The following is a 41,779-nucleotide window of genomic DNA, read 5'->3' on the forward strand; positions in this document are numbered from 1 at the left end:
CTTTAGCATTTACTATGATGTGGCTACCAATGTGGGCTGATTGATATATGTACTACAAAGATCAACAGCCCCTAGTATAATTAATAGCTTTTAAAGTAAGTAAAACACCTAATACAGGTAAAATATTTAATTAATTGCCGCAACGATGAGCAAGCACAACATAAAATACTACTTACAATATAAACAATTTAAATTTGTTTAGTTTTTTTGCTTTTTGTAACATATAATTAAAATATTAATACTAAACTCCTATAACAAATCAGGTACAATTATTTTAATTGCACCTTGGCTATTTATTAATTAAAACGAAGGGTTAATGAAGTATTTATTTTTTATACTGCTATTTATCACCGCAAATGTAACTGCTAAACCTGAGACTAATAATAGTATCGCTTTTTATTACTCTGCACCTATGCCCTTAGCTGAAATGACTTTTTATTCGCGTGTAGTAGTGCAACCCGAGCTAATAACCAAGCACGAGCTGAACTGGCTCAAACAGCGTAATATTGCTGTTTATGCTTATTTAAGTGTTGGCGAGTCGTTTTCAAAAAGTGAGTCTTCACTTACTGTTAATCCTAATTGGAATAGCCATATTAGCGACTTAACTGCAGCGCAGTGGCAACAGCATATACAAAATAGTGCGCTATCACTAAAGGCACGTGGCTTTAATGGCTTATTTTTAGATACCCTTGATAGCTACCAGCTATTAGACAAAAAACATAATAAAAGCGCCCAGCAAGCGGGTTTAGTTTTTATTATAGAGCAGTTATCAAACACCTTTAATAAACAACTCATTCTTAATCGTGGTTTTGAGCTTTTACCGCAACTTAAAGGTAGAGCTAACGATCTGGTTGCTGAAGGGTTATTTAGCCACTTTAACCCGCTAGATAACAGCTATAAGTTAACCAATAAAAATGATCAAGCATGGTTAAATGCTCAACTTCATAAAGCGCAAGACCTTGGTTTTAATGTACAAGTAATTGATTATGCAAAACCTAAGCAACGCCTTGCTATGGCGCAAAAAATAATTAATGCCGGTTATACTCCTTGGGTAACTGATGGCCACTTACAAACATGGGGAACATCTAATATAGCCCCAGTTCCACGTCGTATCTTAATTCCGTACAACAGTAATATTGAACCGCTTATATACACTACAGTACACTTAAAGCTTGCTACTATGATTGAGTATTTAGGTTATATTCCCGATTATATTAATGTAGCCAAACGCGCTCTACCTGTAGTTGACCCAAGCTTGCACGCCGGCATTATCTCGTGGACTAGTTTTGATACCTTTTACACACCAACTATTACTAATTGGCTTGAAGCAAACTTAGGCGTAGTGCCTGAACTAATTTTAGGTGAACTCCCCTCATCAGCAAATAAGTTAATGTTGAGCCTTGGAGCCGAGCCGTTAGATGTTACACCTTTAGGCCCTTATGAGCTGGAGAGTTTTACCCCTTGGCTAAAAGGTGAATCAAGCATACCGCCAGTTGTAACTAACCCGTACTTTCTTAAATTAGCCGCTAATTCAAAAGCGCTGATTAGTATAAAAGCAGCCGATGGCACATCGCTAGTACAAGGCACTAAAACTAAATATGGTGCGCTAGTAGTGGCTCCATGGTTAATAGACACCTTACCTATGGAAGGTAGCAAGTGGGTAATAGATCCTCGTACCTTACTCACAAAAGCAATGGGCCTGGAACCTATTTTAGTACCCGACACCACCACACAAAGTGGTCGGCGCATGTTAACCATACATATAGATGGCGATGGGTTCACCAGTGTTGCGCATTTTGCAAAAAAGCCTTATTCAGCCGAGGTCATTCTCGACAAAATAATTAAGCACTATAAATTACCTTTAACCTCATCGATTATTCAAGCCGATATTGAGCCCGGCGGTTTACACTCAAAAATGAGCCCTAAGCTTGAGCGCATTGCTCGGGATATATTTAAACTTCCTTATGTTGAAATTGCTTCGCATACTTACAGCCATCCATATTTTTGGACGGCACTTGCCGGGCGTAAAGATATAGACGAGGAAGATACTGATTATGGTTTAAAGCTAGATATACCCGGCTACAACACCATTAGTTTAGAAAAAGAAATTACCGATTCCATTAAATATATAAATGACAAACTAGCCCCAGCAAATAAAAAAACTGTGATTATGCTATGGTCAGGCGATGCAACCCCAGGGCCTAAAGCACTTGAGTTGGCACGTGATGCCGGAGTGCTTAATGTAAATGGCGGTAATACCGACGTAAATGCAGATAACCCAAGCCTAACGCATGTATCGCCTATTGGCCGACCTGAGCGCGATTTGTTGTATCAAATTTACGCGCCAATATTAAATGAAAACGTATACACAAACTTATGGCATGGCCCTTATTACGGTTTTAAACGCTTAACCGAAACCTTCGAAATAACCGAAAAACCATACAGATTAAAACCCTACACTATATATTTTCATTTTTACTCGGGTGAAGTCCCTGCCGGTCTTGATGCACTAAAGCATAATATTGATTATGTTTTGGCAAGACCAAACACCCCAGTGCATTTAAGTCATTACGCTAAAGTAGCAAAAGACTTTTACTTTTCAGCCTTAGCAAAAAATAGCGATGGCCAATGGTTATTTAGCTCTAAAGATATTAAAACCCTACGCGTTCCAGATGTTTTTGACATGCCAAATATTTCCCAAAGTAGTGGCGTGGCTGGAGTTACCCAAAAAGGTGACTATGTGCATGTAGTGAATAATATTGCACAACTTAGTTTTGATCATAGTAAAGAAAATAAAGCCCCCTATTTAGCCTCTGCTAATGTCATTATTGATAATTGGCAAGTAAATGGCCCAGTAAGCTTTACGGCTTGGGTACCGGCAACGCTTGATTTAATCAATGCAGGTGCTTGCGTATTTGTTTCTCATTTAGGTGAGCGATACAAAGGCCTTACACGCGGCGATATTACACAATTTAAAATACCAGCAGGTGACTTTTTTGGTTATCTTAACTGCAACGCAGGGGTTTAATAATGACTAATAAAAAACGCCCTCAGTTAATTTCTTTAAAAACAATTTTAGTTATATTAGCCGTGAGTTGTTTTGCACTTTATGCGTTATTTCCGCGTACTTTGTTTTTTGAAAAAGAAGCTTTATCGCAAGATTACACCTTTGAAAAATCGTATTTAAATGCTGCGCTTAGTACCGATCCTAATAATGAAAAGTTACGTGCAAAGCTAATTGAACTGCACATAAAACTCAGTGAATATGCAGCTGCCACTAGTGAGCTTGAAAAACTACCTAAAAGCGATAAAAAATCACTACTTGAAATTCAGTTAATGTACGCTTTATGGTTAGCAAATGATGCAAAGAAAGATGACCGATTTGAGGAGCTATCGTTAAAAGTAGGTGCGCTAAAAAACTGGGACGAGCAAATACTTAACATAGCTAAAGCCCTTGGTTTACATGCTAAAGTGGCACTTTACTATCAGCAAAATGCACACCCCTTACTCGCTGCCGATTACTGGTTGAGTGCAGGGGAGCCTGCAAAAGCACTCGCAATATATAAAAATAATATTAATGCAGATATTGCGCCTAAAGCCATAACCACTGCACTGGGAGCAAATAACCCTGAGCAAGCCTATGCCTGGTGGAAAACATATGGCGATAGCACAAATATCAAACGCACCCTTTATTTAGCTAACCTAGCCGGTAATACCCAAGATGCCGCCAGTGCTATCGAAAACTTACTCAAGCAAGAGCCAAATAATAACGAATATCTAACTAAGGCAATGTATTTGCGCCTAGCCGATGGTAACACCCTAGGTGCTGAGCAATTATTAACACAGCTATTAATCAATAATCCAAACGATAAAGAGCTACGTTTGCTTAACTGGAAAATGAAACGTTGGCTAAATAAGCCAGAGCAAGCACTTGTAGAATTTAAATGGCTAATGGCCAACCATGCAGTTAACGTTGCCATGCTAACCGACAGCATTAATGACGCCGTGGCGTTATATTTGTACCAAGACGCCAACGATATTTTTCAATATAAAGCGCAAAATAGACAGCTCTCAGATAAGGGTTTCGTTCGTTGGATGCAAACTAATGAGTTTTTTGGCAACCCAGAGCAAGAGCTCAATAATATAGAGCGTTTTGAGCAAATTAATGGCAAAAGCTTACTGTCGCAATATTGGAAAGCAAAAGTATTGCACGATACCGGTAACTTAAATGGGTTAAGAGCATTATGGCCTAGCTATAAAGGCCCTAAAAACGAAGAAGATTTATTATGGCTGGCACGCGCATTTTGGCTTGCAGAAGACTATAAAACTGCGCTCACTATTTTGCAGCAAAAACAACAAAGCACCGACGATGAGTTTTGGAGTGCCCGTGTTGATATGGCGTTAAGGCTGCAAAATAAAAAAGAAGAACTATATGCCTATGAGCAATTAAAAGAAATTAGCCCACTGAGTGTTGGTGACATGCAACAGTATCAGCAATTGCGCTTTGAGGGTAACGCCAAAGGCTTGCTTGAGTACCTATGGCAACAAGCACCACTGAGTGATAGGCAGCTTATTCAAGTTACGCAACTGAGCGTGCAACTTGGCGACGCTGACTCTATTGCTCGCGTACACAACGAACTTGAAAAACAGCGCTACAATAAACAGCTTTATCCAGCATGGTCTTTACTGTCGAATTGGTATCAAAATCAAAACGATTTAAATTCTGCTTACACCACTCTTAACAGAACGGCAAAACTTAGTGAATATAACCCTGATGTAGTCCTTGCCCAAGGCTGGTTAGCGCTGCAAATGCACGACACCATAATGATAAAACGTATACTAGCTAACTATTCGCAAACTGAGCCTTCTTATAATTGGGCGCAACTTTTAGCTAGTTTATCTATTTATGAAAAATCGTATAACAGTGCATACTTTTATTTACGCCAATTAGCTATAAGTAACCCAAAAGATTTAACCACTTTAGTTAATTTAGCCGACGTTTTACAGCTGCTTGGCTATAACGCCAATGCCACAGAACTACATCATTACCTATTGCAGCATTTACCTAAAGATAAATACGCTTACCGAGGGCTAATGTACCGCTGGGCGGGCGCTATGGCAGTGCCGCATTTAATGCAATTTAACACTATGGATGAACTTGCACCCGACACTATTAGTGAGCCTGTTGCAAATTGGTGGCTGGCCAGACGAGCAGCAAAAAACTTAGCGCCTTGGCAAACTCTGCAGTTAAATATGATTAACGGTGAATTTAATAACGTTGAGCAACAGCTCACTGAAAACACTTTAAGTGAGCTTGATCAATTAAATGCATTGCTGTATTTAAAACAACCTTATGCCACCATGCAGCGTTGGTATGAAACGTTAACAAATGAGCCTACAGAGGCGCAAACTAGTTTATTACGCAACGCACGAAATGCTTATTTTAGAGCGCTTGAGGTAAACTTTTCGCCTGAGGCGGGCTTAAACAGCAGTCAATATGATGTAAACGTGTACTTTCCCTATGCAAAAGGCCAATGGAAATTAAGTGTTAGTAGCCAGCAAAACCTTAACAATAATGGCTTACTGTTCGCCATCGAAGATAAAATGACTTGGGGCCGATGGTATTTTGATGCCAAAATTGATACTCACCAAGGCACATTAGCGAGTCGTCAAGGGCTTAGTTTAGATACGCGTTACCAATGGGATTCGCGTACTCAAGTAGGTTTAAAGCTTGAGCATAATGTAGAAAACCGCCAATCTGAAACACTATTAAGTTTTGCCCAATTAGATAAAGCCACCGCATATATAAACTACAATATTGATGGCAGACAAAGCGTGCAACTTTCTGGTTCTGCGCTGTCTTTTTCACGTAGAAGTGATAACAGCAGCATAGTAAGCGGGCAAGAATACAATGCCCGATACCAATACAACATTTTAAAAGACCGCCCTGTATGGAGCGCCTACTTTAGCGCGCAATGGCAAGATTTTGACTCTGTAAATACCTTTATTAATAATGAAGCTAATTTATTGCCAATCGATCTTCAGCCTTTTAGGCGTTTAGCCCTAGGCACTTCATTTGCATCTACAGGATCACTAGAGCCACCTTATTTAGGCGCTAGCCCTTCGTGGTTATTTGACATCAGTACAGGCTATCAAACCCTTAACGACACCATAGATATTTCAGTTTCAAGTGGTGCGGGTTGGTCTATTTTAGGCGATGATTTATTTAGATTACAGCTGGGTTATCAAAGTAGTAATAAAGTGGGTAACTCAGATACACAATTACAATTAGGATATTACGTACATTTTTAATGTTAGGAGAGATTATGTTTCGTTTAGTTATACCGTGTTTGGTATTAGTTTTATCAGCTTGTACAACCAGCCATGTGGCTGATGATGTTGAGCTTAGAGCAACAACAACAGTGGCATTATTACCACTTGTAAATCATGCACAAACACCGCTTGCTGGTGAGCGCGCAGAGGATATTTTAGCCAGTATTTGGCAGCAAAATAAGCTACCTACTTTAATTCGTGCGCCACGCACTAACAATAAAGAACTACCACCGCTAGACGATCAATACCGTGTAAATAACGCAATGCAGTGGCTAAGCACGCAACAAGCTGATTATATTATAAGTGGTAGCATTGAAGAGTGGCGTTATAAAGCAGGACTTGACGGCGAACCTGTGGTTGCTTTAACTCTATCATTAACGGCTAGCGGCCAAACAACTCCACTATGGACTGGCACAATTGCTAAAAGTGGTTGGGGACGAGATAGCATTGCTGCGGTAGCCCAAGATGTCATAGCCGATTTACTATCTTACATAGAGGTTAGTGAGTGAAAACACATTTCTTTCGCCCAAGAGAGGTTCCTGAGCTACAGATATGGGCTGAGGTATTTATATTTACCGCGCTGGCTTTAGTGCTACCCGTGCTGTTTAACACAGCGGATCCCTTTTGGACGCAAGGTGGGTTTTCGTGGCCGGTTTTAGGCCCTCTGCTGGTAGCATTACGTTACGGCTTTTCAAAAGGCTTTATTAGCATACTAAGTTTGCTTATTGGCCAACTGCTGCTTGTAGAAACAGATATTTTAACGCCCCAAAGTGACTTTAATATTAACGCTATTTTAGGTTATGTTATTGTCATTATGGTCACTGGCGAGTTTAGAGATGTATGGGATCGCACCAATCAAAGGCAAACTATTCAATTAGAATATGTAACCGAACGATTAGAGGTGTTTACCCGTCAATATCATCTTATTAGCTCCTCGCATGATCGCCTTGAGCAAGTGCTCGCTGGCCATACGCTTAGTTTAAGAGAATCGCTACAAGCAGTAAGAGAATCTATTGGGCAACTAGAAGAAAGGTGTTTAGATAAAGCCGCACAAAGTATTTTAAATTTATTTGTTGAATACGGAACATTAGAAAAAGCGGGTATATACAAGGTTGAAAACAACATCATTGTAGATCCGCCACTTGCTGCTATTGGTAAAATGAATACAGTATCCATGTCAGATCCGCTAGTCAGTGCTATGTTTGCAGAAAACGAATTAGTATCGGTAAAAGACGTAAAAGCCTCTTTAGGTGTAAGTCAGTACCATATTGCGATTCCAATTACAGATATTAGCGACACAGTTTATGGGGTTATATTAGTCGAAAAAGTGCAATTTTTTGCTCTTAAAAACACCACACTTACCTTGCTTGCTGTTATGGCTGGACACATTGGTGACTTACTCCGTCACGAAATAACTAATCCGGTAATGCAAGCCAATGAAGCGCCCTACTTTATTAAACACGTAAAACGTGCAAATAAAGAGGCTAAACGCTATAAAATCCCATCGCATTTATTAAAAATAACAGCTACAAATATTAATCCTGAATCGCGTCAACTTATGAAATATTTAAGCGAAGCCCGCCGTGGTTTAGACATTTATTTGTATAACAACGAAAAACAAACATTACTGCTACTTATGCCTTTGGCTGATGAACTTGAAAAAACAGGATTCATTGCCCGCTTAAATAGTTGGAGCAAAGGACGTACTGGCAAAAATCTAACTGATTTAGGTATTGTTATCGAGCAACAAATAGCATTGCCTATTAATAATGACGATTTAAAAAGATTGGTCGCATTTCATGATTAAAATTATCATTGCAGCCATCTTAGGGTGTATATGCGAGTATTTTGCATTACTGCAAATACTCGACACTCCCAACTGGCTAATTGTTACTTTACTCCATGCATTAGCTAGCCTTTTTTATGCTTTTATTAGCTATACACTCATTCCTGTAAAATACAAAACAACCCCATTTAGCAGTGTTTTGTTTTTATTTTTATTACTGCTTTCACTGCCCATACTTGGCATTATAGGTGTTGTATTTGCATTAAGCTTTGCCCTATGTAAACCAATCAAAAATGACGACATTGAAATAGAAGAACATAAAATCCCAGCCCTTCCCTTTGAAGCTAAAATGACTTCGGCAAATCCGTCTTATTCTATTGGTGGCTTAAAAGCTATTTTAAAACACGCCAGTGAGCCTAATAAGCGTTTAAGTGCTGTAATGTCTGCACGTCACATGAGTGACGCACGCGCTATTCCTATTTTAAAACTTGCACTTAAAGATCTAGAAGATGATATTCGTTTACTTGCTTATTCAACACTGGATGGTAAAGAAACTAAAATAAACGAAAAAATAAGCCAATATCAGCAAGAAATCACCTTAACAAGCACGCAACCCGAACTAGGTAAATTGCAAGGGCAACTAGCTGAGCTGTACTGGGAGCTAAGTTATTTAGGCTTAGCCCAAGGCGCGCTAAAATCCTACGTACTAGAAAAAGCAGAGCTACTGGCTCTGCAAAGTGTTGAGCATGTAAAAGCCCCTGCTACCTTTGTGTTATTAGGCCGTATTTGTTTATCGCTAAACAAATACCCGCAAGCACTAACGCACTTAACACACGCTACAGAATTTGGCATGGCGCAGCGCCATGTATTGCCATATAAAGCTGAAGTCGCTTTTTACATGGGCCTATTAGATGATTGTAAGCGCTATTTAAATGAGCTCCCTAAACAACCTGAAGGTAGCGAACTACGCCATTTACAGGAGTACTGGCATGGCTGAAAAGAATGCTGACATATTACTACTTTTAGAAGGTACCTACCCATATGTACGCGGTGGCGTATCAAGTTGGGTGCATCAAATAATTGAAGGCTTACCACATTATAATTTTGAGTTGGTATTTTTGGGTGGAGCACCTGAGCACTACGGCGAAATTCAATACCAGCTACCTGATAATGTGACTAAATTACATGTTCATTATTTAATTGAAAATAATACCACTGAAATAAAAGCGAAGCATGGCACTAAATACAAGCAAGAACTGTTTGATTTTTGGCAACAGCTGCAAAGCTACTTTCGTGACTGTAACGACCCTATACCCACTGAGTTATTAAAATTTGCTTTTGAAACACTCGGCAAAAAAGATGGCATTAATGCAGCCGATTTTTTATATAGTGAGTCATCTTGGCAAGTCCTTTCAAAATACTATTTAAGCTATTGTGATGAATCGTCATTTATCGACTTTTTTTGGTCATATCGTAATTTATATAAGCCGTTATTTAAAATAGCAGAAATTGCTAGGGGCCTGCCAAAAGTTAAACTAATTCATTCTATATCAACAGGCTACGCCGGTATTTTAGGCTCTGGCGCCAGTGCAATAAGTGGTACGCCTTTTTTACTTACCGAGCATGGTATATACACAAAAGAGCGTAAAATTGATTTAATTCAAGCAAGCTGGATCAAAGATTCGGAGCAGAGCTTAGGTAAAAATTTAAATACCGAAATGGGCTTTATTCGGCGTATGTGGATCAACTTTTTTGAGCAAATTGGCCGTACAACGTACCAGCAAGCGACTAAAATTATTTCTTTATACGATGGTAATATGCAACGCCAAATTAAAGATGGCGCAGAGCCGGCAAAAACGCTTGTGGTACCTAATGGCATTAAAACAGTGCGTTTTAAACAAGCCCTGTTACAACGCCCAGAAAAAACGCCAATGGTAGTAGGTTTAATTGGTCGTGTTGTGCCTATTAAGGATATAAAAACCTTTATACGCGCAATTAAAGAAGCACAATCTATTATACCCACCCTAGAGGGCTGGATAATTGGCCCTTTTGAGGAAGATCCAAAATATTATCAAGAATGCCAGTTATTGGTCGACAGCTTAGACTTAATCGACAATGTGAAATTTTTAGGCATGCAAAACATTGCTGAAATACTGCCTAAGTTAGGCGTTGTAGCACTCACCTCAATATCTGAGGCGCAGCCTTTGGTACTACTAGAAGCAATGGCAGCTGGCGTGCCTGTATTAGCCAGTGATGTAGGTTCTTGCCGCGAAATAATAGAAGGCGCAACCGCACAAGACAAAGCCTTTGGCAAAGCTGGCGAAGTGGTAGCAATAGCCTCACCTAGCGACACTGCTCAGCAAATAGTAAATATATTGCAAAACGAGCAAAGATGGCGCGAATATCAAAAAAGTGGCCTTGAACGGGTACAAAAATTTTATGATGAGAGCCATATGTTTGCTCGTTACGATAAACTTTATAAGGATACAATGGCATGGCCGGAATAGGTTTTGAGATACGTAAGATTCTCAAAAAAAACACCCTGCTTTCAGTATTTGAAGCTTACGGCTACGCTGGATTAATTGGCTCAGGCCCTTGGTTACTATCTATTATTGCTTTAATGCTTATTGGTATTTTAAGCTTGGGCATTGTGCTACCAAAAGTACTGATCATTCAATTTTTAACCTTAGTTACCTACATGATGGCCGCCTCGCTTATTTTAACTGGCGGCTTACAGCTATTATTAACGCGTTTTATTGCCGACCTACTTTTTACTAAAGATGGTGGTCAAATACTGCCTAATCTACTTGGCGCGCAATTAGTTACCACCATAGCTGCGTTACTCGTTGGCCTTGCTGTGTGGCCATTATTGCCACTGCCAGTAGTGACTAAATTAATTATTTTAGGTGCATTTGTCGGCTTATGTAATCAGTGGCTCGGGGCTATATTTTTATCAGGTATGAAAGAGTACCGGCTCATTTTAGTTACTATGCTTAGTGGCTATTCTTTTATGGTATTACTGGCATACTTACTAAGAGATTGGCAATTAGATGGATTGTTTTTTGCTTTTTTTGCTGGCGAAGCGCTGTTATTTTTTAGCTTTTTATTTATGATTATTCGCCGCTACCCTGGTGATAAGTTAATTAGCTTTGATTTTTTAAATAATAAAAAAGTGTATTACAGCCTGTTCTTTTGTGGCTTGTTTTACAATATAGGTGTTTGGGCTGATAAAATTATTTTTTGGTACTCTCCTAGTACTTCAATAGAAATTATCGGCACTCTCAGGGCAAGTCCTATTTACGACTTACCCATATTTTTAGCCTACTTGTCTATTATTCCTGGTATGGCCGTGTTTTTAGTAAGAATGGAAACCGACTTTGTAGAGGAGTACGACCGTTTTTACACTGCAATACGCGAAGGTGCCTCTTTAAATGAAATTTATTTATTAAAAGATAATATGATACAAACTGCTCAAGGTGGTTTATACGATATATTTAAAATTCAGGGTATTACTGTAGCTTGCTTATTACTTTGGGGTGAGCAAACACTCACTTTTATAGGCATAGATCCTAACTACAAAACCTTATTATTTATCGATGTAGTGGGTGTGGGTGTACAGGTTATCTTTTTATCAATACTCAATATTTTATTTTATTTAGATAAACGTTTTACTGTGCTGGTACTCGCTGCAATATTTTTAGTCGTAAATGTTGTTTTTACCTATTTATCGGTTGCACTTGGACCACAGTTTTATGGCTATGGCTTTGCATTTGCAACTATTATTAGCTCGGTTGTGGGTTTGTTTTGGTTATCTAAACAGTTTGAAGATTTAGAATACGAAACCTTTATGCTGCAATAATAAACGCTTAACATTTCAGGCTATTTGCTTAAACCAAGCTTATAATGCTAAAACTAATAAATAAGTGTAATAAACATAAATTGATTATTACACTTATTTCTCCCAATAAAATTCTTTTATAAAGGAATATTCAATGGCTTTTGATTATGGATCGATTGATCTTGGACTTAAAAACCCCTTCAAGCTTGAAGGTAAAGTAACCGCACTAAGAGGTGTTATAGAGTCAATTACCGGCATTACGCTGCTTGTTGTTGCTGCAGGGTTAGTTAAAGAAGATGCAACTGCTGGGTGGATCTTGATGCTTTTTGGGATGATTATTTTAGGGTTTGGCATTGCTTCACTCTCAGCAGGTATTTATGCCACACTAAAATACTTTGTTGGCCGTAATCACCCTACGTCTCTGGCTTATAACTACAGTAAATCGCAAAGCTCTACCGCAAAAGAAGAAAAAAAAGAAGTTGCCTATAACGACCAAGAACTAGAAGAAATGCTTATGGGTCGTAAAAATATTACTTTTAAAGAGCCTAAAGGCTTTTTATCTCGCTTGTTGCATAGCCTTATTCCTAAACTAATGTTTTTACCCTACCCGATGCGTAATATTGCCCAGCAATTATTTGGCTCATGGGTAAGTACCTTTGTGGCACTTATTGCGTATGGACTGGTAGCTTTTGTATCTTTGTCGGGCTTTACCGGTGAAGCAGGCGAATTAGCATTTCCCATATACAGTAGCATTTTAATGTTTTATGTATTGTTCTCATGGCGCTCGGCAGGTAAACCAACCACTCGCAATGCTGCAAGAGAAATTGAACCACTTGGTGGTGGTGCACTGGCTAAAATTATTTCGCTATCGTTTATTTTACCCATTATTATTGGCCTTTCTATGTCGTGGTTAATGCAAGAACAACACATTAGTAAAGCGCAAATAGATGTTTGGTTTGAACAATTACCCAACCTACACGCGGGTATGTATTTAGTCGCTATTATTATTTTAGCCACCTTGAGCTGCGCACTGGTTTTTACTATGTTAAAAGCACGATTAAATACCATAACACCAAGCACTGAGGTATCTGAGCTGCGCGAAAACTGGCAAGAATCTGTACACCCTACTGAAATTTTTATTAATTTAGATAACCTAGTAATGGCTAACCGTCGTTATAAAGAAGTGCCTAATCGCGTATACCGCGAGCTCAACCCACAACTGCAAGAGCAAGTAGAAGGTAAAGGCGGCTTTAAAGGAGAAATAATTCAAGAAATACAACCTAAACTACATGAGCTAGATTTAGGTAAAGGTTTTAGTATGGCTAGATTATTGGCGCTACTTAGTGGTAATTTTCTGTATTTAATCGCGCTTATTTTCACGGTATTATTAGCCTACTCTTTCATCGATATTTATCGTTATATTGATAGCGCAAATATCAATTCAATAGAGCAAGCACTTAATAATCGTCATATTTCACCTATCAGCGAGCTAGTAATGGCAAGCGTACACTTATTACTGATAGGTGTATTAATTAAAGCCTTTGCTCAGCTATTAAGTAGCAATGCACATTTGTTTTTTGCTGAAATGCAATTTGAATCACTTCTGGTCTATTTTAAATGTGAAGGTACATTTACTGAGTCTAAAATATCAACCGGTACAGGTATTCACGACAGCACTCGCTCTGAAAACACCTTAGTACGTAGCAGCATTACCCCTTGGGTTATTGTTTCGCGAATAGTAACCACCACTTTTGCAGCAACAGGTATGAAAAATCTTGAGCATCCACGCCATATTATGGAAATGCACAAAGACGAAGGTCAGTTACAAGCAATTAAAAACGATGTGATTGCGTTCTTAAAAGATCGTGAGTCAATAGCCTCAATTACCAGTGAGCGTGATTTAGGTAACGCGTCGCAAATTCATCAGCTTAATCAGCAAACACGCGCTATGCCAACACAACAAAGCGCAATTACAAAAAATGATGAAGAAGCCGCCGGCTTTATCAGACAACAAGATGATTTAGCCTCAGAAACCAAGTCATAACACGGTAACTTAATTATATATCAATGCCACTGGCAATCAGTGGCATTTTTAACAGCAACTATACCTTTTTAAACCCCAGTTAACTTTGCTCACTTTAATGTCATGCTTGTTCTAAATTAAACCTTGTAACAACACACAAAGCCCTTGCTTTATGCGCTAAAACGCAAATAATAAAGCAATCTATAATTGGGTAAGAATGAGAGAATGAGCTACATACTAACCACACAATGCGCCGATGATGTAGGGCTAATAGCCAAAATCACCGGGCTTTGCCACCAGCATAATTTAAATATTACACGTAATAATGAATTTGTAGACAAAGACGCTAAACGCTTTTTTATGCGTACAGAGCTCACTGGTGAGCCACAGAGTAACTTTTTACCACTACTACGCGAAATACTACCTGCAGACGCTAAAGTGGCTTTACACAATGGTACAAAAACCAAAGTTGTGTTACTTGCTACTAAAGAAGCACATTGCTTAGGTGGCGTATTATTAAAGCAATTCGAACAAGCGCTAAATATTGAAGTGCAAGCCGTTATAGCAAACTACCCTATTTTAGAGCCGCTTGCTAAAGGGCTTAATGTCCCTTTTCATGTTATCTCTCATGAGGGATTAACGCGCAGCGAGCACGATCAACAAGTAGGCGATTTAATTGCCAGCTATAACCCTGACATTATTGGTTTAGCTAAATATATGCGTATTTTAAGCCCTGAGTTTGTACAACGCTTTGAGGGCAAAATTATTAATATTCATCACTCGTTCTTACCCGCTTTTATTGGTGCAAAACCTTATCACCAAGCATTTGAACGTGGCGTAAAAATCATTGGAGCCACAGCTCACTTTGTCAATAACGAGTTAGACGAAGGGCCTATTATTTTGCAAGATGTTACGCCTGTAACCCACGCAGAAACTGCAAAAATGATGGCCAATATGGGGAAAGATGTAGAAAAAACAGTATTTTGTAAAGCGCTACAACTTGCCTCTGAGCATAAGCTATTTATTAACGGTAATAAAACCGTGGTGTTTTCGTAAAACAAAAATGCCAGCAAATTATGCTGGCATTTTTAAACTATTAAATAATACTTATTGTATTACCCAGATACTATTAAGGCGTGTAATAAGTGGGTGATCCTGGCCCTACTGGCATACCCAATACAAATACCCATAAATAAAACAAAATAACCCAACCAACAAAAAATATCATACTGTATGGCAGCATAGTGGCTACTAGTGTGCCTATACCCATATCTTTTTTGTACTTAGCAGCGACAGCGAGGATCAAGCCAAAATAGCTCATCATTGGCGTTATTAAGTTAGTAACCGAGTCACCTATACGATAAGCCGCCTGAATGGTCTCTGGCGCGTAACCAACTAACATTAGCATAGGTACAAAAATAGGCGCGGTAACAGCCCATTGCGCCGAAGACGACCCTAAGCTTAAGTTAACCAACGCACACATTAATATAAATAATACAAAAACTTCGGGACCAGTTAAGTTTAAAGCTTGCAGTAATGCAGCACCGTTAATTGCTAAAATAGTGCCTAAATTGGTCCATTTAAAAAACGCGACAAATTGTGCAGCAAAAAACACTAGTACAATATACATGCCCATTGAGCTCATACTTTTGCTCATCGCATTAATTACGTCTTTGTCGTTTTTCATGGTGCCAACAACGCGCCCATATACAAAGCCCGGAATACCAAAGGTTACAAAAATAAACACCACTATGCCTTTCAAAAAGGGCGAGTGGGCTACTAATCCGGTTTCGGGGTTACGTAAAATGCCATCGGCTGGCACTATGGTCCAGGCAAGTAGTAGCGATACAACTAATAGCGATACCCCTGCCCACTTTAAACCCGACTTTTCTTTGGCCGTTAACGCGGCAATATTATTTTGTGCAAGATCAGCACTGGCCTCTTCAGGATTATATTTACCTAAACGTGGTTCAACAATTTTTTCAGTAACTAGGGTGCCTAAAATCGCAATTAAAAACACCGACACCATCATAAAATACCAGTTAGCTTCTGCGCCTACTTGGTAAGTTGGGTCGATCATTTGTGCCGCAGGTGTGGTAATGCCTGCCAGTAAGGGATCTATTGTGCCTAATAATAAGTTAGCACTATAACCACCCGACACCCCAGCAAACGCCGCTGCTAAGCCCGCTAATGGATGACGCCCTAAACTATGGAATATCATTGCAGCTAATGGAATAAGTACCACATAGCCCAGCTCAGAGGCGGTATTAGATAAAATAGCGGCAAACACCACCATAAAGGTCACTAACCGCTTTGATGCACCCATTACCATGCCGCGCATTGCTGCCGACAGCAGTCCAGAGTGCTCAGCAACACTCACACCAAGTAAAGCTACCAGTACCGTGCCCAGTGGGGCAAAGCTGGTAAAGTTAGTTACCAAGCCAGTTACAATACGCTGTAATCCCTCGGCACTAAGCAAGCTCACTACTTCAATAACACCATCGGGTTCGCGCCCAGGCGAGCCCTCAGGTCGAGGATCGATTGCACTTAGGCCAAACCAATCCGCCACTCCACTAAATACAACAATTACGATACAAAATATTGCAAATAAGGTGATGGGATGCGGTAGCATATTGCCTAAAAATTCTACGCCGGCTAAAAAGCGGTTAAACCAGCCTTTATTTGCGCTTTCATTACTACTTTGGGCCTTGGAGTCTAAAGAGTCTGACATACCATGTTCTCTTAATTATAAAATGCCCGTAAGCTAGCATTATTTTTATAGGAGATCATGTAATAAAGGTGAATGGCTTGTGATAATTGCGTATATAAGCGTAAATAAGACTAAAAAAGAGGCTTTGTGCCTCTATTCTATGCATGGTTTTATATTTGCTCTATAGGTGCTAATTGTAGTTTTGCAGCAATTAATACCGCTTGTGTGCGGTTATATACGCCAAGCTTTCTAAATATGGCGGTAATATGCGCTTTTACAGTGGCTTCTGAAATATGTAACTCATACGCTATTTGCTTATTTAGCAAACCTTCGTGCAGGTATTGTAAAACACGGTATTGTTGTGGGGTAAGTGAGGCAACTTGCGCTGCAATTTCTCGGTCTTCGCCTTGAATTTCGGCGACTTTATTTTTTAATTCTGTTGGTAACCAAGTATCGCCTTCGAGTATTTGATTAATTGCATTGGCAATATCATCTGATGATGATGACTTAGGAATAAACCCCATTGCGCCGTAACCCATTACTTTAGATACAATATTAGCGTCTTCACTTCCCGAAACTACCGCAATAGGTAAACTAGGATAGTCTTCTCTAATACGAATAAGGCCGTATAAATCACCATTACCTGGCATGTGTAAATCCAGCAGTAATATATCAAGATCTTCTTGCTCGCTTAACACCTGCAATGTACTGTCAAAATCAGATGATTCAAATACTTCTAAATCGTCAAATTTTACAGTTAGTGCACCCTTTAGTGCTTCACGAAATAACGGATGGTCGTCCGCTATTAAAAACTGACTCATGGTTCACTCCTAATAAATTCGGCTGTGCCCTATCTAGTAGAGCACAGCCGATATACTACGTTTAGAATCAACTTGTAATCAAGCTTTTAACGCGCATTTAACGATTTAATCGATTTTCAATTAACTCATCAACCACAGATGGATCGGCAAGTGTTGATGTATCACCTAGTTGTTCGTGCTCGTTGGCCGCAATTTTACGTAAAATTCGACGCATTATTTTACCAGAACGCGTTTTTGGTAACCCTGGTGACCACTGAATCATATCGGGTGACGCAATTGGGCTTAACTCTTTACGAACCCAGTTACGAATTTCTTTGGTTAACTCATCGCTTACCGTTATACCTTCGTTAGGGGTAATGTAAACATAAATACCTTGGCCTTTAATGTCATGCGGATAACCTACTACAGCGGCTTCAGCTACTGCTGGGTGTGCAACCAGTGCGCTTTCTATTTCAGCAGTGCCTAAACGATGCCCCGAAATATTAAGTACATCATCTACGCGACCAGTGATCCAATAATAACCATCTTCGTCACGACGACAGCCATCGCCACAAAAATACACACCTGGGTAGGTAGAAAAGTAAGTTTGTTCAAAACGTTCATGATCGCCATAAATAGTACGTGCTTGCGATGGCCAGCTATCTAAAATAACTAAGTTACCATCAGCTTCACCTTCAAGCGTATTACCCTCAGCGTCAAATATTGCCGGCGCAATACCAAAAAATGGACGCGTTGCAGAGCCTGGTTTTAAATCGGTAGCACCTGGTAATGGGGTGATCATAATGCCACCCGTTTCTGTTTGCCACCAGGTATCAACGATAGGGCAATTTGACTTACCTATTTGTTCGTAATACCAATTCCATGCTTCAGGGTTAATTGGCTCACCAACCGATCCTAAAATTCGTAAACTATTACGATGAGATGACGCTACAGGCTCATCGCCTTTTGCCATTAAGGCACGAATAGCGGTAGGCGCGGTATATAAAATAGTAACACCGTGTTTATCAACAACTTCGCCCATACGCCCTGCGGTTGGGTAAGTAGGTACACCTTCAAATACAACTTGGGTACAACCATTTACCAGCGGACCATAAGCAATATAACTGTGCCCGGTGATCCAACCTACATCGGCGCTACACCAAAAAACATCGTCCTCTTTTACATCAAATATATATTCGTGCGTCATCGATGCATAAACTAAATAACCACCCGTGGTATGCACCACTCCTTTTGGCTGACCTGTTGACCCTGAGGTGTATAAAATAAATAACGGGTCTTCAGCGTTCATTACCTCAGGCTCGCACACAGGCTCTTCGTCTGCTACTAAATCGTGCCACCATATATCATGGTCGTGCCAATCAACATCGCCACCGGTAAGTTGGTGCACAATAACATGCTCTATACTTGTTACAGACTCTTGCAACACAGCTTCGTCAACGTTTGCTTTAAGTGGCACGCAGTTACCAGCACGGCGTCCTTCGTCTGAAGTAATAACCACTTTTGCGCCCGAATCCTTAATACGATCGGCAATCGCAGAGGGTGAAAAACCACCAAATATAACTGAGTGAATAGCACCAATACGTGCACACCCTTGCATTGCGTAAATAGCTTGTGGGCTCATTGGCATATAAATAGCGACGCGATCACCTTTTTGTACGCCCAGCTTTTTTAAACCATTAGCAAACTTTGCTACTTCATCATGTAATTTTTGATAAGTAATATGCTCGCTTTGCGATGGGTTATCGCCCTCCCATATAAGCGCTACTTTATTGGCTTTTGTTTTTAAGTGGCGGTCAATACAGTTATACGATGCATTAAGGTAGCCATCTTCATACCACTTAATATTTATGTGGCCTTTATCAAAGGTGGTGTTTTTTACTTTAGAATAAGGAGTAAACCAATCAAGGCGCTTACCGTGTTCAGCCCAAAAACTTTGTGGATCATCAATCGAGTGTTTATACATTTTATTATATTTATCGTTATCGACGAGAGCTGTGTTTTTAATATGCGTAGGAACTGGATAGATATTTTTTGACATCTTGGTCTCCATTTAAATTACTTGCCTTAGGCTTTTCTCAAGGATTACTCAGCAATGCGCTATTAAGTATTAGACCTTAGTTGTAAAGCTATTCTAATTACTAATTTGTTGTTTATAATCGCTGCGCTATTTATTACTTTTACATAAATAATACATGATGTTAAATGTAAGTAAATAATCACATTGTAATCATTACACCTTAGTCTTATAGACTAATAGATGATTGAGTAAATAGTGTACATATTTAAAAGTGTTTCACCTAAGTATTATAATATTTGCATTAATTAGCTTTAATTTTTATTTAACGAATAAAAAATCTTTAAATTAACTTTTATTCGTAAGTAATACTCACGCTATTAATACACTCTAAATAAAAAGCAATAATCAACACGTAGCCTATAAAGGACGCAACAATGAAATTTACCCCATTAAAAACACTTGCAGCAAGTGCTGTACTATGTGCACTTTCAAGCACAGCTTATGCAGCCACTGCAGCAAAAGTTGGAGATACTGAATTTACTTACGGCGGATATATTAAATTAGATGCTATGTGGAGTGACTATTCTGCAGGCGCACCAGCGGGCACTAACGTGGGTCGTGACTTTTATGTACCGAGCACAGTGACTGTAGGCCCAGACAATAGCTCTGACGCTGTATTTGATATGCATGCCCGTGAATCTCGTTTTAACTTTGGTACAGCCACATTACTTGATAATGGCAAAACCATTAACACCAAAATTGAAATCGACTTTTTAGCTTCTGCCCCTGGTGGTAACGAGCGTGTATCTAACTCTTACGCTCCACGTGTACGTCATGCATTTATTAGCTACGATGGTTGGTTATTTGGCCAAACATGGTCTAACTTTCAAAACGTTGGCGCACTACCTGAAGCACTTGATTTTATAGGCCCAGCAGAGGGCACAGTGTTTGTACGCCAAACTCAAGTTAAATACACTACTGGCGCTTGGTCTTTCTCATTAGAAAACCCAGAAAGCACCATTACTACTGCTGGCGGCGGTATGGCTGTAACCGACGATGCTTCACTTCCTGACTTTACTGCACGTTATACCCATAAAGCTGACTGGGGTAATTTAGTAGTTGCTGCACTTGCCCGTCAACTTACTTATAAAGTAGGTGCTATTGATGCCGATGAAACTTCATTTGGTGTTAGTGCATCGGGTATGGTTAAACTAGGCGAAGACAACTTTAAGTTTATGCTTACACAAGGTAAAGGCTTAGGCCGTTATGTTGGTGTTAATGTAGCCCATGGTGCAGTACTCAATGGCGATGATTTAGATGCTATTGATTCAACCTCTGGCTTTGTAGCGTATCAGCATAAGTGGAACAGCCAATGGCGTTCAACTTTCTTATATTCATTTTTCAGTGCTGATAACAATACAGATTTACTCGCTCTTACAGGCGATCCAACTAAATCAAGCCAAAGCTACAGTGCTAACATTTTATACTCACCAGTTAAACGCTTAACTTTTGGTGCTGAGTTCAAGCATGCCGAGCGCGAGCTTGAAAGCGGTAACGATGGCGATATGGACCGTTTACAATTCTCGGTTAAGTATGCATTTTAAGCGTACATAGTTTACTTCCTTGAGCGGCTTTGGCCGCTTTTTTTTGTTAATTAATTTATAAGTCTCATCTGTTTTATCAACTTCATCACTCTTTATTAATCCCGATAGTACAAATTGTTATAAATAAAAACCAATAACGCAATTGCAAATCAATATCATTTAGATTAAGTTAAGCGCTTTATTTTTGAACCTTTTGGAAAACACCATGTCGTCCTCTAAAGTTTTGCGTTTATCTAAACTAAGCCTTATTACATCTTTAATTTTATCTACGCATGCATTTGCAAAAAACGATAAAAGCGAGCAGCAAATTGAAAAGATTGCTGTGTATGGTCAACATCATAAAAACTATATTACCGAAGAAGCACAATCGGCAACCAAACTAGGTTTAACCATAAAAGAAACTCCGCAGTCTATTTCAGTTGTTTCTCGCGCTTTAATGGATGATTTTTCACTCGATGATATAAACGCAGTGCTAGAAAGCACGCCGGGTGTAACGGTAGAGCAAATAGAAACCGATCGTACTTATTTTAAAGCCCGTGGCTTTGATATTACAAATTTTCAAGTTAATGGTTTAGGTATTCCACAAAGCTCGGGATCAATTCAAGGCAGCCTTGATACCTCAATTTACGACCGTGTAGAAATAGTTCGTGGCGCGAATGGTTTAATGACAGGTACAGGTAACCCTTCTGCTACTGTAAATATGGTGCTAAAAAAACCAACTTACACAACCCAAGCTAATGCATCTGTTTCGTACGGTTCATGGAATAAAAAACGCTTAGATTTAGATGTATCAACGCCTATTAATGAAGATCATGCTGTTAGAGCTGTATTTACCAAACAAAAAGCCGACTCATATCTAGATCGCTACGAAACAGATAAAACCGTTATTTATTTAGCCTACGAGGGAAAGTTAACCGATAACACCCTGCTAAGTGTTAACTACGTTAATCAACAAAAAGATGCCGATAGCCCGCTTTGGGGTGCACTACCACTTTATTATACCGATGGCACTCCAACAGACTATGACGAATCAACTAGCACCGCGGCTGACTGGTCTTACTGGGATAACAGTGCCGAGCAAGTATATGTAACGCTTGAACAAAATTTATCAGCAACATGGGTGGCAAAAGCGCGTTACGCTCATGTTGAAAACGAGCAAGACTCTGAATTATTTTATGTATACGGTACCCCTGATAAAGACACCGAACTTGGCTTAATCGGTTACGCAAGCCGTTATGATTATAGCGATAAGCACGATTTATTTGATCTATATGCGAGTGGTAAATTTGATTTATTTGGCCAAGAGCACGACTTGTCATTGGGTGTTAGCCAAGCAAAAATGGATTACACCGAGCAATCTCTTTACGATTACACCACAGGGAATGGTTTTCCGGCAATGCCGTCACTTAAAACGTGGGATGGCGTAATACCACAAGCAACTCTTACAGATAGTGTAAATGGTAGCAATATAACTAACGAGCAAAAATCTGCTTATATTTCTACTCGTATCAAATTAAGCGAACCTTTAAGCCTACTAGCTGGCGTGCGTTACACTGATTGGAAAACAACAGGCACAGCTTATGGCATTGCGCAAACACAAAGTGATTCACAGCTAATACCCTACATTGGCACTGTGTATGACTTTAACGAATCTTTATCGGCTTATGCAAGCTACACAGAAACATTTGTGCCGCAAAAGGAGCTTGATATAAATGCCAACCAACTTGCACCTATTACAGGTAAAAGTAGCGAACTAGGTGTTAAAGCCCAGTTTTTAGACGAGCAAATTTTTGTAACACTTGCTTACTTTGATACAAAACAAGATGGCCTTGCTATCGCTATACCTAACTCATTACCCGACGATACTCGTTACTACGCAGCGGATGGTATTAACAGTAATGGTTTTGAAGTAGAGCTAAGCGGTAAGTTTACAGATGACTTGAGTGCAAGCATTAGCTTTAGTAATTTAAGCATTGATGGCGATGACACAGTAAAAGATTACACCCCTGAGAATCAACTCAAGGTGGCAGCAATCTATCAAGTTCCTTTCATTGATGGTTTATCGTTTGGTGCAAATTATCGCTGGCAAGATTCAACAAGCCGAGTCCAAGTCCAAGATACTAACAAAATCGCAAGCGTGACTACAAAGCAAGATGCCTACGGATTACTTGATTTAATGGCAACTTATAAATTGAGTGAAAATATAGGCGTTACTTTTAATATTAATAACACCACAGGTGAAAAATACTTACACAGCTTATATTGGGCTCAAGGTTACTATGGTGCACCGCGTAACTACGCTCTATCTGTAAATTGGCAGTTGTAAATTTAAACCAAAAAAAGCGCTAACCATCACTGGTTAGCGCTGCTTTAAAGCTCGGGTCAAATCAAGCTTAAATATTTAATACTGCTTAAAGGTCAGCTTCATCGCCTAACTTATCTTCACCATCGTCTGGTTCAATAGTTGCTTTAAGTAAAAGCATTTCGCGTAACTTGCCTTCAATTTCGTCTGCGATTTCTGGGTTTTCTTTTAAAAACTTAATTGAATTAGACTTACCTTGGCCAACTTTATTACCACAGTAACTGTACCAAGCACCTGCTTTTTCAACAATTTTGTGCTTCACACCTAAGTCAATTAGCTCGCCTTGTTTAGAAATACCTTCACCATACATAATGATAAATTCGGCTTGCTTAAATGGCGGTGCTACTTTGTTTTTAACAATTTTAACCCGGGTTTCGTTACCAACAACCTCATCGCCTTCTTTTACCGAACCAATACGACGAATATCAATACGTACCGATGCGTAAAACTTAAGTGCGTTACCACCCGTTGTTGTTTCTGGGTTACCAAACATTACACCAATCTTCATACGGATTTGGTTAATGAAAATACATAAGGTGTTCGAGCGTTTAATATTACCTGTTAGCTTACGTAATGCTTGCGACATTAAACGTGCTTGTAAGCCCATGTGCGAGTCGCCCATGTCGCCTTCAATTTCAGCTTTTGGTGTAAGTGCTGCAACCGAGTCAATAATAACTACGTCAACCGCGCTTGAGCGTACTAGCATGTCACAAATTTCGAGTGCTTGTTCGCCAGTATCTGGTTGCGATACAAAAAGCTCATCTATGTTTACACCAAGCTTTTGTGCATAAACTGGATCAAGAGCATGCTCAGCATCAATAAAGGCACATGTTTTGCCTTCTTTTTGTGCTTCAGCGATAACTTGCAAAGTAAGCGTTGTTTTACCAGACGACTCAGGACCATATACTTCTACAATACGCCCCATAGGTAAGCCACCTATGCCTAAGGCAATATCGATACCTAATGAGCCTGTAGATACAGATTCAATGTTTAACGCTTTGTTATCACCCAATTTCATAATTGAGCCTTTACCAAATTGACGTTCAATTTGTGATAAAGCCGCGTCCAACGCTTTTTGTTTGTTATCGTTCATTTTACTCTCCAAATCCAGCTAATGCGACAAGTATACTGTATGAAATCACAGTATCAAGTTAATTTTATTATTTTATCTGCTCTATTATAGTTTTTAAAGAAAATACAATAGCTTGCAGTCTAACCTGTGCTCTATCGCCGGTAAATACTTGTTTAAATACCAGCTGTTTGTCGTTAATGTGTAGCCCAAACCATACTAAGCCTACCGGCTTATCTGGGGTTGCTCCTCCTGGGCCTGCAATACCCGATACAGTAATCGCAATATCGGCATTAGTTGCTGCAATTGCGCCTAAAGCCATCTCACGCACCGTTTGCTCGCTTACCGCCCCATATTGCGTTAATGTGGCGGCACTTACATTTAGTAAATCTTGCTTTGCTTGGTTACTGTAAGTTACAAATGCACGGTCAATATAGGCAGAGCTTCCAGGAGTGTCGGTAAGTGCATAACTTACCCCGCCACCAGTACATGACTCAGCAGTAGTGATCCATAAGCATTTATCCGTTAAAATAGCGCCTAATTGCGCAGCAAGTGTTTTAATCTCTTGATGTAATTCCATATTCAGCCTTTGGGTAAATACATGTCGTTTGATCTTTATGCTCCACACACTATAAAACAACAAACCCCTATGATGCAGCAGTATCTAAAAATAAAATCAGAGCATCGCGATATTTTATTGTTTTATCGGATGGGGGATTTTTATGAACTCTTTTTTGATGACGCAAAACGCGCCGCTCAATTACTCGATATTTCGCAAACTCAGCGCGGTAAAGCCGGTGGCGATCCTATTCCTATGGCCGGTGTACCTTATCATGCCGTAGAAAACTATTTAGCCCGTTTAGTGCAAATGGGCGAATCTGTTGCTATTTGCGAACAAGTAGGCGATCCGGCTACCAGTAAAGGGCCTGTTGATCGCAAAGTGGTGCGTATTGTCACCCCAGGTACTATTTCTGATGAAGCCCTACTGCAAGAGCGCCAAGACAACTTACTTACCAGCGTATGGCAGAGTAAAAATGGTACTTATGGCATTGCTTATCTTGATATTAACTCGGGTCGTTTTAACGTTGTAGAAGTAAATACCGACGAGGCATTCACTTCAACTATACAACGCCTCGCCCCTGCAGAATTACTGTATAGCGAAAGCTTCGAAAATGTTCATTTAATTGAGCACATTAAAGGCGCGCGTCGCCGCCCTGAGTGGGAGTTTGATTTAGACACCGCCCAGCATTTATTGTGTGAGCAATTTGGTACAAAAGATTTAGTCGGTTTTGGCGTTGATAAAGCCCACTGCGCCTTAGTTGCCGCGGGTTGTTTAATGCAATACGTTAAAGACACTCAACGTATTGCATTACCCCATATTCGTGCCATTACTCTTGAACACAACGAGCATGCCGTTATTTTAGATGCTGCTACTCGTAAAAATTTAGAGCTGACCGTTAATTTATCGGGTGGATTTGAAAACACGCTAGCGCAAGTACTTGATAAAACAGCAACCCCTATGGGATCTCGTTTACTTAAGCGCCGTATTCATACCCCAGTGCGTAATAAAGACGAGCTAAACTCGCGGTTAAACGCTATTAGCGTAATTTTAGAGGTACAGCTTTGTGGTGAGCTACACGAATCATTAAGAGAAATTGGCGACGTAGAACGTGTTATTGCCCGCCTTGCTTTGTGCACTGCTCGTCCTCGCGATTTAACTCGTTTGCGTAGCGCCTTACAAGCACTTGCACCGCTGCATACTTTATTAAACGATGCCAGCGATCCGCGCATTGCCAGCATTATTAAGCAATCGCCTGAGCTACCTGATTTACAAGCGCTATTAGAGCGTGCAGTAATCGAAAACCCGCCGGTACTTATTCGCGACGGTGGTGTAATTGCCCCTGGTTATAACAGCGAGCTTGATGAATGGCGTAACTTAAGCAAAGGCGCAACCGATGTGCTTGATCAGTTAGAGTTACGAGAGCGTGCACGTACAGGGATCAGTACCCTTAAAATTGGTTATAACCGAGTACACGGCTTTTTTATTGAAGTTAGTCGCGCCAATGCGCATTTAGTGCCTGCCGATTATATTCGCCGCCAAACACTTAAAAATAATGAACGCTATATTATTCCTGAGCTAAAAGAGCACGAAGACAAAGTACTTGGCAGCCAGTCAAAAGCATTAGCGCTCGAAAAACAGCTTTACGAAGAGCTATTTAGATTTATTGCGCCGCATATTGAGCAATTACAAATAATGGCAGCCGCCCTTGCCGACTTAGATGTGCTAAATAACTTAGCAGAGCGTGCACTTACACTTAACTACGCTAAGCCGATACTTTGCGATAACGACAACATAAGCATTAAACAAGGTCGTCATCCTGTGGTTGAGCAAGTAATGAAAGAACCCTTTATTGCCAACCCAGTAGAGCTAAATGCACAACGTAAAATGTTAATAATTACCGGTCCAAACATGGGTGGTAAATCAACCTATATGCGCCAAACTGCACTTATAGTGCTAATGGCTCATATTGGCAGTTACGTACCCGCAGACAGCGCTAAAATAGGCAATATTGACCGTATATTTACTCGTATTGGCGCAAGTGACGATCTCGCATCAGGGCGCTCTACCTTTATGGTAGAAATGACCGAAACCGCCACGATTTTAAATAATGCCACAGCGCAATCTTTGGTATTAATGGATGAAATTGGCCGCGGAACAAGCACTTACGATGGGCTTTCGCTTGCGTATGCTACTGCCGATCATTTAGCGTCAAAAATATCAGCAAAAACCTTGTTTGCCACCCACTACTTTGAGTTAACCGAGCTTGCAGAGCAAACGCCTGGGCTGGTAAATGTGCACCTTGATGCCATAGAGCATAACGACACTATTGCCTTTATGCACACGGTACTTGATGGCGCAGCAAGTAAAAGCTTTGGCTTACAAGTTGCTGCACTTGCTGGCGTACCCAAGTCTGTAATAAATCAGGCAAAACAAAAGCTTAAACTACTCGAAAATCACCAAAGTGTCACCGCGCCTAATATTGAGCAGCAAGCATTTACCTTTAATAATCAAGCCCAACAAATTAGCCCTTCTGAAGTAGAATTGCAGTTAACGGCTATCGATCCTGATAATCTATCACCGCGACAAGCTCACGATTTACTCTATAAATTAAAAGCACTTCTTTAATTTACAAACAAAAAAAAGCTGAAGAATAAAACCTTCAGCTTTTTTACACATAACATGGTACTTTATTAAAACTTACGCAAAGTGCTCAAATAAACTCTCTGTGCTTAAGCCTTCTTGTTGCAAAATATCTTTTAAACGACGTAATGCTTCTACCTGAATTTGTCTAACGCGTTCACGGGTTAATCCTATTTCACGGCCAACATCTTCAAGCGTTGATGGCTCATAGCCTAATAAACCAAAGCGACGGGCTAACACCTCACGCTGCTTTGGGTTTAGCTCTCCTAACCAGTCAACAATGTGTTTATTCATATCGTTATTTTGTACTTCGCCCTCAGGACCAACATTGTTGTCATCGGCAATAATATCGAGCAAAGCGGTATCGTTTTCGCCGCCGATCGGCATATCAACCGAGGCTATTTTTTCATTCAAGCGCAGCATTTTGGTGACATCTTCAACCGGCTTATCTAAACAAGCTGCTATTTCTTCGGCGGTTGGTTCATGATCTAATTTTTGAGTTAGCTCGCGCGCGGTACGTAAATATACGTTAAGTTCTTTTACTACATGTATTGGCAAGCGAATAGTGCGCGTTTGATTCATAATGGCGCGTTCTATAGTTTGGCGTATCCACCATGTTGCATAAGTAGAAAATCGAAAGCCACGCTCAGGATCAAACTTCTCTACGGCGCGAATTAAGCCTAAGTTACCCTCTTCAATTAAATCAAGTAACGCTAAACCTCGGTTGTTATAACGACGAGCAATTTTTACTACAAGGCGCAAGTTACTTTCAATCATGCGCTTGCGAGACGCTTCGCACCCTTTTAAAGATTTACGAGAAAAAAACACCTCTTCCTCAGCGCTTAACAACGGAGAAAAACCAATTTCACCTAAATAAAGCTGAGTAGCATCTAAATTTTTAGTGACTTCTTCTTTGACAAAAACGTCATCATCCACAGCTTCAAGCAGCGGTGTTGAATCATCATCAACAGCAGTTTCATCTAATTTATTATCTACGAGGGTGTTTTTATCAACTTTTGCTGCATCAGCCATAAGACTTCTCCTGAGCAAGTTATCAATATCTTTAAAAATTAGGGAAGGTACTTAGCAGGATTTACAGCTTGCCCTCGGTAGCGAATTTCAAAACGAAGTGCCGTTACCGCAGATTCTGTATTTCCTATCTCTGCTATTTTCTGTCCAGCCTTAACTTCCTGTTTTTCTTTAACAAGTAGTTTCGAGTTGTGTGCATAAGCACTCAAGTAGTCGTCATTATGTTTTAAAATAATTAAACTACCATAACCTCGAAGCGCATTACCCGCATAAACCACTGTTCCTTGTGCGGCGGCTAAAACGGCAGCCCCTTTTTTATTAGCAATCTGTAAGCCTTTGTAGCCATTTTCCTTGTTCGAAAAGCGTTGTGTTATTTTGCCTTTTGCTGGCCAAAACCACTGCACTTTACTACTCGACAAATGCTTAGAGTTACTAATTTTTTTATTGGCTTGTTTCTGAACATACCCTCGTTGTTTAGGCTTATCAAGCTCTTTCTTTGATTTATTGTTATTGTTTTGTGAAGTTTTTGCGACTTTTTTAATAGGAGGAGTATATTTTTTTGTCTTTTTGTATTTTTTTGCTATGGCAGAAAAAGAAATACTCTGCCCGGGGAATATTATGTAAGGTGCTGGTATTGAATTATTTTTAGCTAAGGTTCTAACATCTTGGCCTGCACTAAATGCTATAGAATAAAGTGTATCGCCTTTTTGAACAGTATATTTATCGCCATTAATGTTAATTTTTCTGCCGTAATTATTAACATCATTATTTAAACTACTGACAGGCGCCGGAACATGGCTAGACGAGCAAGCAAAGAGCAAAATACTAATAAATAAAGCAACATAACATTTTATTTGTTTATTCACTGTATTTAGCTCCTTATGTTAATAACATTATTTTATAGTACTTAACGTAATAAAATGTATGCAACTGCAATTAAAAGCACAACTGCCCATCCAAGCACTTCAATGTATTGACGTAATTTTTGCTCCATTTTAACACCGCCCCACTTCATCAGTGCAGCAACTAAAAAGAACCGAGCGCCTCGCCCTACTGCAGACGCAATTAAAAACGGCAAAAATGCCATTTGTAATACCCCTGCGCCTATAGTAAATACTTTATAAGGAATAGGCGAAAAACCGGCTATAAATACCACCCACACGCCATAGTTTTTAAACCAATCAAGTGCAATATCAAATTTATCTTGCCAGTGCATTTGTACTATAAGTGGCTCAACAACCGGTTCAAATAACCAAAAGCCAAGTAAATAACCTACTATGCCACCAACAACAGACGCTATAGTGGCAAAACTTGCAAACCGCCATGCTTTTTTAGGCTGAGCAAGCGACATTGGTGCCAGCATTACATCAGGAGGGACAGGAAAAAACACAGACTCTGCAAAGCTCATTGCAGCTAAATAACGCTCAGCATGACGGTGCTTAGCCCACACTAGAGCCATATCGTATAACTTAGTAAACAACTTCAAAATGAATTCCTATTCAATATCACCAGCGACTAGCGGTACAAATCTAACCGGCGCAATTACGTGTTCTGTGTAGTTATTGCCATTGCGAATAACCATAGTTAATTTTTGCTCTTGCTCGCCTATTGGGGCAAGTAACACACCACCATCTGCTAATTGAGCTAATAGATCTTGCGGGATTTTAGCCGCGGCTGCGGTGACTATAATGCCGTTAAACGGCGCTTGCGACTCCCAACCTTGCCAGCCATCGCCATGTTTCATTGCCACATTATATAAATCGAGCTGATGTAAACGGCGCTTAGCTTGCCATTGTAATGCTTTAATACGCTCTACTGAGTAAACCTTGGTAAATATTTTAGCCAGTATTGCCGTTTGATAGCCCGATCCCGTGCCTATTTCTAGCACCTTGTCGCGCACACCAGCTAATTGCAGCAGTTCGGTCATACGCGCCACAATATAAGGCTGCGAAATAGTTTGCCCTTGGCCTATTGGTAACGCAGTATTTTGATACGCTTTATGTTGCAGCACGTCACCCACAAATATATGTCGTGGTATTTGTGCAATCGCATCTAGTACTTGCGTATCCTCAACACCTTCACGCTGTAATAGCGCTGATAGCGCCTTGGCGCTGCGGGTATAATTAGCCAGCACGGTTTATCTCCAAATCAGCTAACCACTCCCCTACCGCTTTAATGCTCTCGTTAGCGGTCATATCAACACTCAGTGGGGTAACCGAGGCATAGCCATTATTAATTGCATGAAAATCGGTACCTTCTCCAGCATCACTTTCTGTCCCTAAAGATCCGTACCAGTAAATATCTCGACCCCAAGGATCGGTTTGCTTGGTCATGGTTTCGGCTTTATGGCGCGCACCCAAACGCGTTACCTGCACGCCTTTTAATTCGCTTAAAGGAATGTCGGGTACATTAATATTTATAATTTGATCTTTTGGTAGCGGATGCGAAGCTAAACCTTTAATAATACTTATAGTTACCGCTGCCGCCGTTTCAAAATGCTCGCCGTGGTGCGAACACAAAGACACCGCAATAGCAGGCAAACCTAAATGGCGTCCTTCGGTTGCTGCAGCTACCGTGCCTGAGTACAAAGTGTCGTCACCTAAATTAGCGCCGTGGTTTATACCTGCGACCACTAAATCGGGCATTTCATCAACAAGCTGGTTAACGCCTAAATGCACACAGTCAGTAGGTGTACCATTAACCGATATAAAGCCATTTTCAAGCTTTGTAGCACGCAGTGGGTTAAGCAAAGTTAACGAGTTACTTGCACCACTGCAGTTTCGGTCGGGGGCAACTAAAGTGACCTCGGCAATTTGCATTAATGCTTGATATAACACCGCAATACCTTTAGCGCCTACACCATCGTCGTTACTTAATAGGATCTTCATCTTTGCTGTCCTTTTCTTTTCGCTCGCGTGGGCTTGCGTCAGTGTAATCCACCAGCTCACGTAATAATGCCGTAGCAAAACAGCCTTTTGGTAAACCAAAACTTAGCTTTAAAGTGCTTTCATCTATAGTTTCTACGCTAAAATCTTGCGGGATTAAACGCAGCATTCGGCGCTCATTTTTTAGCCCTAACTCGCCTAAACCATCACACCAAGACTGATAAGGCCCAAGCCATACTTTTTCTTGTTCGGTAAGCCCTTTTTCGCTTTTACCTACCATAGGTGCCGACATCATAATATCGCCAGAGGCTAGGCGGGCTATATTCTCATCGCTAATAGCGTCTTCAAAAAAGGCGTTACTGCCGCTAAGCATAAACACTTCACGGTGCATGGTTTTAGCTAAACCATGCTCCTTTACTCGTAAACTTACGAGTTGATTAAATACATGCGAGCGCGCTGCAGAAATAATAATACCGCGTAATTTTTTATCGCGAATACGCTCACCTGCAAACATTTTTTCAGCCATTACCAGGTTATGACCATCACGGCCAAAGCGTTGCTCGCCAAAATAGTTAGGCACGCCACTGCGTACCGCATTAATACGGCACAAAATATCCAGAGGATCGGTAACATTGCGCAGCGTAATAGTAAATTTATTACCTTTATGACAGCCCGTTCTCAGCTTACGTTCGTGGCGTTGCTGCGATACAACAAACACGCTTTCGCTGTTTAAATCACTAAAATCAATTGGCTTTTTAATGGGTACTTTTACACTAAACCACTGCGAACACACTCCGTGGCGATCTTTCATCCCAGCATAACTTACATCGCGTGGTGATACCCCAGCTCGCTGCGCAATTAACTTTGCTACGTACTGGGTGTTTTCGCCTTTTTTTACTACTTGCAAACATACATGCTCGCCGCTACCGGTAAACTCAATGCCTAAGTCTTCATCTACCATAAAGTCTTCGGCTGTGGTTTTAAAGTCAGCTTTTGATAACGGTGCGCCGTATAAATAATTTAAATCGCTCATGCGTTTGTTTTACTCATTGACTCTTTGTTCATAATTACCACTGCATGGCTCGAAATGCCTTCTTTTCGCCCTTCAAAACCGAGCTTTTCGGTGGTTGTAGCTTTAACATTTATTTGCGATAGTTCGCAGTTTAAATCACTTGCAAGGTTGCTACGCATAGCTTGAATATGAGGCAACATTTTTGGCGCTTGTGCCACTATAGTTACATCTCCATTGCCCAATACATAACCTTGCTCTTTAGCTAAGCTCACCACATGACGCAGTAATATTCGGCTGTCGATATTTTCATATTCACTGGCCGTATCTGGAAAGTGTTTACCAATGTCGCCCATTGCAAGCGCGCCTAAAATAGCATCGCACAGAGCATGAATAGCAACATCGCCGTCGGAGTGCGCTAAAAAACCTTGCGGATAATCAATCTTTTCGCCGCCGATAGTTAATGGGCCAACACCGCCAAATTTATGCACGTCAAAACCATGACCAATTCGTATCATAATGCATTCTCGTTTTGTTGTTTTTGAAGTAAAAAACCAGCCAAGTCTAAATCCTCAGGAGTGGTTATTTTAATATTATCGCTACGCCCTGGTATTAATTTTACTGGCTTGTTAGCCCATTCAATGGCGCTTGCTTCGTCGGTAATAACTGCGCCGCTTGCCAGTGCATTTTGCAGCGCATTTTTAAGATCTTCGTATTTAAAAAACTGCGGAGTAAGGGCTTGCCATAAATCATCTCGGGGTACGGTTTGCTCAGCATAAATATGGCCACGTTTTATAGTGTCTTTTACTTTACTGGCTAAAATTCCGCCTTCATCGGCGCTTATACACTCATTTATAAGTGTATTTATGTCGTCAATAGTAACTAGCGGGCGGGCAGCATCGTGCACAAGTACCCAGTCAGGCGGGTTGGCGGCTAAAAAAAGCAAACTATTTAAAACGGAATCTGCACGCTCTTTACCGCCACAAGTACGCACAATGCGCGCATCAATCACTGGCAATTGCTCAAAGTAAGGATCGTTTTCATTTAGGGCTACAACAATTGTATTAAGCTGCGCTAAAGCAGATAATTTTGTGAGCGTATGCTCTAAAATAGTTTTACCTGCTAATTTAATATACTGTTTAGGTGCATTATGCTGCATTCTGCTACCAACCCCGGCAGCAGGTATAATGGCAGCTATAGTTGGTTTATTTGTCATATTATTGTTGAGCTGGTAAAACACGTATAAATGTTTCGCCCGCTTTAATCATTCCTAATTCGTTACGTGCGCGCTCTTCTATGCCTTCATGGCCAAGCTTTAAATCTTCTATATCGGCGGTTAATACTTTATTGCGTTTAATTAGTTTTTCGTTAGTTTGTAAATGAGATGCAACCGCACTTTTTAAACGTGTGTAGTCTTGTACGCCATTATGGCCAAACCACAATCTATACTGCACAAACAGTGCTAAACATAACAAGCCAACCTGAAAAAACCGCATTTAACACTCCTTATTTTAAATTCAAATAAACTTATTTAATTAACCAAGTTACGTTTGTAATCGTTTTACATTGCGCCAATTTATACTTCCTGCCAGTAGCATTTCGCGCAGCGATAAAACCCGTGGCAAACAACGCTTTGAAAACTGCCATTGGTGCCCGCAACACGCCGCGGTTAATGACACTTTACTCGGCGTTAATAATTGCGCGTTTGGCAGCTCAAGTCCCTGCCCCGAAAACGCAAACCAACCTAGCTCATTACAATGCACTTTATTGTCGCTTACTTGGTCTAGGCTGTCTATTCTAACGCGAATTTGCTCATCACTACTCACTAAAATAGGGATTATTAACCCGACTTTGGCATTATGTTGATAAAAAAGTTCATTTGCTTGAATGTTAATCTCTGGTGGGGTCGGTTTTTGCTTTGCAAGCCAAGAGCCATTTTGCGAATCTAGTTTAAAAGGCGAGCTTGTATTAGCAACTAATGTGGCAGCACGTTCAATGTAATAAGGTAGACTTTTTAATTGGCGACGCAGCCTATCGCTATTAGGCTCAGCGACTAAACGCTGAACCTCACGTTGATAAAATGCATTACACAATTGTGCATATAACACTTTTTTTGCATCGGCTTGCCACATTTCAACTTGTTGTGGCGCGCCAACAGGCTCATTTTTTGCTGCCAATTGCCGTACTCAAAAACACTTAGGTAAATGTTTTATAACACAGTACTGCATAATTTTTAAGCGCCGAGTGCTAAATTAAGCGCTTGGCTTTTCACCTAATTTAGCCATGCCCGACTCTAAAAACTGCACTACAGTATTGCGTTTTTTACCTATGAGTAAACTGCCGTCGGCTAAAAACATAAAGTTTTGCCAGTTGCGTTTAAACACATCAAAGGTGGTTTCAATAATATTGTCGCGTGCCATGCAAAAATAAACAGTGGTATTAGCTTGCCAATCTAAGTGCGCTAAAATAGCTTCGGGAAGTTGTTCATCGCCGTTTTCCCATGCGCTTTCCCAGTTTACTTCTTGGCTATAACTTTCATCTTGACCACACCAATCTGTTTTATCAAAAAAATCAGGGTGATCAAACTCACGGCTCACCATAGTTGTCCACAGTACAGCTGCGCGCTCAAGGCTCATAGGTTTAATGTTTGCAGCATCGTCGGCTGAAACAAGCATGTCTTTATGGCGAAAAACCCATGCTTTTTTGTAATCATCTAGCGTAATATAGTTCATAGTATTGGCAAATTAGTTAGCATTAAAAGTGCAGAAACAAATTATACAAGAGATCAAAACATGACTACAGCAATAAAACCAATTTCCCTCAAATCAGGCATATACCAACACTACAAAGGGGCACAGTACAAAGTGCTTTATGTAGCCACTCACAGCGAAACCAGTGAGCAACTGGTAATTTACCAAGCGCTATACGGTGAGTTTGGTATATGGGCACGCCCTTTAGAAATGTTTAGCGAAACAGTTGAAAAAGACGGCAAAACTATTCCTCGGTTTAGCTACCTTGGTGAAGCCGGTTAACTATGGCATGATAGGATTATAAAAACTCATCTGACCTGTGACGAAAAGAAGGTAATAAAGTGCAATTTAATTCAACCGATAATTACATCGCCAGCTCTGCGCTTAAGCAAGCTGTAAACGCGGCTATTATGCTCGAAAAGCCACTTTTAATTAAAGGTGAGCCGGGTACAGGTAAAACCATGCTAGCTGAAGAGCTGGCAAAAAGTTTAGATACCGAACTTATTCAGTGGCACATTAAATCGACCACCAAAGCGCAGCAAGGTTTGTATGAATACGATGCGGTTTCGCGCCTGCGCGACAGCCAGCTGGGCGACGAGCGCGTACACAATATTAGTAACTACATAGTTAAAGGCAAACTGTGGCAAGCATTTACTTACGCCGACCAACACGGTAAACGCCCTGTATTATTAATAGATGAAATAGACAAAGCCGATATTGAGTTTCCAAACGATCTACTGTTAGAGCTCGATAAAATGGAATTTCATGTTTACGAAACCAGCGAGCGAGTAGTAGCAAAAGAGCGCCCTATTGTGATCATCACCTCTAATAACGAAAAAGAGCTACCCGACGCATTTTTACGCCGCTGCTTTTTTCATTACATTGATTTTCCATCTGCCGATGAAATGCAGCAAATTATTGACGTGCACTACCCTAACATTAAGCAAGATTTAGTACGCCAAGCACTCGAAGTGTTTTTTAACCTGCGCGAAGCAAACGGCCTTAAAAAGAAGCCATCTACCAGCGAATTACTCGACTGGTTAAAGCTACTTATGGCAGAAGATATAGACGCAAAAACACTCCACGACAAAGCTAAAAAAGGCGGTTTAATGCCAATGTTTGGCGCATTACTTAAAAATGAGCAAGACATAAGCCTAATCGAAAAACTCGCGTTTATGAGCCGCTAGGGCCTGTTGACCTTTCAGGATTAAAATTTGTTCTAACTAAGGACGATTTAATCGTGGCGCGAGGTTTGTAACCTAGTGGGCTAAGTAAAAGCCGAGCAACAAAGAGTTAATCGTCCCTAGGACGAACCTTCAGGCAGCGCGTGTTTGGTATTTATGCTGCGTTATCGCCTATTTTTGGGGAATAACCACACTACATAGGCTCTGCCTTGCCTAAATACCAAACACACTGCTGCAAATTTAACCTCGAAAGATAAACAGGCCCTAACATGTTAATACAGTTTTTTTTCACGCTGCGTAAATACCGTTTACCGGTAAGCCTGCGCGAGTTGCTTGATTTAATTAACGCCTTAAAAAAGGGTGTTATATTTGCCGACGTAGACGCTTTTTACCATTTAGCACGCACTATAATGGTAAAAGACGAAACCCACTTTGACCGATTCGACAAAGCCTTTAGCGACTACTTTAGTGGTATTGCCGACCTTGATTTGCTCGAGAGCTTAAAGCAACAGCACAACTTACCAGAAGATTGGCTGCGTAAAGAGTTTGAAAAAAACCTTAGCGATGAAGAAAAAGCCCAACTTAAAGCCATGGGCGGCCTCGACGAGCTAATGAAAACCCTAAAAGAGCGTTTAGAAGAGCAACAAAAACGCCACGCAGGCGGTAATAAATGGGTTGGCACCGGCGGCACCTCACCTTTTGGTGCTTATGGCTATAACCCCGAAGGTGTGCGCATAGGCCAAGACGGCAACCGTAACCGCCAAGCAGTAAAAGTGTGGGATAAACGCGAATATCGCAATTTAGACTCCGACCGTGAAATTGGCTCGCGTACTATTAAACTTGCCCTTAAAAAACTGCGTAAATTTGCCCGCACTGGCGCCAGCGACACGCTAGATTTAAACGAGACCATTCGCGCTACCGCAAAACAAGGCGGCATGCTTGACGTAAAAATGGCACCAGAGCGCCACAATGCAGTAAAAGTACTCATGCTGTTTGATATTGGCGGCTCAATGGATGACTACATTCATACCTGCGAAGAATTATTTAGCGCCGCCCATGGCGAATTTAAACACTTAGAGTTTTACTACTTTCATAACTGCCTATACGAAAATGTTTGGCAAGACAACGAACGCCGTCACTCAAACGTAATAGACACCATGACGCTAATTAATAAGTTTACCAGCGACTACAAAGTAATATTTGTAGGCGATGCCACTATGGGCCCATACGAAATAGCCTACCCCGGCGGCTCGGTAGAACACTACAATGAAGAGCCCGGCAGTGCATGGTTACAACGTGTCACAAATCACTTTGATAAAGTGGCTTGGCTCAACCCACAACCCGTTGAACACTGGCCGTACTATCAATCAATAGGTTTTATTAAAGAGCTGATGAACAACCGAATGTATGCGCTGAGTTTAGATGGAATAAGTAAAGCGATAAAAGAGCTGAGTTAATATTGCTATTAATGTCAGCTCAATGCTCTGATAAGCAAATGTGACACGCAAGCTTAGTGGTTAGTTTTTACCTTGGTTGAGGTAGGTTGGTTTGAGCGAAGCGAAACCCAACGAAAAAAGGCAACGTCAATTATCATAGGCGTTTTGCATTATCGATTGGCTAAAAAGTGCCAAGTGTAGGTCGGATAAGCGAAGCGCCATCCGACACAGTAAAATACCTTGCCAATTATTATCAATAATTTATGTTGTCGAGTGGCTGGAGAGTGCCATGAGCGGACTGTCAGTAAGTCTCAAGTCGATATTGCTCCCCAGTCTTTGAGCATACTCCTATACACTAATGATCAACGGTCTGTTATTACTTTTGGAAAGTTCATAAGTATTAATAGCAAATATTCACCTTTTTATTAAATCTCACCATGACATTTAGAAAAAGATCTTCCACTACCGCAATAGCAATCATCAAAAGGTTCTTTTAATCCATGTTTTTTAAAAAGCTCTAATTGGCGTAATTCAATATGTTTCTTTTGTTTTTTTTCAATAAACGATGCAATTTTTTCGTCTAGATATACTTCAGGACTCCAGTTATCTAGAAGCTTAGGAATAAAAAAGGAATCAATAGCAGAAGCTGTTATACCCAATGGAGCGTTAAATAAGCCAATAATTGTAGGGTATAAAAACCTTACAGCACTTGCTTTTATAGATTTAGTCTTCTTTTTCAATACAGCGGAAACCAACTTTTCTTTATCAAAGTCATTTGATTTTAACCACTTTCTGAAGATACTCGCTTGGCCTGAATCTCTGATCTTTATCACATCATCAACGCTTAAAATATTTCTTTTAAACAAATAAAAAAGATCTGGAATCCCTTTTTTTTGTAATAAATATTCAAACCCCTCAGTTTTTGTTACTGAGTTTGAATTTAAAATAATTTTTTGTCTCAGATAAGATTCTGAAATAGAATCTTGTATTATTGATTCAGCATTGCACTTACTTTGTAAAACAAAACCTTGAGCTACCTCACAAACCCTAAGTTTAATTGATTTTTCAACTAAGTTAGGAGTATTGTCTACAACCCCCAGAGCAGTTCGCAATTCCTTAGAATTGAAATCTCTTGTAATTTCACTAATTATTTTTTCTTCATCAGAATATTCCGCATCTTGATCTATCAGAATCTTTTTTGAGTCAACTAATTGCCTTAGCTTTGACTGTTCTTTACTGCTTTGGCATTTTATATTGGTATATCCATCAAAAATATCTCTAATTGGCTTTAACTTCCCTAATACACTTAACTTTAAACCACCATCTTTCTCTAAAAATGCAAAGTCACGCAGATCATATAAGACTGTTAAAGCGTCTTCTTTCATCAAAGTCATAATATTTCGAGAGCCTAACAGCTCAATACACCTAACAAAATCATCGTACCTCAAAATCACCTTATCATGCATTAGCAAACCAAGAAATAATTGCTTAAGAGAGTTATCAAGGGCAGCATCATATTCCATTTTACTAAATGCGAACCCTGAAAATCCTTTGGGTATCTCTTCGAAACTTTGTTTATCGTTACTGTATATTGAAAAACTACCTAAAGCTTTCGGAAATGAATTAATTAATACATTTGACAAATTTATCCCTCTTCATAACTGACATCTAAATGTTTGCTCACTATAAAAAATATATATGAGAATACTATCTATACAAAATTACCTTCAGAATCGTAATAGAAACACCACTGCATATTGATTGCTTAGTTAAGGTGCGATCAACGTAATACAAAAATCCCTTGAAGCCAAACGGGTCAAATCTTGACTTCAGACATTTAAATTTTAACTATGCGGTTATCGCTCACAGCCGAACTTCGCAAAAGTGCCATAAGTGGACAGTGCTAACGCCCGGCTAACCGCGCAAATGTTTGATGCCGGCTTTTATGCGTTTCTTTGCATAAAAGGTTACAGCGAATATTTGTCCGTTTGAGCCGCTGGTTATGCTTCATTGATTTTGCTAAGCCCCGTAACTTTTGTGACCACACCTTTTGCAACTTTTTTCGGCCCTTCCATGCTGAAAAATTTAGTCCCCACTGAAATTCGAACAGAATGAAACTCCATCATTTCCTTGGCCACGATATGCATTCTAGCTTTCAGTTTACCGGTTAACGGAACACCGGTATCAATAGAATCACCGTTTTCGTCAATGAACTCTGGCCAAATCATAAACATTCGGCCTTCGGGGTTATTCTCTGCATAAGTTAAATCCCATCTTATACCATTTTTTGGTGGAGTTTTTCGTCCACCTTCTTGTTCGGTAAAAATGGTAATTTCCGCTTCAAAAGCGTCAGGATGATCGTAAAGTTTATTCATAATTTTTGTGCATAACGCTTGGCGTAACCGGACCCAAAAAGCAGAGTGACGAAGGAGCGACGCTTTTTGGGGTCCGCGTTTACGCCATTGTTAGATGCTTTTTGCCAACAGGCCAATAGAGCTTAAGAAACCATCTCCAAAGCCAACCCTTGATATTTCAATTCGTTCATTTAGTCCTGTATCGCTTGTGAAGTTTATATCTTCGTATAAGGCTATTGGTAATTCACGATTATCTTTGAAACGTTTATCGGGGCCGCCACGCTTATTGACATACTTCCAGGTTCTATCAACCACCTTTGCATCTCTTGGGACGCTTCCATCTTCGATGAACCTTGTACTTTCGACTGACACTCTAAGATTCGTATAGCTCACCGCACCAACACCATTTGGTTCAAATATTAGAACCTTATCAGGAAAAAAATATAGGGTTTGCTTTCCAACTGGAATGGATGGAACCGAAACATTGGTTTTCACATACGGTGGATTTCCTATGCCCAGCGATATTGATGTTCTTTTGATAACACTCGTAGCGCCAGCATTACGTTTTCTGTCTTTGACTGCACCCTCTGCCTCAACATGCCATTTGCTTGATGATGCTGAAAGCTGGCCGAACGAATCATGTAGTTTCTGGTAAAGAGCTTCAATTTCAGGTTCAAGCTCGAAAAATAAAACCGTTGTTTTTCTTAAGCTATCTTTGACGGATGCAAAAATAGTGAGGGCAACAGTAGCTACTGCTATAACAACTGCAAGAGTTGGTGTATCGGAACTCTTAAAGGCGACGAACGTTAAAATTGCACCAATCACGGCTATAAACGGCCATATTCTGACCTTTTTTCTTTTTTCATTCATTTCCGTGACAAGGTCAGCCGATGATGAATCAACCATTTGCGTGATATGAGCGCTTTCTATTTCTTTTAATGGCTCATGATCAATTTCGGTGTGATTTTGTTGTAATTCAGGGCTATGTGATGGCTGACTTCTTTCGCTGGAACAGGAGGGTAGTGTTTTTCTGTAATACAAACCGCCTCTTCCCATGTGTACGTAGTTGCCTCGCGGCCCCGTTCCAAAACGAAGCCCTTTGACACCTGCTGATACACCTACACCGGATTTGGACAAATTGAACCTGAAAGGTCCAACGCTAATAGCTTTTCGAATGTAAAAGCCCATCTATGGAACTCCATTTTTTTGCATCTAACGCCTTGCTAAGAGGCAAAAAATAGTTGGTTAAAATAAGCGACGCAGGAGCAAAAACCAACTGTTTTTTGTCCTTTTAAGCAACTTGTGTACGCCCGACATGGGCATTGACTTATGAGGTGAAAGTCCTCTGTAGGAAGATCACCGTTTAA

General features: G+C 40.2%; 34 protein-coding genes. 15 read left to right on the top strand and 19 right to left on the bottom strand.

Annotated elements, in window-relative coordinates:
• The first annotated feature begins 316 nt into the window (after positions 1-316).
• The 9 genes from AAEZ22_RS14970 to purU all read left to right on the top strand — a co-directional run bounded on the left by AAEZ22_RS14970 (position 317) and on the right by purU (position 15,036).
• On the top strand, positions 317-3,028 hold the full coding sequence (locus AAEZ22_RS14970; RefSeq protein WP_352297831.1) for a bifunctional glycoside hydrolase/polysaccharide deacetylase family protein: 2,712 nt from the start codon (positions 317-319) through the stop codon (positions 3,026-3,028).
• Between the two features lie 2 nt (positions 3,029-3,030).
• Complete coding sequence (locus tag AAEZ22_RS14975) at positions 3,031-6,312, top strand: tetratricopeptide repeat protein (RefSeq protein WP_352297834.1); 3,282 nt, start codon at positions 3,031-3,033, stop codon at positions 6,310-6,312.
• 14 nt (positions 6,313-6,326) lie between these two features.
• Positions 6,327-6,842 (top strand): hypothetical protein, encoded by a 516-nt coding sequence (locus tag AAEZ22_RS14980; protein WP_011327404.1) that lies wholly within the window; start codon positions 6,327-6,329, stop codon positions 6,840-6,842.
• Positions 6,839-8,140 (top strand): PelD GGDEF domain-containing protein, encoded by a 1,302-nt coding sequence (locus AAEZ22_RS14985; protein ID WP_352297839.1) that lies wholly within the window; start codon positions 6,839-6,841, stop codon positions 8,138-8,140. Before AAEZ22_RS14980 ends, AAEZ22_RS14985 begins: the two co-directional genes overlap by 4 nt.
• On the top strand, positions 8,133-9,116 hold the full coding sequence (locus AAEZ22_RS14990; protein ID WP_011327402.1) for a HEAT repeat domain-containing protein: 984 nt from the start codon (positions 8,133-8,135) through the stop codon (positions 9,114-9,116). Before AAEZ22_RS14985 ends, AAEZ22_RS14990 begins: the two co-directional genes overlap by 8 nt.
• Positions 9,109-10,626: a GT4 family glycosyltransferase PelF gene (gene pelF, locus AAEZ22_RS14995; RefSeq protein ID WP_182677755.1), complete on the top strand. Its 1,518-nt coding sequence runs from the start codon at positions 9,109-9,111 to the stop codon at positions 10,624-10,626. Before AAEZ22_RS14990 ends, pelF begins: the two co-directional genes overlap by 8 nt.
• Entirely contained in the window at positions 10,614-11,978 is a 1,365-nt protein-coding gene (gene pelG / locus AAEZ22_RS15000) for an exopolysaccharide Pel transporter PelG (RefSeq protein ID WP_350544633.1), read from the top strand. The genes pelF and pelG overlap by 13 nt, the downstream gene beginning before the upstream one ends.
• Before the next feature lie 133 nt (positions 11,979-12,111).
• The gene (locus AAEZ22_RS15005) at positions 12,112-14,001 is read left to right on the top strand and encodes a hypothetical protein (protein ID WP_089367837.1); all 1,890 of its coding nucleotides are present in this window, start codon (positions 12,112-12,114) and stop codon (positions 13,999-14,001) included.
• Positions 14,002-14,205: 204 nt separating this feature from the next.
• A complete protein-coding gene (purU, locus tag AAEZ22_RS15010) occupies positions 14,206-15,036 on the top strand; it encodes a formyltetrahydrofolate deformylase (RefSeq protein WP_011327398.1) in 831 nt (276 codons plus the stop codon).
• Between the two features lie 73 nt (positions 15,037-15,109).
• On the opposite strand, the gene AAEZ22_RS15015 is transcribed toward purU, so the two are convergent.
• The 3 genes from AAEZ22_RS15015 to acs all read right to left on the bottom strand — a co-directional run bounded on the left by AAEZ22_RS15015 (position 15,110) and on the right by acs (position 19,549).
• Complete coding sequence (locus AAEZ22_RS15015) at positions 15,110-16,711, bottom strand: AbgT family transporter (RefSeq protein ID WP_179808083.1); 1,602 nt, start codon at positions 16,709-16,711, stop codon at positions 15,110-15,112.
• Between the two features lie 149 nt (positions 16,712-16,860).
• Positions 16,861-17,511 carry a LuxR C-terminal-related transcriptional regulator gene (locus tag AAEZ22_RS15020; protein ID WP_011327396.1) on the bottom strand — a complete coding sequence of 217 codons (651 nt, stop codon included), beginning with the start codon at positions 17,509-17,511 and terminating at the stop codon, positions 16,861-16,863.
• Between the two features lie 97 nt (positions 17,512-17,608).
• Entirely contained in the window at positions 17,609-19,549 is a 1,941-nt protein-coding gene (acs, locus tag AAEZ22_RS15025) for an acetate--CoA ligase (protein ID WP_011327395.1), read from the bottom strand.
• 413 nt (positions 19,550-19,962) lie between these two features.
• Here acs and AAEZ22_RS15030 point away from each other — a divergent pair, with 413 nt between their 5' ends.
• On the top strand, positions 19,963-21,132 hold the full coding sequence (locus tag AAEZ22_RS15030; RefSeq protein ID WP_086997396.1) for a DcaP family trimeric outer membrane transporter: 1,170 nt from the start codon (positions 19,963-19,965) through the stop codon (positions 21,130-21,132).
• Between the two features lie 205 nt (positions 21,133-21,337).
• On the top strand, positions 21,338-23,458 hold the full coding sequence (locus AAEZ22_RS15035) for a TonB-dependent siderophore receptor (protein WP_352297845.1): 2,121 nt from the start codon (positions 21,338-21,340) through the stop codon (positions 23,456-23,458).
• Positions 23,459-23,543: 85 nt separating this feature from the next.
• On the opposite strand, the gene recA is transcribed toward AAEZ22_RS15035, so the two are convergent.
• Both recA and AAEZ22_RS15045 read right to left on the bottom strand, forming a co-directional pair.
• Positions 23,544-24,587, bottom strand: coding sequence for a recombinase RecA (gene recA, locus AAEZ22_RS15040; protein ID WP_011327391.1), 1,044 nt, complete (start codon positions 24,585-24,587; stop codon positions 23,544-23,546).
• Positions 24,588-24,654: 67 nt separating this feature from the next.
• A complete protein-coding gene (locus tag AAEZ22_RS15045) occupies positions 24,655-25,143 on the bottom strand; it encodes a CinA family protein (protein ID WP_041454352.1) in 489 nt (162 codons plus the stop codon).
• 21 nt (positions 25,144-25,164) lie between these two features.
• On the opposite strand from AAEZ22_RS15045, the gene mutS reads away from it, so the two are divergent.
• Positions 25,165-27,750 (top strand): DNA mismatch repair protein MutS, encoded by a 2,586-nt coding sequence (mutS, locus tag AAEZ22_RS15050; protein ID WP_352297848.1) that lies wholly within the window; start codon positions 25,165-25,167, stop codon positions 27,748-27,750.
• 72 nt (positions 27,751-27,822) lie between these two features.
• Here the strand turns inward: mutS and rpoS are convergent, their stop codons facing one another.
• From rpoS to AAEZ22_RS15105, 11 genes are all read right to left on the bottom strand, one after another.
• Positions 27,823-28,797, bottom strand: a complete 975-nt coding sequence (rpoS, locus tag AAEZ22_RS15055; protein ID WP_011327388.1) for an RNA polymerase sigma factor RpoS — start codon at positions 28,795-28,797, stop codon at positions 27,823-27,825.
• 38 nt (positions 28,798-28,835) lie between these two features.
• The gene (locus AAEZ22_RS15060; RefSeq protein ID WP_352297851.1) at positions 28,836-29,660 is read right to left on the bottom strand and encodes a peptidoglycan DD-metalloendopeptidase family protein; all 825 of its coding nucleotides are present in this window, start codon (positions 29,658-29,660) and stop codon (positions 28,836-28,838) included.
• 41 nt (positions 29,661-29,701) lie between these two features.
• Positions 29,702-30,280 (bottom strand): YqaA family protein, encoded by a 579-nt coding sequence (locus AAEZ22_RS15065; RefSeq protein WP_041454351.1) that lies wholly within the window; start codon positions 30,278-30,280, stop codon positions 29,702-29,704.
• Between the two features lie 9 nt (positions 30,281-30,289).
• On the bottom strand, positions 30,290-30,928 hold the full coding sequence (locus AAEZ22_RS15070; protein ID WP_011327385.1) for a protein-L-isoaspartate(D-aspartate) O-methyltransferase: 639 nt from the start codon (positions 30,926-30,928) through the stop codon (positions 30,290-30,292).
• On the bottom strand, positions 30,918-31,682 hold the full coding sequence (gene surE / locus AAEZ22_RS15075; protein ID WP_011327384.1) for a 5'/3'-nucleotidase SurE: 765 nt from the start codon (positions 31,680-31,682) through the stop codon (positions 30,918-30,920). The genes AAEZ22_RS15070 and surE overlap by 11 nt, the downstream gene beginning before the upstream one ends.
• The gene (gene truD, locus AAEZ22_RS15080) at positions 31,663-32,712 is read right to left on the bottom strand and encodes a tRNA pseudouridine(13) synthase TruD (RefSeq protein ID WP_011327383.1); all 1,050 of its coding nucleotides are present in this window, start codon (positions 32,710-32,712) and stop codon (positions 31,663-31,665) included. The genes surE and truD overlap by 20 nt, the downstream gene beginning before the upstream one ends.
• Entirely contained in the window at positions 32,709-33,206 is a 498-nt protein-coding gene (gene ispF, locus AAEZ22_RS15085; protein ID WP_011327382.1) for a 2-C-methyl-D-erythritol 2,4-cyclodiphosphate synthase, read from the bottom strand. Before ispF ends, truD begins: the two co-directional genes overlap by 4 nt.
• The gene (gene ispD, locus AAEZ22_RS15090) at positions 33,203-33,904 is read right to left on the bottom strand and encodes a 2-C-methyl-D-erythritol 4-phosphate cytidylyltransferase (protein ID WP_041454350.1); all 702 of its coding nucleotides are present in this window, start codon (positions 33,902-33,904) and stop codon (positions 33,203-33,205) included. The genes ispF and ispD overlap by 4 nt, the downstream gene beginning before the upstream one ends.
• A gap of 1 nt (position 33,905) precedes the next feature.
• Positions 33,906-34,184 carry a cell division protein FtsB gene (gene ftsB / locus AAEZ22_RS15095; RefSeq protein ID WP_011327380.1) on the bottom strand — a complete coding sequence of 93 codons (279 nt, stop codon included), beginning with the start codon at positions 34,182-34,184 and terminating at the stop codon, positions 33,906-33,908.
• 48 nt (positions 34,185-34,232) lie between these two features.
• Positions 34,233-34,865 (bottom strand): hypothetical protein, encoded by a 633-nt coding sequence (locus AAEZ22_RS15100; protein ID WP_352297854.1) that lies wholly within the window; start codon positions 34,863-34,865, stop codon positions 34,233-34,235.
• 75 nt (positions 34,866-34,940) lie between these two features.
• Entirely contained in the window at positions 34,941-35,420 is a 480-nt protein-coding gene (locus AAEZ22_RS15105; RefSeq protein WP_352297857.1) for a DUF2947 domain-containing protein, read from the bottom strand.
• A gap of 60 nt (positions 35,421-35,480) precedes the next feature.
• Between AAEZ22_RS15105 and AAEZ22_RS15110 the strand changes: the two genes are divergently transcribed.
• The 3 genes from AAEZ22_RS15110 to AAEZ22_RS15120 all read left to right on the top strand — a co-directional run bounded on the left by AAEZ22_RS15110 (position 35,481) and on the right by AAEZ22_RS15120 (position 38,079).
• Entirely contained in the window at positions 35,481-35,720 is a 240-nt protein-coding gene (locus AAEZ22_RS15110) for a DUF1653 domain-containing protein (protein ID WP_011327377.1), read from the top strand.
• A 59-nt stretch (positions 35,721-35,779) separates the two neighbouring features.
• Positions 35,780-36,625 carry an AAA family ATPase gene (locus AAEZ22_RS15115; RefSeq protein WP_352297860.1) on the top strand — a complete coding sequence of 282 codons (846 nt, stop codon included), beginning with the start codon at positions 35,780-35,782 and terminating at the stop codon, positions 36,623-36,625.
• A gap of 266 nt (positions 36,626-36,891) precedes the next feature.
• On the top strand, positions 36,892-38,079 hold the full coding sequence (locus AAEZ22_RS15120; protein ID WP_352297863.1) for a vWA domain-containing protein: 1,188 nt from the start codon (positions 36,892-36,894) through the stop codon (positions 38,077-38,079).
• 404 nt (positions 38,080-38,483) lie between these two features.
• On the opposite strand, the gene AAEZ22_RS15125 is transcribed toward AAEZ22_RS15120, so the two are convergent.
• The 3 genes from AAEZ22_RS15125 to AAEZ22_RS15135 all read right to left on the bottom strand — a co-directional run bounded on the left by AAEZ22_RS15125 (position 38,484) and on the right by AAEZ22_RS15135 (position 41,600).
• Positions 38,484-39,701 carry an SEC-C domain-containing protein gene (locus AAEZ22_RS15125; protein WP_290190702.1) on the bottom strand — a complete coding sequence of 406 codons (1,218 nt, stop codon included), beginning with the start codon at positions 39,699-39,701 and terminating at the stop codon, positions 38,484-38,486.
• 357 nt (positions 39,702-40,058) lie between these two features.
• On the bottom strand, positions 40,059-40,433 hold the full coding sequence (locus tag AAEZ22_RS15130; protein WP_182194570.1) for a hypothetical protein: 375 nt from the start codon (positions 40,431-40,433) through the stop codon (positions 40,059-40,061).
• A 90-nt stretch (positions 40,434-40,523) separates the two neighbouring features.
• A complete protein-coding gene (locus tag AAEZ22_RS15135) occupies positions 40,524-41,600 on the bottom strand; it encodes a DUF4236 domain-containing protein (RefSeq protein WP_182194568.1) in 1,077 nt (358 codons plus the stop codon).
• Positions 41,601-41,779: the final 179 nt, after the last annotated feature.

Origin of the sequence: Pseudoalteromonas sp. 20-MNA-CIBAN-0454 (assembly GCF_040308685.1) — a bacterium.
In the GTDB taxonomy this organism is placed as follows: Bacteria; Pseudomonadota; Gammaproteobacteria; order Enterobacterales; family Alteromonadaceae; genus Pseudoalteromonas; species Pseudoalteromonas nigrifaciens.

Bases quoted from the DNA above. Each gene is read 5' to 3' on its own strand.
- AAEZ22_RS15110 (WP_011327377.1), top strand. From the start codon at position 35,481: ATGACTACAGCAATAAAACCAATTTCCCTCAAATCAGGCATATACCAA.
- AAEZ22_RS15005 (WP_089367837.1), top strand. From the start codon at position 12,112: ATGGCTTTTGATTATGGATCGATTGATCTTGGACTTAAAAACCCCTTC.
- ispF (WP_011327382.1), bottom strand. From the start codon at position 33,206: ATGATACGAATTGGTCATGGTTTTGACGTGCATAAATTTGGCGGTGTT.
- purU (WP_011327398.1), top strand. From the start codon at position 14,206: ATGAGCTACATACTAACCACACAATGCGCCGATGATGTAGGGCTAATA.
- recA (WP_011327391.1), bottom strand. From the start codon at position 24,587: ATGAACGATAACAAACAAAAAGCGTTGGACGCGGCTTTATCACAAATT.
- AAEZ22_RS15130 (WP_182194570.1), bottom strand. From the start codon at position 40,433: ATGAATAAACTTTACGATCATCCTGACGCTTTTGAAGCGGAAATTACC.
- AAEZ22_RS15135 (WP_182194568.1), bottom strand. From the start codon at position 41,600: ATGGGCTTTTACATTCGAAAAGCTATTAGCGTTGGACCTTTCAGGTTC.
- surE (WP_011327384.1), bottom strand. From the start codon at position 31,682: ATGAAGATCCTATTAAGTAACGACGATGGTGTAGGCGCTAAAGGTATT.
- ispD (WP_041454350.1), bottom strand. From the start codon at position 33,904: ATGACAAATAAACCAACTATAGCTGCCATTATACCTGCTGCCGGGGTT.
- acs (WP_011327395.1), bottom strand. From the start codon at position 19,549: ATGTCAAAAAATATCTATCCAGTTCCTACGCATATTAAAAACACAGCT.
- AAEZ22_RS14975 (WP_352297834.1), top strand. From the start codon at position 3,031: ATGACTAATAAAAAACGCCCTCAGTTAATTTCTTTAAAAACAATTTTA.
- rpoS (WP_011327388.1), bottom strand. From the start codon at position 28,797: ATGGCTGATGCAGCAAAAGTTGATAAAAACACCCTCGTAGATAATAAA.
- AAEZ22_RS15035 (WP_352297845.1), top strand. From the start codon at position 21,338: ATGTCGTCCTCTAAAGTTTTGCGTTTATCTAAACTAAGCCTTATTACA.
- AAEZ22_RS15045 (WP_041454352.1), bottom strand. From the start codon at position 25,143: ATGGAATTACATCAAGAGATTAAAACACTTGCTGCGCAATTAGGCGCT.
- pelF (WP_182677755.1), top strand. From the start codon at position 9,109: ATGGCTGAAAAGAATGCTGACATATTACTACTTTTAGAAGGTACCTAC.
- AAEZ22_RS15020 (WP_011327396.1), bottom strand. From the start codon at position 17,511: ATGAGTCAGTTTTTAATAGCGGACGACCATCCGTTATTTCGTGAAGCA.
- AAEZ22_RS14970 (WP_352297831.1), top strand. From the start codon at position 317: ATGAAGTATTTATTTTTTATACTGCTATTTATCACCGCAAATGTAACT.
- pelG (WP_350544633.1), top strand. From the start codon at position 10,614: ATGGCCGGAATAGGTTTTGAGATACGTAAGATTCTCAAAAAAAACACC.
- truD (WP_011327383.1), bottom strand. From the start codon at position 32,712: ATGAGCGATTTAAATTATTTATACGGCGCACCGTTATCAAAAGCTGAC.
- AAEZ22_RS15120 (WP_352297863.1), top strand. From the start codon at position 36,892: ATGTTAATACAGTTTTTTTTCACGCTGCGTAAATACCGTTTACCGGTA.
- ftsB (WP_011327380.1), bottom strand. From the start codon at position 34,184: ATGCGGTTTTTTCAGGTTGGCTTGTTATGTTTAGCACTGTTTGTGCAG.
- mutS (WP_352297848.1), top strand. From the start codon at position 25,165: ATGTCGTTTGATCTTTATGCTCCACACACTATAAAACAACAAACCCCT.
- AAEZ22_RS14990 (WP_011327402.1), top strand. From the start codon at position 8,133: ATGATTAAAATTATCATTGCAGCCATCTTAGGGTGTATATGCGAGTAT.
- AAEZ22_RS15105 (WP_352297857.1), bottom strand. From the start codon at position 35,420: ATGAACTATATTACGCTAGATGATTACAAAAAAGCATGGGTTTTTCGC.
- AAEZ22_RS15030 (WP_086997396.1), top strand. From the start codon at position 19,963: ATGAAATTTACCCCATTAAAAACACTTGCAGCAAGTGCTGTACTATGT.
- AAEZ22_RS14980 (WP_011327404.1), top strand. From the start codon at position 6,327: ATGTTTCGTTTAGTTATACCGTGTTTGGTATTAGTTTTATCAGCTTGT.
- AAEZ22_RS15015 (WP_179808083.1), bottom strand. From the start codon at position 16,711: ATGTCAGACTCTTTAGACTCCAAGGCCCAAAGTAGTAATGAAAGCGCA.